Here is a 56,761-nt window from a genome sequence, read left to right on the forward strand (position 1 = left end):
TGAGCCAGGAGGCGGAGAAAATGCCAGTCAGGCTGCAAGTGTCACGATACGCTGGCCTGTGCGGTGCGGCCGTTTGCAGAACGTGGACCCAGCGCTGCATCCATGAGGCGGTGATAACACTAAAAAAGGGAGCCAATGGCTCCCTTTTTCGACTAGCAGTGAGACTGCGCCCTAAGGCGAAGACTTACAGGCTGGCGAAGTTCACTTCGACGTTGCCGTTGTCATTGCTGACGGTCTGCGTGGCGTTTTGCAGCGCCTGAGCAGCAGCGTCGCTCTGACCTTCACCGATTAAGTCGCTGTGGGACGCTTCGATGTCGGTTGCCAGTTGGGTGGTGTTGGCGACCTGCTGCAAAGCCTGGTCTGCCGCGGCGCTATGGCCACCGTTGACGGTGTCGACGCTGTAGCGAGTCGGCAGCGCATGATACTGCGCGGTCTGCTCGATGCTGAGCGCTTCGCTCTGCTGGTCGAAGTGGCGCTGTTCAACGACGCTGTTGGCCTGAGCGACGGTGGGTAGAGCAACGGCGATGGCGATAGCGGCGAGAATGCGAGTTTTCATGGTGTTGCCTCCAATGATCATCTGTTTTGGTGTTGGGCTCTTGGCCTCAACCGGTGATGTCATTATCGGTCTGTTAGCCGTCTAACAAAAATCGAATGGCGCGAAATAAACTATCGACAGGAATGATGGTGGTTGTAGCACCTGAAATCGTTCGTTTTTGCAGGATATAAAACCAAAAAGGGAGCCAATGGCTCCCTTGATGGTCTAGCGCTGTGACAGTGCCCGAAGGCGAAGACTTACAGGCTGGCGAAGTTCACTTCGACGTTGCCGTTGTCATTGCTGACGGTCTGCGTGGCGTTCTGCAGCGCCTGGCCGGCAGCGGCGCTCTGGCCTTCACCGATCAGGGCGTTGCGAGACGGCTGCACGTCGGTGCCCAGCTGAGTGGACTCGGCCACGTTCTTCAGAGACTGGTCGGCGGCATTGCTGTGGCCGCCATCGACGGTGTCGACGGTGTAGCGAGTCGGCAGCGCGTGATACTGCGCGGTCTGCTCGATGCTGAGCGCTTCGCTCTGCTGGTCGAAGTGACGCTGTTCGACGACGCTGTTGGCCTGAGCGACGGTGGGCAGAGCGACGGCGATTGCAATAGCGGCGAGAATACGATTTTTCATGATGTTGCCTCCAATAATGTCTTTTTTAATGGCCTCTCGGCCTCAACCTGTGACGACATTATGGGAGCCAACTCTTTAGGCTGCTAATCACGCCTAGTGAATTCGACTATCGATGGGATTAATACGAAGGTCTAAGGTATGCGTTGCTGCTGAAGTGTAAACCTTCTTCCCGCGGGATGGGAGACTCGGCAAGAAAGGCCGGTTGCGCTCCGCCTCCGGTGGTCCATTCACTGCAGCGCGTTTTGCTCGTTTCCGTCGCTCACCCCATAATGGCGCCACCTCATTCACCGCTTGCCAGCTGAGAACGCCCTATGACCCGCACGCCTCGGGATGACACCCCCGCCGAATCGCCACGCGCTGCCGAGCCTCAGGTCAACGTGGGAGATGTCGCGTATCTACGGGTGACGCAGGTCACCGATATCGGTGCGTTCTTGAACTGGGGGCGGCCCAAGGATCTGCTGCTGCCGTTCGGCGAGCAGCGCTTCCGCCCGGACGCGGGCAAGCGGGTGCTGGTGATGATCTATGTCGACGATCGCATGCGCCCGGTAGCGAGCATGAAGATCGACAAGTTCCTGCAGGATGAATCGGAGGGCCTGAAGGCGGGCGATCGAGTGTCGCTGACCATCGCCGATCTCACCGATCTGGGCGCCAAGGCGGTGGTCAACAGTCGCTTCTGGGGGCTGCTGTATCACGACGACATGTCGCGCCCGCTGCGCCGGGGGGATCGCATGGATGGCTATGTTCGCCGTGTGCGTGAAGACGCCCGTCTGGATCTGTCGCTGCTGCCGCCGGGGCAGGCGCGTCTGGACGTGGTCGGCGACAAGGTGTTGGCAGCGCTGAGCGCCAACGACGGGTTCCTGGCGCTCGGCGACAAGAGCTCGGCCGATGCCATCAAGGTCCGGCTCGGCGTCAGCAAGAACGCCTTCAAGCAGGCGATCGGCCGGCTCTACAAGCAGCGCCGGATCGTCATCGAAGACGACGGGATCCGGCTGGTCGAGGGCGATTGATCCCCCTGTCAGCGCTGCTGCCAGGCGCGATACCACCCCAATCCTGCCTCCGTGTCACCGCGCGGCTTGTACTCACAGCCGAGCCAGCCGGCATAGCCGTCGCGGTCGAGCTGTTCGAATAGCCACGGATAGTTCACTTCGCCGCTATCCGGTTCGTGCCGTTCGGGTACGCCGGCGATCTGAATATGGCCCACGCCATCGCGATAGCGCTGGTAAGTCTTCCAGATATCTCCATCCATGATCTGAGTGTGGTAGAAATCCATCTGCACTTTGACGTTGGGCTCGTTCAGCTCGGCAACGATCGCGTGGCCATCGGCCTGATGGTTGAGAAAATAGCCCGGCATGTCGCGAGTGTTGATCGGCTCGATCAGTAGCGTCAGGTCGTGCTCGGCGAGTTTTCGTGCGGCAAAGCGAAGATTTTCCAGATAAATCTGATGGTTACTGGAAAATGTTTCACGGGAAACATTCTGCGACGCTGTGCCAGCTGCTGATTCCTGTACCGATTCGGAAATGAGACCGGCCATCGCGTGCAGGCGTGGGCAGCTCAACGCCTTGGCATAGCGAATGGCGGTATCGACGCTATTCCGGAACTCCGCTTCGCGCCCGGGCAGGGCTGCCAACCCGCGCTCTCCGGCAGCCCAGTCGCCCGGCGGCAGATTGAACAGCACCTGCTCGAGCCCATGGCGCTTGAGCTCGGCGGCGATCGCTTCGGGCTCGAAGTCGTACGGAAACAGGAATTCGACCCCCTCGAAGCCGTTCGCGGCGGCCTTGGCGAAGCGCTCCATGAACGGAACTTCGTTGAACATCATGCTGAGATTGGCAGCGAAACGCGGCATGGCCTGATTTCCTCAATGACCTTGTTAACGGTGGCGATACGGGCAGACGAATGCGCGGCTACCACTGGGCCCCGAAAGCGTCGCGCAGTTCGTCGATCTCTTTTTCGTTCAGCGTGCGTAAATCGTGCTGGCGCAGCAGCAGATAGAGCTTGGCGGTTTCTTCCAGCTCCTCGATGGCGTTGCGCGCCGCTTCCAGCGTCTTGCCGGCGACCACCGGGCCGTGATTGGCCAGCAGCACCGCCGCATGATCGGCGGCGTAGTCGCGCACGGCATCACCCAGCGCGGCGTCACCGGGGCGGTAGTAGGGCACCAAGGGCAGGCGGCCGACACGCATGACGAAATAGGGTGTGATCGGCGGCAGGCAGGAGTGTTCGTCGAGCCCGTTGAGACACGAAACGGCCGCCGAGTGCGTGGCATGAAGGTGAATGATTCCGCCGGTATCCGGGCGCTGCTCGTAGAACGCCCGGTGCAGGAAAGACTCCTTGGTCGGTGGCTTGCCGGCCAGCAGATTACCGTCCCAGTCGAGTTTGGAGATCTCCGCCGGATCGAGTGCGCCAAGGCTTGCGTTGGTCGGCGTCATCAGCCAGCCGTCTTCGAGCTTGGCGCTGATGTTGCCGGACGTCCCCGGCGCCATGCCCAGGTTGCGAAACGAGCGGCCGATCTCGGCGATCTCTTCGCGCAGGCGGTTTTCGGTGACGGATGTCGAGGTGTGGATCGCAGTCATGGCATCAGTTTCCAGGCTTTGGTCATGAAATCGGGGGCGCCGAAATTGCCCGACTTGAGCGCCAGCGCCAGCGGTTCTTGGGTACCCAGGGTGGTCGTCCACGGCACGCCGGGGTCGATGCTGTCGCCGATCCGAAGCCCCTGAACGTCGAGCGCGCTGACCACGGCACCGGAGGTCTCGCCCCCGGCGACCAGCAGTCGGCGCACGCCGAGACGACCGACCAGCTCGGCGGCGATCTCGGCCATGGCGCGCTCGACCAGTTCGCCGGCTTGCTGCACGCCGAGCCGTTGTTGCGCGAGGCGCACTTCCTCCGGCGAGGCGCTGGCGTAGATCAGCACCGGGCCGGGCGCGTCGTGGTTGCCGGAATTGGCGTCGAAATGTGCCTCGGCATGCGCCAGCGCGGCATCGACGACGCCTTGATAGTCATCGTTCAGCGCCAGGGCATCGAGGTGGAAGTTCGGCATGTGCGCCCGGGCATGTTCGATCTGAGCCAGCGTGGCCCGCGAGCAGCTGCCGCTCAACACGGCTTCACGCCCGGCAACGGGCTCGAGTCGAGCCGCATCTTCGGTGTGGCCGAGGCGTTGGGCGACATTGGCCGGCAACCCCAGCGCCAGGCCGGAACCCGCCGTCACTAGCGGCAGATCGCGGCAGGCTCGCGCCAGTATGAAAAGATCGTCGTTATCGATGGCATCGCAGATCGCGATGCCGATGCCTTCGGCCTTGAGCGCGTCGATGCGTGCGCTCACGGCAGTGTCGCCCTGGCGCAGCGTGGCGTAGTCGATCAGCCCCACCTTGCGCGTCGTTTGCGCGCCGAGCACGCGCACCAGGTTGGCATCGGTCATGGGCGTCAGCGGGTGATCCTGCATGCCGCTTTCGTTGAGCGGCACGCCGTTGGCGAACAGATAGCCGTTGAACACGCTGCGGCGGTTGGCCGGCAGCGCCGGGCAGGCGACGGTGAAGTCGGTGCCCAGTGCGTCCATCAACGCCTCGGTGACGGGGCCGATATTGCCCGCCGGCGTCGAATCGAAGGTGGAGCAGTACTTGAAGTAGAACTGCTCGCAGCCCTGTTCCCGCAGCCAGTCCAGCGCCTGAATCGACTGTTCGATGGCGTCCTCGGCAGGAATCGTGCGTGATTTCAGCGCCACCACTACCGCGTCCACGCCCGCTTCCAGCGGTGTCTCGGGGATGCCGATGGTCTGCAGCGTGCGCATGCCGGCGCTGACCAGCATGCTCGCCAGATCCGTGGCGCCGGTGAAGTCGTCGGCGATACAGCCGAGGATGGGCCGCGTGCTGGGCCGTCGCTCATCCGCTTTTGAAAGAGAGTTCGCCATCGCTCAAGCACCTCCGTGGTCATTGGGACCGCCATCGAAATCGAATCCGGCATCGTTGGCGGCCGTGCCGGGAAGCGTGATACCCGGATAGACCTTGACCACGGCGATGTCGTCTTCGCGACCGAGACCTTGCGCCGAGGCCAGCGTGAACTGGCTCAACGCCTGGGCGGTAAGTGGCAGCGGGAATTTGTCGCGATGGGCGGTGTCATGAACGATGCCGAGATCCTTGACGAAGATGTCCACCGCCGAGTGCGGGGTGTAGTCGCCGGCCAGGATGTGCGGCACGCGATTCTCGAACATCCATGAATTGCCGGCGCTCTGGGTGATCACCTCGTACAGCGTTCGCGGATCGCACCCGCCACGAATGCCGTAGGCCATCGCCTCGGCGGCCGCGGCGATATGCACCCCGGCGAGCAGCTGGTTGACCAGCTTGACCTGCGAACCCTGACCCAGCCCGTCTCCCAGACGAAATACCTTGGCGGCGAGGGCGTCGAGCACGTTTTCGGTACGCTCGAACAGCGTCGCGGGTCCGGAAGCCATGATCGTCAGCTGACCGGCGGCCGCCTTGACCGACCCGCCCGAGATCGGCGCATCGAGCAGGTGAATATCGTGGGCCGCCAGATCGATGCCCAGCGCCTGCACGTCATCCGGCGCGCAGGTTGCACACGAGATGACCACGCTATCCGGCGCGAGCCCCGGTAGCAGCCCGCCGTCGCCGAACAGCACCGCTCGGGTCTGCTCGGCGTTGACCACTACGGTCAGCACGATCTCGACCTCGGCGGCCATCTCCGCCGGGGTGGCCACGGCATGGCCGCCGGTCTCGCCGAAGCTCGCCCGCGCTTCCTCGCGCAGGTCGCAGCCCCAAGTCTCGAAGCCGGCGCGGACCAGCGAGGTGGCCATGCCCATTCCCATCGAGCCCAGCCCGATGACCCCGACCCGTGGTCGTTGTGAAATGCTCATTGCGGGTTGTCTCCCGTATGTTCTGTCGATTCCGATACCGATACCGATTCCGATTCCGAGGGCGTGACGGCCACCGAGCTGCGCTGCGCTTCCACGCGCTCGAGCGCGCTCTTGAGAAGGTCTGTAGGCGCCTGACGCAGGCGCGTTTCGGCATGTTCCAGATGAATGGCGGCGGCGCGAGCGGCGGCTTCGGCATCGCCAGCGGCAATGGCGTCGAGTATGGCCTGATGCTCGCCGACCACCTGCAGCATGAAGGTCTCGCGCAGTGACTCGTTGGTGCGCGTCACGCGGATCGCGTGGTGCAGAAAACGGTTGTAGAAATCGAGCACGGCGGTGAAATGCGTATTGTTGGCCGCTTCGGCGATGGTGCGATGAAAGGCGAGATCCTGATCGACCCCGGAAAGCCCCGCTTCGACGGCTTCGTCGATATCCACCATGGCGTTGCGAATTCGGCGCAGCTGAGAGAGCGTGCGCCGTTCGGCGGCCAGACGCGCGGCTTCCACTTCCAGCGGCCGACGCAGTTCCAGCACCTCGATCACCGACTGAATGTCGGGATCGGGAATCGCCAGGCGCAGCGATACCGTGGGCGACTCGGCGACGAAGCTGCCGCTGCCGCGACGCGAGGTGACCAGGCCACCGTTGCGCAGCATCGAGATCGCCTCGCGCACCACCGAGCGGCTGATGCCGTAACGCTCGCCCAGCGCTGCCTCGGTGGGCAGGCGCGCGCCGCGACCCCATTCGCCGGCCTGGATGGCATCGCTCAAGCGCTGGGCCACCTGCTCGGAAAGCTGCGGGCCGCGTGACGGCTGTTCCTGGGTTTCACTCATGTGTTTTCACTCACGCTGAAAACGCCTTATGCGTTCGTCGAAGATCCGACTCGGCGGACGCCGCCATGATGGCGATTGGCGACGCTCTCCGACCAATGGCGGTATTGCCTGTGCGGCTAATTTGTCAGACAAGATGTTAAATCGCAAAGGTCAGCGCAATTCGCCTTTGGTCAATTGAGCGCCGTTCAGTGAACGAAGGCAGCGCCGCAAAGGAGCAACGCCATGCATGTGATCGTGACGGGAGGCGCCGGCTTTCTCGGGGCCAGACTGATTCAACAGCTGCTTGCGGGAGAGGCGTCGATCGAGGGGCAGGCCATCACGCGGGTGACGTCGATCGACCTGGCGCCGTGCCCGGTAACCGACGATCGGGTCGAATCGTTGACCGGTGACGTCGCCGATCCGGCACTGATCGAGCAAGCGCTTGGCGACGACACCGGCGCCGTCTGCCATCTGGCGGCGGTGGTGAGTTCTCAGGCGGAAGCCGACTTCGAGCTCGGCATGCGGGTCAATCTGGACGCCACGCGCACGCTGCTGGAAGCATGCCGGGCCCATCCGAAGCGGCTGCGATTCCTGTTCGCCAGCTCGCTGGCGGTGTTCGGGCCTGGGCTGTCGCAGCCGGTTCCGGAGGCGATCGGCCCGCAACCACGTTCTTCCTACGGGGCGCAGAAGGCGATGGGTGAGTTGCTGGTCAACGACTACAGCCGGCGCGGTTTCGTCGACGGTCGTGTCTGTCGCCTGCCGACCATCGTGGTGCGCCCCGGCAAACCCAATCAGGCGGCCTCGTCGTTTGCCAGCTCGATCATTCGCGAGCCGCTTGCGGGCGTCGAGGCGATCTGCCCGGTGGATGCCGGCCTGCCGCTTTGGCTCTCCTCGCCCCGCGCCGTGGTCGCCAATCTGGTCCATGCGCTGTCCCTCGAGGGAGAGGCGCTGGGCGATTGGCGCACGCTCAACCTGCCCGGCATCACGGTGACGGTGAACGAGATGCTCGACGCGCTCGAGCGCCAGGCTGGCACCGCCGTCCGCGATCTCGTGCGCTTCGAGCCGGATGCCGGCATCGATGCCATCGTGGCCAGTTGGCCGGGCGGGCTGGAGACCGAACGACCTCTGGGGCTCGGTTTCCGGGCCGACAGCGATTTCGACGCCATTATCCAAGCCTATCTCGAGGACGAACTCGATAACTGACCCGCTCTCTGACAAGACGTGCCGGACCCGAATAGATCCGTTCCTTCAGCAGGCAACAACACTCAATAATGCCCACAATGAGTTCATGCCATGACAGACGCCACTGTCGCTGGCCCATGGGGCCTGGTGTACCCATTCCCCACGAGCCGCGTTGCTGCTTCAAATACGTTCAGGCAAGGCGCGGGACGCAGACAATGGTTTGCCCTTATCCAGTCGCGCAACGCCGCATGAGCGTATTTGAAGCGCAACCCGAAGGGACTGGCCGATTTTCCCGTGATACGTCGTCGCTCGTATAACCCTTGGAACCACCAAGGCTGAAACTCGCTCCTGGTCTCACGGAAAAACCGGCTCAGTCGCGGCCGTGAAAATGGGTAGACCAGGCCCTTTCATCATCGGCCTGGGTATCGCCATCTTCGTGATGATCGCGCTGGTGCTGAGGACCCGCGTTCATGCGCTACTCGCCCTGGTCATCGCCGCGTCGATCGCCGGCCTGATCGGCGGCATGTCGCCCAATGCGGTAATCGATTCGATCACCACCGGCTTCGGCAAGACGCTTTCCACCATCGGTCTGGTCATCGGCTTCGGGGTGATGATGGGGCGAATTCTCGAGGTCTCCGGTGCCGGCCAGCGCATGGCCTATTCGATCCTCAAGTTGCTCGGCAAGGATCGCGAGGATTGGGCAATGGCGATTACCGGCTATATCGTCTCGATCCCGATCTTCTGCGACTCCGCCTACGTGATCCTCAATCCACTGGTGCGGGCGCTGGCGCGCAACAGCGGGCGCTCGGTGCTGACGCTGGGCATCGCGCTGGCCTCGGGGTTGGCGGTCACCCATAGCGCGGTACCGCCAACGCCGGGGCCGCTGGGCGTCGCCGGTATCTTCGGTGTCGATATCGGCCTGATGATCGCCTGGGGCCTGGTCTTCACCGCGCCGGCGCTGATCGTGATGGTGCTTTACGCCCGTTTCATGGGGCCGCGAATCGAGGCGATGATCGAGCGTGACGTGCCGGGATCGCTGAAACGCGACACCGAAGACGACCCGCTTGCGGCGCACCTGGATGAGAGCGAGCTATCGACGTTGTTCAAGTCGGTGCTGCCGATCGGGTTGCCGATTCTGTTGATCTTTCTCAACACGCTGGTGACGGCGGTGGTGGGCGACAGTGATGCGCCGGGCATCGTCGTTCAGATCGTCCAGTTCATCGGCAACCCGGTGATCGCGGTGGGCATCGGCGTGCTGGTGGCGGTCTACGGTCTGGTGCCGAAAATGCCCAAGGATCAGGTCCTGGCGCATCTGGAAAAAGGCGTCGAAAGCGCCGGTATCATCCTGCTGGTGACCGGTGCCGGGGGCGCGCTGGGTGCCGTGCTGCGGGCCAGCGGTGCCGGTGACTACATCGGCGAAAGCATTGCCGGACTGGCGCTGCCGGCGGTGCTGATCCCGTTCATCATCGCCACGCTGGTGCGCTTCGTGCAGGGCAGCGGCACGGTGTCGATGATTACCGGCGCGTCGATCTCGGCGCCGATCCTGGCCTCGATGCCGGACGTCAACATGGTGCTGGCGGCTCAGGCGGCGTGTCTCGGCGGGCTATTCTTCAGCTACTTCAACGACAGCTACTTCTGGGTCGTCAATCGCCTGCTCGGGGTCAAGACCGCCAAGCATCAACTATTGGTGCTATCGGTGCCGACGACGTTGGGCTGGGCCACCGGGCTGGTGGCGCTGCTGATCGCCAACGCCTTCGTGGGTTGAGGGAAAAAGGCCAACGACATCCCCTGAACAGGAGTCATGCAATGAAAATCACTCGAGTCCGCGCCCGCGTATTCGAATGGAAGGGCGAGACGGTGGCGCCCAAGGCGCACTTCTGTACCAACGCCATGGACGCGCTGTGGGATCGCGGTGATGCGATGCAGAGCTTTCGCTTCCACGGCTGGGCGGTGATCGAGATCGAGACCGACAGCGGTCTCGTCGGGCTCGGCAACGTGGCGCTGGCCCCTAGGGTCGCCAAGACCATCGTCGATCAGCATCTGGCGCCGCTGATCGTGGGCCAGGATCCGTTCGACTACGAATACCTGTGGCAACGCATGTACCGCGCCACGCTGGCCTGGGGGCGGCGCGGCATCGGCATGGCGGCGATCTCCGGTGTCGATATCGCGATCTGGGATCTGATGGGCAAGGCGCTCGACAAGCCGGTGTTCAAGCTGCTCGGCGGTCGTACCAAGGAGAAGATCCCGTGCTACGCCTCCAAGCTCTACCATGACGATCTCGACGTGATGCAGGCCGAGGCGCAGGGCTATCTCGATCAGGGGTTCCAGGCGATGAAGATGCGTTTCGGCTATGGGCCCAAGGACGGGCCGAAAGGCATGCGCGAGAACCTCAAGAGCGTCGCTGCGGTGCGGGAGGTGATCGGCGAGGATATCGACCTGATGGCCGACTGCTACATGGGCTGGAATCTCGACTACGCCCGGCGCATGTTGCCCAGGCTGGCGCCGTTCGAGCTGCGCTGGCTGGAGGAGCCGGTGATTGCCGATGACATCGATGGCTACGCGGAGCTCAACCGCATCGCGCCGATGCCGATTTCCGGCGGCGAGCACGAGTTCACCGTGCACGGTTTCCGTCAGTTGCTGGAGAAGCGTGCGGTCTCGGTGATCCAGTACGACACCAACCGGGTTGGCGGTATCACCGTGGCGCGCAAGATCAACGCCATGGCAGAAGCGTTCGAGGTGCCGGTGATCCCGCATGCGGGGCAGATGCACAACTACCATCTGACGATGTCGTCGTTGGCATCACCGATGTCGGAGTTCTTCCCGGTGAATGATGTCGAGATTGGCAACGAGCTTTTCTACTACCTGTTCGAGGGCGATCCCGAGCCGGTCGAGGGACATCTCGATCTGGCCGACGACGTGCCGGGGTTAGGTCTTTCCCTCAACGAGCGTTATCTCGACGGTTTTAATATCCTCGAGTGATTCGCTACGGCGGCGCGAGGGCTTTCGCGCCGCCCATCACTCGATCACATCACGTCACTGCACCCTATCACTTCACCACATCCGCTTGAGCAGGTTGTCCCTGCGCATGAACTGATGCCAGACCACCGCGGCGATATGCAAGCCGATCACGTAGTAGAACACCGTTCCCAGCGTCTTGTGGATCGATTCCAGCGAGTGGCCCACATGCGGCAACACGCCGAAGGGCGAAGGGACCGCCAGCGACGTACCGGGGATCGGGATAGCGCCTTCACTTAGCCATACTGTCGAGATGCCCAGCAGCGGCTGCGCGAACAGAAACACGTAGAGCGCCCAGTGGGTGATGCGCGACAGCAGTTCGAGCTTCGGGTGCAGTGGCGGCGAAATGGGTGGCGGAGAATTCCGGAGGCGTTCGAGCAATCGGGGGATCGCCAACAGGAGCACGCCGATACCCGCCCAGAAATGGCTCTGGAGCAGAAAAGCCGGTATGCCGGTATCGCGCGGGAAGACTTCCGTCGACAGGATGAGCGCGTAGGCCAGCACGACCAGTGCGGCAACCGTCCAGTGAAAGTGACGGGCTTTTGCCGAATATCGGTTGGTGGGCGTGATGTTCACGACATGTGACCTCTGATGGACGAGCCAGCATCCATCCTAGACGGCTTCAGCTTAGGGCTGACTTAAGCCTGCGGCTCGCGCACCGCCTTCAAGCGCATCCGCCGTGGTGCGTCCTGCAGCACCACGGCGTGAGGCCATCATGAACCTGTCAGGGCTTTTTGGCCTGCAGGCGTTCAGCCAGCCAGGCGCGGGTGCCGGGATGGCCGCTGCGCTCGGCCCGTTCGGCAAGGTCCAGCGCGAGTTCGACGTCGCCGGCCTTGAGCGCAGCGTCGATCATGCGGCGGTAATCGAAATCCGGCGCATTGGTCGTTGTGGTCGGAGCCGTCGTTGTGGCCGGCGCGGCCGCGCTGGGCTGCGGGCGGGAGCCGGACGTCTGAGGCATCTGCGCGGGGTTGCTGCCAAGCAGTGGCGCCATGCCGGTGTCGCGAGTCAGCGAGGCGATCTCGAGCGACACTTCGCCAGTCGCGGCGTGCGTGGCGCGAGGGTCCGGGCCGGCGGGTTCGGCGAGACCTCTCACCCGGGCGTAGGCTTTCTCTTCCGATTCGTAGGGCGTCGATGCCTGGCGATCTTCATCGCTGGTGTAGATGACGACGTACTGGGCATCCGCCCCCGGCGTCAAACTGAATTCTCCCGCCAGGCGCGCGGCAGTAAAGCCGGTGGGACGACGTACCTTAAGTGAATCGCTCGATACCTTTCTGACCGGCTGGAAGTTCGCGTCGAGCACCAGGATCGTGGGTGCGAAGACCTGGCCGTCGCGAATCGAGCTGGAGACGCTCAAGGCGATCGGCCCGTTGTTGCGGGGTAGCTCGAAGGCCTGGAAGAAACTCTTGCCGTCGCCGAAATCATGAGCCGGGGACTGCGGGGTGAAGTTCAACGTCAGCGTCTCCTCCGCCGTGATCGGGCGGTAAGGCAAACTGGCGAGAGAGCTGCAACAGTCCGTCGTGCGCGCCAGCGCCTGCTGCCCTTCCTGCGCCGGGAGGGTTGGAGAGTGGGGCGCCATCAGCGGTGTACTACATCCCGCCAGGGCAATGAGTACCGTGCTCAACGGCACGATCAGTCGATACGAACGCAACATTCGGCAACTCCTGCTGGAGACGAAAACGGCCCCGGGGCATGAAGCCGCCGGAGCCCAAAGGATCGAAACAGCGCGAGCATGGCTCTCGCGATTGTGGGGATTAGCTACCCCACCACACCTCCATCTGCGCACCGAAGGTCAGGCCATTGTTGTCGTCGATGTCGACGTTGTTGGGGCCGGCGCCGGTGTCGAGCGAGTTGGCTTGGCGGGCATCGGTGTAGGCGTCGCCGTTCCACTGTGCGTAAGTGGCGAACAGGCGGATGGTCGGACGAATCATGGCGCCGCGACCGGCCGACCACTGCTGAGCGAGGGTCAGCTTGGTCAGATGGTGATCACCGCTGTCATAGCCGTTCACGCCACCCTGCGGCTCGATGCGGTCATAGCCCAGCTCGACCGCCGTGCTCATGATGTCGCTCCAGTAGTAGACGGGGCGCACGCCGGCTGAGAACCACTTGCGACCGGTGTTGTCGTCCATGTCCTTGTCTTCGTATACGAGGGCGTAGAGCATGTCGAGCTTGTCCGGCGCCAGCCAGATCTGGCCGCTGTCGAGCACGCGCCACATGCTGCCTTCCTGGCGCAGCGAGCCGGTGCCGCGGCCGACGGCGTTGCCGTCACGGGTGATGATGCCGTCGGTGGCGTACTGCACGGCAAAGGTGTTGCTGCCGCCGAACCAGTCGCTCTGGGTGTGCTCGATGGTGCCCATCCAGCCCTTGTCGCCGTCGTCGTAGTTGACGCCTTGATCGTCGTAATAGTCCTTCTGCCACTTGGATAGCGACGAACGGCCATAGTCGATACCCAGCTGCAGCGTGCCGCCGGGATTGACGGGAATGTCGGTCCAGCGCGCATCGACCGTGTCGTCCGAGATCTGCTGACCGGAATCCGGGAACAGGCCATCGCCGTCATCGTTGCCGGAGCTGCGGGTCCAGGCGAAACTCAGCTTGCCGGTGCCGACATCGATATCCGAGATCCCCACACCAGGACCGGAAACGTCCCAGTAGTAGAAGTCGTTCATGTGGATATCGTGGCGTTTGTAGAAGCGCTTACCGGCCCAGAGCGAGGCGCCGGATAGGCCACTGACGACGTTGGTGCCCGAGACGTACATTTCCCGCAGGGCGATGTCGTTGTCATCGTCCTGAAGCGATTCGGAGTCGTTGTCCTGCGCGGTGACATAGGCGACGCGGCTGGCGAAGTCGAACGACGTATCCTGCTGCTGATAGAGCTGTGCGCCCAGGCCCAGCTCGGCATAAGTCTCGCATTCGTTACCCAGGCGGTACTTGGCCGGGGCTCCTGCCGACTTGAAGCAGGTCTGGCTGCCGCCGCCGGAGGTCGAACCGATACCGGAACGGGCGTAGCCGAAAAAGTTGGGATTGATATCGGCATGGGCCAGGGCCGGCATGACGCAGGAAGCGCCGATGACAGCGGCGAGAAGCGGCCGGCGTAGCACGGATTGTGAGGCAATCATTATGGGTGTCCCTCGTGGTCTTATCGTTGATTGCTGTTGTTGATTGCTGTTGTTGATTGCTGTTGTTGATTGCTGTTGTTGATTGCTGTTGTTGACTGCTGTTTTTTGGCAGCCGTATGAATCATTCGGCTACGCAAGGCGCTCTGGAAGAAATCCGCCGTCGGCGGACACGCGCGAGGCTCTGCCAAAGCGTCATGCTCGGCGTACTCACATCCTGGTAGCTACCCGAAAGGGGTGTGAGCGAATCCGGTTTTTATCCATTATCGATGTGGCGATGTTGCGTTCCCTTGTTACCTGTTGCTGCCCTGCCCGCTCATGAATCGAGTATCAGCGACCGGCTTTTGGCCGGAAAGAATTTGGCGAGAATGTCGCACTGACCACTTATTCGTTCGCTGAAACATTGCCAGCTTCATTGGAAGCCTGAGTCGTAAATCCGCATTGACTGGCGCTATGCGACCCGGTGCTGCCATTGATGTGTCGCTTCGACACCTCGCCAGGCGTGCGTCGTTGTTTTTGATCACCGGCGATGGGCGCCATTATTTCGATTAATTCGTAAACTTTCATTGTAACCATGGTCTAGTTAGACAAAGGTCTGAACTAACTCCGGTGTTACTCTTCAAAATCGCATTTTTTACAATGACCTATGAAGATTTCCTCTACCGTGTAAGCTTTGTCCTACATACCAAAGTATTAAATATTACTAGCTGTCAGCTGTGATAAAGGCGGCGCTCTTTTTGACGGTGATCAGGACACGGCGATTCGGGTTTTTAAAAAATGCTGTTGTCGGCAATGAGATAAAGGGGCCGGCTCGGGACCAGGATACTAATGCGCAGATAAACAGTTTTTGCCATATTGACGGTGGCTCTCATGCGCATGACCGCTGATGTGCCGGGCCGAATAAGCAGCGATAAGCTGGCTGGATCCCCGCAGTACAGGAGATCCAATGGTCGATGCCGTGCCGGGTGATTAGCTCAGTGCCTACTGATCAGGTAACGCACAGCGGTCATCGCGATGCACCGGGGTTAGAGAGACGCCCCTCGATCCATTGGCTTGGCCTAAGCTTCAGAGGCAAAGGTGGCGATTCGAGGATCGAGTCAGCGCGGAGAACCAGGGAAGAGCGAGGATGGGGAACCGAAATGAAGCACTGAGAAGAGCAGATGCCAATCCAATGGATGACGAGAGGAGTGACGAGCGACTCATGAGATCAGAGCGGGGACACGAGCCAGGCATGTCCATACCCAAGGAGCGCCACTACTCCGATCGTGTGGGTTGGCTGCGGGCGGCTGTGCTGGGCGCCAACGACGGTATCGTTTCCATCGCCAGCCTGATCATCGGCATGGCGGCGGCGGGCGCGACGCTGGCCGGCGTGTTGACCGCGGGCGCCGCCGGAGCAGTCGCCGGGGCGATGTCGATGGCGGCGGGAGAGTACGTCTCGGTCAGCTCGCAGAAGGATACCGAGCATGCCGATCTGGCGCGCGAAAGGCGTGAGCTGGACGCCAACTACGAGTTCGAAACCCGTGAGCTGGCGGAAATCTACGAGGCGCGAGGCTTGTCCACCGCGCTGGCGCATGAAGTGGCCCAGAAGCTGATGCATCACGACGCCCTGGCCGCTCACGCTCGCGATGAATTGGGTTTCAGCACGGTCAACGCGGCACGCCCGTTGCAGGCGGCGCTGACGTCGGCACTGACCTTTCTTGCCGGCGCGGGGTTGCCGATCATCGCCTCGCTGATGGCGCCACGACACGCCATTTCGGTGGTCGTTGCCGCCGGTTCGTTGGTGGCGCTCGGCCTGCTGGGGATACTGTCGGCGAAAGTCGGTGGTTCGCGCCCGCGGGTGGCCGTGGTGCGGGTCACTGTATGGGGGTTGATGGCCATGGCTGCAACGGCTGCGGTCGGCTGGTCCTTTGGTGTGGCCGGGACCTGATCGGGCACGCATCGGCTGTCTCGAGCCAGGCTTAAAGGGGGGCCGGCCACGACTTGCCGAGCTCGTACCCTTCAACTAAGACTGTTGTTCATTGGCAGACAAGCCATTGGCAGGTAAGCCATCTGCACGAAGTCGGCCTGAACGAGTGACGTCTGCTTGACGGCTGACTCGATTCAGTTCGTTTGCCTCGTCCAGTGCATAACCCAACCCCGAGCCAAGGAGCGGCCAACGATGGTCAAGAAAACCGAAATTCACGCGCAACAACAGTCGCTACCCGGTAAAGAAGGCCTGATGCAGCCGCCAGCGGAATTCATTCGCCCGGGCTATCGCGGTAGCGGCAAGCTCGAAAACAAGATCGCGCTCATTACCGGCGCCGATAGCGGTATCGGCCGTTCTGCAGCCATTCACTTCGCCCGCGAAGGTGCCGATGTCGCGGTCATGTATCTCAGCGAAGACGATGATGCCAAGGAAACGCAGCGCCTGATCGAGGCGGAAGGACGCCGGTGTCTGCTGATCGCCGGTGACATCCGCGATGCCGCGTTTTGCCGCTCTGCGCTCGAACGTGTCGTCGAGACCTTCGGCGGGCTCAATATTCTGGTCAATAACGCCGGCACGCAGCAGGTGTGTAACGATCTCACCGAGCTCGACGACGAACAGTGGCGCGAGACGTTCGCCACCAACATGCATGGCATGTTCTATCTCACCAAGGCCGCGCTTCCTCATCTGGGCGAAGATGACGCGATCATCAATACGACCTCGGTCAACGCCTATATCGGGCCCGATTTTCTGGTGGATTACACGGCGACCAAGGGGGCGATCGTCAGCTTTACCCGGTCGCTGTCGAATCAGGTCGTGGGACGTGGCATTCGCGTCAATGCGATCGCGCCGGGACCGGTATGGACACCGCTACAGCCCGCCACGCTAGGCGCCCACGACCCGCAGATGCTCGAGGATTTCGGCTCCGATACCCCGATGGGGCGCGCCGCGCAGCCGTCCGAACTGGGGCCGTGCTACGTCTTCCTGGCCTCGCTGGATTCGTCCTTCATCAGCGGTCAGACGATTCACCCCAACGGCGGGATGGTGGTCAATGGGTGATCTCTCCCGGGTAGCAGCGGCGAAGGTGGAATGGACATTTACGTCTCGGGCGGGGTGAATAGGCGCACGATCCATACGGTTCCTCGTTGAGGATATCGTCGACAGACGACAGGGCTGAGGAGGCTCGAGAAATCATGCCAGGTACGACTTCCAATTTGCCGCCACGCCAGGACAGCTGGCTGGACCGGCCGGCGCATCTTCATTGGCTGGAAAGTGAAGGCCAGCGTCTGCTGGCGTTCTATCGCGCTTCGCGCCATCCCGAGTGTGGTTTCGCCGCGCTCGACGAGGACGGCCGGCTGCCCGGTGATGCCAACCCCGACACCATGATTACCGCCCGCATGACGCACTGTTTCGCGCTGGCCGCGATGCGCGGCGAGCCGGGCATGGCGCCATTGGTGGCGCACGGCGTCGCAGCGCTGAAGGGCGATCTGCGGGATAGCGAGCATGGCGGCTGGTACGGCGAGCGGCCCAGGTCGGGTGAAACGCAGACCAAGCAGGCCTATATCCACGCGTTCGTGGCACTCGCGGCCGCCAGCGCCTGGCAGGCAGGCGACGAGGAGGCCAAGTCGCTGCTCGACGACATCGTCGACGTGATCGAAACCCGATTCTGGGCGGAAGACGAAGGGCGCATGCGTGAGGGGTTCTCGCGTGACTGGCGCGAAGACGAAGCGTATCGCGGCGGCAACAGCAACATGCACGCCACCGAAGCCTTCCTGCAGCTGGCCGACGTTCTCGATGAGCCGAAATGGCGTAGGCGCGCGCTCTCCATCGTCGACAGGATCATCCACGCCCACGCCAGACCCAACGACTATCGCGTCGTCGAGCACTTCGACAGCGAGTGGAACGAGTGGCGCGACTACAATCAGGATACCCCCAAGGATAAATTTCGCCCCTACGGCGCCACGCCGGGCCATGCATTCGAGTGGTCGCGGCTGATGCTGCATCTCGAGGGCGGGCTGTTGCGCCATGGCGAAGAGACACCGGGCTGGTTGCTCGAGGATGCCCAAGGGCTTTTCCATAGCGCGATCAAATTGGCCTGGCACGTCGATGGCCAACCGGGCCTGGTCTATACCCACAACTGGGATAACCAGCCGGTAGTGCACGAGCGCATGCACTGGACGCTCGCCGAAGCCGCCGCGACCTCGGCGGCGCTGCTCAAGCGTACCGGCGACGCCACCTACGAAACCTGGTATCGCTGTTTCTGGGATTACATCGATCGTTTCCTGATCGATCGCGAACGCGGTAGCTGGTGGCAGGAGCTCGACCGCCACAACCATCCTTCCAGCGAAGTGTGGAGCGGCAAGGCGGATCTCTATCACGCCTATCAGGCAACGCTGCTGCCCCGTCTGCCGCTGTCACCGACTCTGGCCAGAGCGATCGCCGACGGCGCGTTGTAACGGGGCGGTCGTCAGCTCGATATGGAGCGCGCGGGGGCCGATTCGTCATCTCCCGCGCCGGTCGCCTTGGTCTGGTCCAGCACTCGCAGTTGATCCCGGCCGCCGCGTTTGGCCTCGTATAGCGTGGCGTCGCCATGATCGATCAGCGCGCCCAGATCATTCGGTGGCAGATCGAATACGCTGCCGCCGATGCTCAGCGTCACGGCCATGGGGGTGACGACAGTCGTCGAGGCGACTGCATGAAAGCGAGCTCGCAGCTCCTCGCCCAGCCTCGTGGCGGTCTCGCGAGGGCTGTCGCTCAGCAGAATTGCGAATTCGTCGCCGCCCAGGCGGGCCGCCAGGGCGCCTTCGGGCAGAATCTCTCGAATCAGTTCGCTCAACGTCACCAGCAGCCGGTCCCCCGCCCCATGACCATGCAGGTCGTTGACCGGCTTGAAGTTGTCGATGTCGATCAGCAACAGCGCCCCCGGCCGATCATGAGAGATATGTCTCAAGAATCGCGGCGCTCGCGTCTCGAACGCGCGCCGGTTGTAGAGCGCGGTCAATGGGTCTCGCTCGGCGAGTCGCTCGATCTGCCGTTCGCGCCGGTAACGCACCGTCCCGGTCATCGACAGCGCGATCAGCAGGATCGCCATGACGCCTTCGATCAACGAGATTCGAATCACCAGGCCGCGATAGGCCACGAGGTCGATCAGCTCACCGGGAATCAGCGCCAGTGCTACCTTGGCGAGATAGAAAACGCCGTGAATGAGCAGCGTGTAGTGCAGTTGGCGAGTGCCCAGCGTTGCCACGTCCCGTTCCAGCTGGAGCAGCAGGCTCGCTCTCAACGCGAGGGTGGCGACCAGCAACGAGTTGACGATCAGGTAGAACTTCGACGAAGTCGCGCCGTCCGGCAGCAGCAAAAGGCCGCACCAGATCGGGATCAACAGCCACCAGGCCGGTGACAGCCGGCCGTCGACGAAACGCGCCACCCCCAGCAGGAACATCCAGTGCGCGAACACCAGCAAGCCGTTGGCGAACCAGACGCCGATCAGGAAATGACCACTGGTGCGCAGCAGCGCCAGCGAACATCCCAGCGTGATAGAGCCGAAGCCGGTGGACCAGTAGAGCAGTGAGACATCCTGCGTGCTACGCCACTCCAGCAGCAGGTAGAGCGCTGCAGCGGCCGCAATGGCGATGGTCAGTGTCAGTATCGTGGCAGGGTCGAACGCCATGTTCGGATCGATCCGTGTGAGTATCGGCGGAAAAGGTCTGCCGTCATGGCGTCTTGGAGGCTTCGTGCGCTGGCGGCGGATGAGTAGGTTTACTCATCCGCTCATTATCGACGACATCGCGGGGATATTGAACTGCTCGCGATCCAGCGCCGCAGCGGCGGCAAACACCCGGCCTCTTGCGGCGTGTCGGGCGTCGGTACTTGCCCGAATCAGGCGCCGGTGATGCTATAGAACCCCCGGTCCTTGCTGGTCACCACGCGCAGAGTACCGATGTGCTTCATGCGGTGAGTCCCCGAGTCAGCAGAGAATCCAGCCGGCTACCGGCGGTCAGTGTTTGCTGGCCATCCTTGGCGAACGTTGCCCCATCGAGTTCCCCGACAAGCGCCAGCGTATCGGCTTCCCGGCGCAGTGCCGTGCCCTCGCGCAGCGCGACGACCAGCGCCTCGGGATTGAGCGCCAGATACTCGGCGATGCGTTCCTCGCGGCTCTCGCCGTTATGGCCGGCCGGCTTGCCGGAGAGAAAGTGCGGGTTGAGCTGGAACGGCACCAGGCCGAGCGTGACGAAGCTGGGCGGCTCGACGATCGGCATGTCGTTGGTGGTGCAGAGGGTGGGCCCGGCGATGTTGGACCCGGCGCTCCAGCCGATGTAGGGCACACCCGCGGCGACGCGCTCACGGATCGGGTCGAGCAGGTCGGCGTCGTAGAGCCGCTTGATCAATGCAAAGGTGTTGCCGCCGCCGACCGCGATGGCCTGCGCCTCGCGCACGGCGGTTTTCGGGTCCGGCGCCTGATGGACACTCTCGATCTCAAGGCCGATGGCCGAGAATGCTGGTCGCACCTGTTCGAGATAGGAATCGAAGGTCTTGCCCGCACCGGCGAAGGGGATGAACAGCACACGCTGGACCGGCGCCGGGTTGGCTTCGAGAAAATCGGCGATCAGCGGCTGCGCGTGATCAAGATAGCCGGTCGCACCGGCGCGAGAACTACTGAGTAGCAGAAGACGTGACATGCGAAGACTCCTAAAATGCGAAGCGCGCCTTGTCGACGCCCTCATGCGCACGGTGGATATGGGTATGGCGGCCTAGTGGCTTATTTCGAGCCCAGCTTCAAAGTCGAGGAAAAGAAGCTGTAGAGCGCCGAGCCAGTGATGAAGCCGGCGCCTAGCACGTAAAGCTTGTGGCCGCCTGTTTTGCCGAAGCGCTTGATCACGATCCAGCGTATCAGCAGGGCGAGGTAGATCACGATCCCGGCGATCGGCGACGTGATCAAAAGCCCCGTGGCCAGCAGCACGCCGATTTGACGTGATACCCCGCCGACGAGCTGTATGACGGCGCCAACAATGCCCCAGATCAGTAGTTGCTTGGCGACTTCGAAGCTGGCACCGGCGTCGATGGTGGCAACGTAGACGCGTGCTACCGGTGGTACCAGGTCCGCGGCGAAGTAGGCCTTAAAGGCGAAGGCGACGATCACGATCGCCACGCCGAAGCTGAACAGTTCTGCGAAGTACTGCTGGCGTCGGCCCTCCATCTCGTATTCGAGATCGCTGCCTTCGCCGCGGATGGTCCAGCCGGCCTTGAGATCGTAAGCCATATCGGCGAATGCCGGGCCGGTCGCCACGGTAAATGCGACCAGAATGCCCAGCGCGGTGGTTGGGAAACCCAATAGCATGCCGATCACCAAGAAGATCAGCGCCGTCGCGAAAGAGGGGAACCAGCCGGAGTGCATTGCCGCGATACCCACGATCAGCTCGGAGGCCATCGCCGCCAACGCGGCGAATACCAGCCAGCCGATCAGCATGCCGATCGACATGCCGGTATAGATTCCGGTACCCAGCGCCAGAATCAGCGCAATGATCAGATAGGCGCCGAAGCCGCTCAGCATGGCAGTGCGCATCTGTAGCGCGGAACGTGTCGGACGCTGGGTCGATTCGCCGTCAGACTCCTTCTGGTGGCGATCACGGCGCATCAATAGCAGGATCTGGATCAGCGCCACCAAGCCAGCGCCGATCATGATGCCATGGGGAATATAGGCGGTGCTGATGTCGAAGCCGAATAGCTGTTCGGAGTAGCCACGTAGAATCAGGCCGAGACCCAGCGCGCACATGGCGAAGATGTTGGCGATCCAGGCGATACCGAACATGTCCGCGGGAATGCCGAAAGCTTTGCCGACCATGCCTCCGACCATGCCGACCAGCAGCAGAAGGGCGTTACTCCCCTTGTTGGCAGCGGCTTTCAGAGCTTCCGCCGTGGCCAGTCCTGGCGGCCAGGCGGCGCGCGCGGAGAAGATCTTGCTGTCGAAAGAAAAGTAGAGAATCGAGGCGTCGGTGACGACTGCCAGAGCGGCGCCGATCAGCATCGGTGTCAGCATCTCTGACTCGCCCATCAGAAACGGAATTGCCAACGGCAATAGCAGACCATTGGCGGCCGAGAAGGTCGCACCGGAGATTGTCGTCTGCACCAGCGTCTGGCTCTCCAGCGAGCGATAACGGCGAAAAAGGCGCAACGGAATATAGGAGAGCAGAATCGCGATCAGCGCGCCGATGATCGAGGTATTGGGCGTGATGCCGACGCGGGTGATCAGCTCCATGCCGATGATCGCGCCCAGCACGCAGACAATGACGTTGACCACCATCTGGCCGGGTGCGAAGAAGCGCGGGTGGCGGCGTTTCCCTTGAGCGTCGCCGGTGTCGGATGTTGCCGGCGATGTCGTGTCGTTCATATCGTTGTCGTTCCCGTTGTTGCGGATCAGATTGTTGTGTTTGTTGCGAAACCGTTACGCCAGCAGCAAATTGGCTGCGCTGAAAACCAGCTGTCGTGGCGTGATCGTGCGTCGACCGGAAAGCTCAGCGATACGCTGACGTTGCGACAGCGTGTAGCCCATGCAGTCGAGATAGAGCAGATCGCATTCGAGGCTTGCTGCTTCGTGTGCCGCGCGTTCCAGTTCGGCGGGGTCACCGTAGGGTGAGGCGCTAAGCGTCTCGACGCTAAATCCGGCCGCTTCCCAGCGTGCCCGGGTGTTCTCCATCTGCCGCGACTCCGGACTCATCACCAGCAATCTTCCGCTAGGGAACAGCGCCTGAATGCCGTGACGCACCAGTCGCTTGGGTGACAGCACCGGCAAGCCCAGGTCGTGGTAATCCGGCAGCTCGCCGGTGCACAGCACGACGATGGCATCGACGCCATCGTCGCTTGCCATGGCGCGGATCGCCGTATCCAGCAAGGGTTCGAGATCCGGCTCGGCAATCGTCACCTGGCGCCCGTCCCGCATCCGAGAGACCAACACCTGCGGTTGATCGCTCACCGGATAGCAACGCTCGATCTGCTCCAGCGTCAGCGCGTCCAGCGCGCCGCGTTCGACGATCTCGACCCGTCTATCAAGTAGCGTGGCGAGGTCGTCATGCAGATCGCTGCGGGGCGCCTGGCCGATAGTCACAATGCCGAGACGCGACGTTGCGGTCGCTTCGCTCATCCGCGTGCTCCGCCTTGCTGGAAACGAGTCTGCTCGCCGTAGAGCTCGGTCAGGCGTGCGAATTCTTTGGTGTCGTAAAACTGGCAAATACCCGCGGTGAAATCCTTGGCGACCTCGACGGCAAAGCGCGCCGCCTGCTCGATATCCACCTCATGGCTTGCACCCGTGGCGCAACCTGCGACCGCGGTCTCCGCCGCCAGGGCGACGCCGACCACCGGTGCCGCAGTGGCGACTGCCGGCTGCAGAATGCTGTTCAGGTGATGAAGTCCATTGCCATAAGGGGTGATGTCCTGTTGGGTCAGCGCAAAGACTTCCGGGAGTCGTCCGGTCACGCGAGACATCACGTCCATCAGATCTTCACTGGTACGCAGGATGTAGCCCTGCTTGACCGTCGGCGACATCGCTACGCCGCGCACGTTGATGATGCGATTGCCTTTGGTGGTATCGATGGAGACCACGGCATCCATGGCGTCGTCGATCTCGTGTTCCCAGGTATCTTCCATGGTGATGGGCGAATCCATAAACGGTACCGGATGATGTTCGCGGGTCGGCGCATCGGGGCAAATATGCGTGGTCATGATCACGTCGCCTGCCAGACGATCGCCGCGCGCGGCCATGCTGATCAGCTTGGCCGCCGCCGAAGTGGCCGCCAGGGCACCATCGCCATCGGAGACGTAACCGGTGATCTCCGGACGCGCGCCGATGCCGCCGAGACGACCGATCACGCCCAGCGTCGGCGCGTCGCCGCCGGCCTGCTTGCCGCGAGTACCAGCGATCGTCACATGCAGAAAGTCGGAAGCGCCTTTCTCGGAGGTGACGCGGGTGATCTTGACCGTCTCCGGCGTCGCGCCGCAGGCGACCAGGTACGCCTTGACGCGCTCGCCCGAGGCGTTGGGACTATCGAGAATCTCGTGCAGATCGATCACTTGTTTCAGCATGAGTCGTGCTCTTGGAGGCGATGGAAAAGTTTTTTGGAGTCAAGGCAGAATACTTGGCGTAATTAATCGGATAAATTCGAATAGAAAATGGATTAATTGGATATCCCAATGAATAACGTGACGGCTCGCCAGCTCGAAGCCCTAATTGCAGTCGCCGACCTTGGCAGCTTTACCGAAGCGGCTGAAAAGCTTCACCTTTCCCAGCCATCGCTGAGTCATCTAGTACGTCAGCTCGAGGATGTTCTCGGCATTAGATTATTCGAGCGAACGACTCGCCGGGTGCGGTTGTCCGCGGCAGGTCACGAATTTCTGCCGGTAGCCGAACGCGTACTCGCCCGTCTGGAGCGTGGCATGCAGGACATGCGTGCGCTCGCCAGTGGTCAGCGTGGGCGTTTGAGTTTCGCGGCACTGCTCACGGTGGGCGGTAGTCTGATTCCCGCCGCGATGGCGTCGTTTCAGGCTCGCTACCCCGATATCGGGCTGGAGTATCTGGAGGAGAGCGACGAACCGATCTATCAGCAGGTAATAGCCGGCGATGTCGATTTCGGCGTCAGCGTGGCCCCGACTGCCGTCGACGAGGTGGATTTCCAGCCGATCTATAAGGACTATCTCTACTTCGTCTGTTCACCGCGCCATCCCCTGGCCGACGCCACTGAGGTCAGCTGGCGGCAAATCGTCGAATGGCCGTTCATCGCGATGAAGACGCGGACAAGCATGCGGCGTCTGACCGAGAAGGGCTTCGCCATGACCGGCAGGCCGATGGAACCGGTACAGGTTGCCGCCTATCAGTCGACCATTCTCGGTATGGTCGCCAATGACATCGGCGTCAGTGCGTTGCCGTCGTCGCTCAAGATGATGTTCCGTCGCGACGATGTCTGCCTGATTCCGATCCGTGAACGGCTTTATCGTGATATCGGCATACTCACGTCTCGCCGTCGCGAACTGTCGCCGGCGGCAGAGCATTTCATCGAAGCACTGAAGGAGGTCGTCGAAGCCAATCGCTCGTTGTTGCCGAGCCCGGCGTGAGAGCCGAGCTGCTGCCTCGGAAGTGATGGTGGTGTGAAAAGGGGCGCATGTCAGCGCGACCCTCTCGATAACGCAGAAGATTGCACAGGTGTCGAAGGCCTCGCGCCGAGCCACTGGTTGGACGCTAGTCCGATGTCAGGTTATCGCCATACTGATATCTCGCTGTAACTGAGAATTCGACGGCGTGTATGGCAGAGGGACAGACGTTGACCCCGAGCGGCCGGGGCCGTTCGGGTGGCGCCATACGTCATCACCGGTGTTACCAGTGATAGCTCACTTTCGCACGGATCTCGCGACCCGGGTTGTAGTAGTTGGCCGTGCCGGAGCCGACGATGTGCTGCTCGTCGAAGAGGTTGCTGACGTTGACCGTGAAGTCGGTGTTGCGGACGATCCGGTAGTCGAAGGCGGCGTCGATCAGTGTCGCCGAACCGCTCTTCGATGTATTGGCGGCGTCGAAATAGTAGCCATCGGTATAGCGGGCGCCGAGGCCGACGCTCATCTTCTCGCCCGGCAGCGTGTAGTAGCCCCACAGCATGGCGGTGTGTTTCGGAGCGATGGCGAAGTCGTTGCCTTCGATCGAGGCGCCACTGTTGAGCGTGCCGCTCAGCACTTCCGTATCCAGGTAGGAGTAGCCGCCGACGATGCTCAGGCTGTCGGTCAACTCGGCCTTGGCTTCGAGATCGAGGCCGCGCGCTCGGGATTCACCCACGGTCTGCTGATCGATGGCGCCATTGTCCTGCACCACGGCGATGGTCACGTCGTCTCTTTCCAGGTTGTAGACCGCCGCCGAGAACTGGGCTTTCATGCCGTCGGGCGAGTACTTTAGGCCGATCTCCTGCTGTTTGCCGCGCTCCGGGGTGACGCCGATGGTGGGCGGCGCGACCGACTCCACGTAACTGATGTAGGTGGAGAGCTCATCGCTGACGATATAGGTCAGCGCGCCGCGAACGGTGGTCTCCGAGACATCGTCGCTGTCATCGAAAGCGGCGCCGTAGGATTCACCTTCGCTCGAGAGATCCATCGAGTCGTTGCGCACGCCGGCACTGACGACGAAGCGATCGTAGAAGGAGAGATTCTGCGTCAGGAAGACCGAGCGAGTTCGGTAATCCTGGTTCTCGTACCGGTAGGGTGTCAGGTTATCGGGGCCGCCGCTGTAGACCGGATTGGCGATATCGATGGGCGCTGCATCGCCGTAGATGGATTGAGTATCGGTCGAGGCATCACGGTACTCGACGCCGCCCAGCGTGCTGCTGTCGATATCGCCGACGCTGGCATCGTACTGCAGGATCGTGTTGCCGATGAATTCGTGAGTGTCGGTATCGGTACCGAAGTAGTCACGATCCAGTAGCGTACCGGTGCGTGCCGCGGAATCAGTGATATAGACGTACTGGAAGTCGTCCTCGAGATCGCTGTAGCGGGCGTTGGCGCGCAGCGTCAGGCCGTTTTCGAAATCGTGGATCAGCTGGCCGGTGACGCTGGTGCGGTCGACATCATGGTCGTTGAAACCGGGTTCGCCGAAGAAATCGTCCCGGTCGTACTCCCGGTCGAGCGGATAGCCGCCGCTGTTGGGCGTGTCATCGCGATTGAGATAGTCGACGATCAGCGTTGCCGAGGTCTGATCCGTCGGTTCCCACGTCAGGCCGCCCATCAGCAGCCCGTTGTTGTTCTTCGAGTGGTCGTACTCGCGATCGCTGTCCTGAATCTTGCCAGTGAAACGGTAGGCGAGCGTCTGGTCCGAATCCACGACATCACCGACATCGATGCCGGCTTCCTTGTGATCGAACGAGCCGTAGGAGAGGAAGCCATTGGCGAAGCGCTCGAAACGCGGTCGCTTGCTGACGAAGTTGACCGAGCCGCCCGGATCCGCTGGACCGAACAGCGTCGAGTTCGAGCCGCGCAGCACTTCGATGCGCTCGTAGGCGTAAGGGTCTTCCCGCACGCCGCGCATGGAGCCGAGCGTCATGCCATCGCGATAGGTCGTGGCCTGAAAACCGCGAATCTGGAAGTAGTCGTTACGGTCGTCGGTACCGTAGTAATCGGTGACGACACCGGGAGTGTACTGCAGGACTTCTTCGGTGGTCTGAGCATCGCGCTGCTCGATCTCTTGCTGGGTGATCACCGAGACGGAGGCGGGCGTGTCCTGAATGCTCGTGGCGACTTTGCCGCCAACCCATAGCTCGCGGGCGACCACGGTATCGGCGTCGTCATCGGGCGCTGCCTGAGCGTTGACGATAACGGGAGATAGCCGGTACGCCCCGTCTTCTGTCTGCTGCGCGCACCCGATGGCGGGAATGGCGAATAGTACGGAGCCGCAGAGAATCGCCGTGGTGGTCTGGTGCCACCAAGGCGGGTTCCCGCGGCTCACGATCGTGCGATTGCGACCGCTCATCGTGATGATCCCCAAGAGTGAATGATCCCTTCTTATAGGCCCGCGGTTTTTTTAGTAGCGGGCTCGGGGATTATCCGTAGCATACGACGGCCAGTCAATAATGATAATTCTTCTCAGTTTCATTCGCGTTCAGGAATGGCTGACTCGTCCGCTGTCGGGATCTTGTGCGGCAGCGCGCACTCGTCGATGATCGATAATGAAACGACCTCCCTCNNGAGGGAGGTCGTTTCGTTTCGCCTCGCATTGAATAACTGTCGGCGCCCGCCACTGGGGCGCGACTTCAGTCTTCGATACGCGAAAGCAGGCGTTGGCCCCGACGAGTCCGGCGAGCGCGACGCAGGCCGCTGGAGGCCATCTTCCAGCCCAGGATCCGGCCCACGCCCACCGCAACGCCGGAAGCAGCGCCCCACAGCAGCGCCTCGCGCCAGCGTACGTCGGGATCGTCCGGGTTGATTGGCGGTTCGAAAGCGTGACGACGGGTCGCTTGCTTGAGCGCCTGGCGGGTCGCCACACCCGAGAGGATGGCCGTGGAAGTGCCGATTATTGTCCAGAGCGTGTAGGGTTTCATGCAGGCCTCCTTGCTGAATTCGAGGCTATCAGCATGGCCGATGACGGGGCATCTCTCCACCCGGTAGCCCGAATCGCTTCTACCGTTCGCAACCGGCTGAGCGTCTCGCGCTGCGGCGGCGCTTCGGGGAGCGGCCTTCGAACCGAGATCGCTCAGACACTTTGCCTTTCCACCAGCCTCACCCCGAGGTCGAGGCGTCTGTCGCTCTCCGGCAGTTCCCCCTTGAGACGTGACAGCAGCATTCGGGCGGTGTGCTGGCCGATTTCCCGGCGGGGCGGTTCGATGGTGGTGAGCGGAGGCACGGTACTGGTGGTGAAGTCCAGATTGCCGAAGCCGGCAAGGGCAATACGGTCGGGAATGGCCCAGTGCTGGCGTTGGCATTCCATCATCACCCCGAGCGCCACCATGTCGTTGGAACAGGCGATGGCTTCGATGTCGGGATGTTCCTGGAGCAACGTCTGAGTCAGCCGGCCGGTCTCTTCGGCATGGCTGCGCCCGCTCAGCTCGCGAAGCTCGACCGTGCCGCCGGCGGCTTCGACGGTGTCGCGAAAGCCGTGGTAACGATCCCCTGCGCGCACGTCGCGCTGAAAGTTGGTGCTGACGAAGGCCATCCGGCGGCGGCCCTGACGCAGCATGTGCTCGGCCACCAGGCGACCGCAGCTGTGATGCGAAAACCCCACCACCATGTCCAGTCCCGGCTGACCGTAGTCCCACATCTCGACGATGGGCGTGTCGTTGTGGGCGAGCAGCGACAGCGACTTGCGGTTATGCAGAAAGCCGGTCAGCACCAGGCCGGCGGGGTTCCAGCTCAGGATCGAGCGGATCAGCTCCTCTTCCCGCGAATCGTCGAATTCGGTGTTGCCGATCAACAGTTGATAACCGGCGCTGCGCAGATGGCGTTCCAGCGTCTCGAGCGTCTCCGAAAAGAACGAGTTGGTGATGGTGGGCACCAGTACGCCAATCACGTTGGAGCGAGAAGAGGCCAGCCCGCCGGCCATGGTATTGGGCAGATAGCCGAGTCGGTCGATGGCCGCCTGGATCTTGTCGGCGCGGCGGGGGGAGACCTCGCCAGGTCGGCGCAGGTAGAGCGATACCGTGCTCGGTGAAACGTTGGCCAACTGGGCGACTTCGCCCATGGTCACGCGCTGTGAACTGCGTCTGTTTCTGGCCACTTTCGATCCTTAAAACGTCAGCGTCATCGGTTTGCGAACTGGTGCCGGTACGTGACGTTCCCTGCGTTGCTGTTTCGATGATGTTTCGATTTGGCTCGGTAGTGTACCGGGTCATTGGTGAGGTTTCGTCTCGTCAACGGCTCTCGTCTTTTGGTCTAATTCTACGACGAATGGACGAATGGCAATGATTGTCCGTCAAAAATCGTAGCGCTACGATTTTAGCTCGATTCTCAGAGCAGGCGTTATGCATCGAAAGGTTTAGGCGAGGCAGCAACTCGATCGAGATCAGGATAAGCACTCAGAGGTCTATCGAATTCTGCTAAAGCGCTTGTTTTCCGCCGTTTTCGCAGCGCTACGAAAAATGGAGCTAACCATGACATCATTGCGTTATTTGCTGGCCGCACTCGCGCTGATCGGCGCGACCCAGTCGGCCGTGGCCGCCGACAATCTGGACATCATCGTGCCGTTCGCAGCCGGTGGCGCCACGGACATCGTCGCGCGCAGCTTCGAGCCGACTTTCTCGCAGCAGCTGGGCGTTACCTCGGTGGTGCGCAACGTCGCCGGGGCCAGCGCTACGGTCGGTACGGCAGAAGTCGCCAAGAGCGAGGGCAATCCCAACATCATCGGCTACGAGCCGGCCGGGGCGCTGACGATTCAGCCCTCGCTGAAAAAGCTGCCCTACGGTCCGGATAGCTTCACCTACATCTGCCGCACCGTTTCCAATCCGATGTTCCTGATGGTCTCGAAATCCTCCGACATCACCTCGTTCAAGCAGCTGGTCAAGGAGTCCCAGGATCAGCCGTTCCTCTATGGCTCTTCCGGCCCGGGAACGCTGCCGCATCTCGCCATGGCGGCAACTGTGGTCAACAGCGACCTCAAAGCCGAGCACATTCCCTACAGCGGTTCGGGCCCGGCGATGAATGCGCTGGCGGGCAACGAGATCCAGATCATGGCCGATACCGAGACCATTCTCGAAAACTACGATCTCCGCCCGCTGGCGGTGTTTGCCGACCATCGCGTCGAGGGCTACGACGACGTGCCGACGATCGAGGAGCTCGGCCTGCCCGAGCTGGATTTCGCCGTCTGGCAAGGCGTCGTCGCCCCCAAGGGCATCTCGGATGAACGTGCCCAGCAGTACGCCGATGCCTGCAAGGCGACGGTCGAATCGGACAAGTTCAAGACCTTTGCCGACAAGGCCAAGGCGGGTATCGCCTATCTCGGGCCGGATGATTTCAAGTCGTTCGTGCAAAAGCGCTTCGAGGCCAACAAGCAGGTGCTGAAGGATGCGGGTCTGACGCGGTAAGCCGTTTTCTCGATCCGTTGTTCGCTTGAGCGATGGCTCTCTCGATCTCTCAGGAGTCGCGATTCATGTTCGCATCCTTGATTCACCCCCGCGTCTTGACCGCGCTGGCGTTGCTGCTGGCCGGTGGCGCTCTTTCGATCTCGGCATGGCAGGGGCCGGACAGCGCCATGCTGGTGCCGCGCATCGTGCTGACGATCTGGTGCGCGATGGCGCTGGCGATATTGATCGGCGAGCTGGTGCGCCGTGTGCCGGTGAAAAACGTGACGCTGTCGCCACTGCCGCTGCTGATGGCGGCGGTGCTGATCGCCGCAATTGCCACGGCGAGTCTCGGCTTCCTGATCCCGGCGCTGCCACTGGTGGCACTGACGCTGTGGCTGTTCCGTATCCGACGGCCGTTGCCGCTGCTGGTGGGCACGATCGTGATCGGTGGCGGGCTGTGGTTTCTGTTCCATCACGTGCTGATGATCCGGTTGCCGGCGCTGTTGACGAGTGGTCTGGTTTGATGGAGGGGAATCTGAGATGGACGTGATTCTGGCGGCGATGGGCGATGCGTTTACCTGGCAGGCGCTGCTCGCCATCGTGATCGGTACCTGGGCGGGCATCATCATCGGTGGGCTGCCCGGGCTGGGCTCGGTGGTGGGCTTGACGATCTTCCTGCCGTTCACCTTCGGCATGGATGTCATCACCAGCATGGCGCTGTTGATCGGCGTCTACTGCGGCTCGGTCTACGGTGGGTCGATCACCGCGATTCTGATCAACACGCCGGGCACGCCGCAGTCGGCCGCCACGGTCTTCGACGGCTACCCGATGACCCAGCAGGGGCGGGTCGACGAAGCGCTGGGCTGGGCGACCTTCGCCTCGTTCTTCGGCGGCGTGCTCTCCTGCGTATTGCTGATCTTCTGCGCCCCGCAGCTGGCCAAGTTCGCCGTCAACTTCGGCTCGATCGAAGTCTTCGCGCTGGTCTGTCTGGCGATGCTGTGTATCGTCGGGATCTCTCGTGGCAGCCTGCTCAAGGGGCTGGTGTGCGGGATGATGGGTTTCTTCTTCTCGATGGTCGGCAGCGATCCGATCACCGGCGCCGACCGCTTCACCTTCGGCACCTACGCGCTCAGCTCGGGGCTGGATCTGATCCCGGTGGTGGTGGGGGCGTTCGCGCTGTCGGAAGTCTTCGTTCGATTTTCGGCGCGTGACGAGGAAGCCACTTCCATCCCCGAGGCGCGGCTGCGCTTTCCCACCCTGCGCGAGATCGGCCGACGCCTGATCGAGCTGGTGCGGGGTTCGTTCATCGGCAGTTTCGTCGGCGCACTGCCGGGTACCGGCGCGGCCGCGGCGGCGTTCATCAGCTATGCCGCGGCGCAGAAGCTGTCGCCGCGGCGGGCCAATCTGGGCAAGGGCGAGCCGGATGGCATCATCGCCTCGGAATCTTCCAACAATGCGGTGACCGGCAGCGCCTTCATTCCCACGCTGGCGCTGGGCATTCCTGGCGACGTGGTCACGGCGATGATGATGGGCGCCATGGTGATTCACGGCATCACACCGGGCGTACGTTTGATGGCGGACCAGGCGCAGACGGTCTACGCGCTGTTCGTGGTGCTGATCATCGTCAACGTCGCCATGCTGATTTTGAGCAAGCCCTCCATCGGCCTGTTCCGCTACCTGTTCAAGCTGCCCTTGGGCTTCGTGATGGCCGGCATCGTGATGTTCAGCTTCATCGGCGCGGTGTCGGTGCGCGGCAATCCGCTGGATCTGGTGGTCGCGGCATTGACCGGGATTCTCGCCTACGTGCTACGCCGCGGCGGCTATCCGCTGGCGCCGCTGGTCATCGGCATGGTGCTGGGGCCGGCGCTGGAGAGTTCATTGCGCCGAGGCCTGCTGATCTCGCGCGGTGACTTCTTCTCGTTCTTCACCCATAGCGGTATCGCCACCACGCTGTTCGTGTTGATCGCGCTGTTTCTGGTCTGGACAGTGGCGGCGGGCGTGCTCGAGTGGCGGGCGAAACTTGCTGCTCAGGAGGAGCGATCATGACGCTGACCCTAATCTCGTTTCTCGGCTTCACGGCGCTGGTTGCGGTCATTTCCTGGTGGAAGACGCGGCGCGACGATCTCAGTCAGATATCGGGCTATTTCCTGGCCGGGCGCAGCCTGAGCTGGATCGTGATCGCCGGCTCGCTGTTTCTGACCAACATCTCGGCGGAGCAGTTGACCGGGCTCAACGCCAACGCCTTCAGCAACGGCGCCAATGTGATGGCGTGGGAGACCGTAGCGGCGCTGACTCTGATCGTGCTGGCCTTCGTCTTCCTGCCGCGCTACTTGCGCTCCGGCATCGGCACCGTGCCGCAGTTTCTGGAGTACCGGTACGGCCGGCGGATGCGGCTCGTCGCCTCGTTCATCTTCATCTACGCCATCGTCATCGGCTTCTTGCCGTTCGTACTCTACGCCGGCGCGATCACCCTCGGCCAACTGTTCGATATCGGCACGCTGTTCGGCATCGGCCAGACCGCCACGACCTGGGTGATGGTCATCGCCATCGGCGTGGTCGGGGGCATCTACGCGGTCTTCGGCGGGCTCAAGGCGGTGGCGGTCTCGGACACCATCAACGGCGTCGGCCTGCTGATCGCCGGGCTGCTGGTGCCGATCCTGGGCCTCTATACGTTGGGCGGCGGAGATCTGTTCGGCGGCTGGCAGGTGATGACGACCCAGGCGCCGGAGCGGCTCAACGCCGTCGGCACCTCGCCGGACGCCAACATCCCCTGGTACGGCATGATCTCCGGCGTGCTGCTGATCAACCTGTTCTACTGGTGCACCAACCAGGCGATCGTGCAGCGGGCGCTGGGTGCGCGTTCGCTGGCCGAGAGCCAGAAGGGCGTGCTGGCCGCCGGATTCCTCAAGATGGCCGGCGTCTTGATGCTGGTGTTGCCGGGCATCATCGCCTGGCATCTCTACCAGCAGGGCATGCTGGAAATTCCCACCAAGCCGGGGAGCGAGACGCTCAACGCCGATGTCGCCTATCCGGTGCTGGTGCGCTCGATCCTGCCGCCCTGGCTGACCGGCTTTTTCTGCGCGGCGATGTTCGGGGCGATTCTCAGCTCCTTCAACAGCGGCGTGAACAGTCTCTCGACGCTGATCAGCCTGGATATCTACAAATCGCTGATCAAACCGAACGCCACCGACCGCGAGACCGTCCGCGTGGGGCAGCTGTTCGCCACTGCCACCATCGCGATCTGCATCGTGATCGCGCCCTATATCGCCAACGCCGACAGCCTCTACACCCTGATGCGCACCATCATGGCGGTGATCAACGTGCCGATCTTCACGGTGATTCTGTTCGGCGTGATCTCCAAGCGAGCGCCAGCGCTGGCGGGTTACGTCGGCCTCGTCTTCGGCATGGCGTTCTTCTATCTGACGCACTTCGTGCTGGGTGACGATCTCGGCTTCGTCCAGGTCCACTGGCTGCTGCTGGTGGGGATCAACTTCCTGCTGATGCTTGGCGTGATGACGCTGGTGCGCGTGCTGAAGCCGCTGCCCGAGCCGGTCGAGATACCGGATACGCGGGAAGTCGACATCACCCCATGGCGCTATGCCCGGCACGCCAGCTGGTTGCTGGTGGCGCTGTTCGTACTGGTCTACGCGGCGCTGTCACCGCTGGGCGTAACTTCGCCCTCCGGCTCTTTCGTCATCGTCCTGGGCGTCAGCGGGGTCACTTTGCTGGTGCTTTACGGCCTCTACCGCCTGATCGCTTCTCGCCTGCGCGGCAAGTCCGCGCAGACGGCCCGGGCCAGCACGTAAGTTCTTCCCACTCTCTTTTCGTTGCGGAGTCATTCTCCATGAAGATCACTGATCTCAAGACCCACGTACTGGCCGCGCCGCTGGAACAGCCGTTTTCGTTCTCCCAGGGCTGGGTACATCAGCGCACGGCGATGCTGGTGGAGATTCACACCGAGGATGGCCTGATCGGCTGGGGCGAATGCGTCAACCACGGCCTGCAGCCGCCGCAGGTTGCCCAGGCGATGGTCGAATACGCGCTCAAGCCGCTGGTGATCGGGCGTTCGGTGTTCGAGCGCGAAGTGCTATGGGAGACGATGTACAACCACACCCGCCCCTACGGTCAGAAGGGCGTGGCGCTGTTCGGCATCGCGGCGATCGATATCGCGCTGTGGGATCTGGCCGGCAAGGCGCTGGGCCAGCCGATCCACCGCTTGATGGGTGGCGCTTTTCGCGACGAGATCCGCCCCTACGCCACCGGCTTCTATCGCCGCGAGGGCGGCAACTATCCTGAGGAAGTGGTCGAGGAGGCGCTGCGCCATCAGGCCAACGGCTACCGGGCGATGAAGATCAAGACCGGCTTCGGCATCGAGGCGGATATCCGCGACATGCGCGCGGTGCGCGAGGCGGTGGGCGATGAGATCGCGCTGATGATGGACGCCAACTGCGCCTACAGCGTGCCGGCGGCGCGGCGCATCCTGATGGAGCTCGAAGAGACGCGGGTGCATCTGTTCGAGGAGCCGCTGAGCCCGGAGAACCGCCACGGCTATCGCGAACTCAAGGGCGTTTCGCGTACCTGGATCGCCGCGGGCGAGAACGAGTACTCCAAGATTGGCTACCGCGACTGGATCAGCGAAGGCGCGCTGGACGTGATTCAGCCGGATATCGGCGCCGCCGGCGGGCTCACCGAGTGCCGCAAGATCGCCGCGCTGGCCCAGGCCTTTCACGTACCGATGATCCCGCACGTCTGGGGCACAGGCGTGGGCTTGGCCGCCGCCGTCCAACTGATCGCCACCTTGCCGCCGCAGCCGCTCTCGCTCACTCCCGACGAACCGATGCTCGAGTACGATCAATCGGCGCATCCGTTCCGTCAGGAGCTGATTGGCGGCGAGTTCCAGCTCAACGCCAACGGCTGTGTCGAGGTGCTCGACAAGCCGGGCCTGGGCATCGAGATCGATCGATCCATCATCGACCAGTACACCGTTCAGTAACTGGCGCCCACAGGAGATCTCATGAGTCAGAACCGTAAAATCCTGCTGCTGGGCGTCGATGGTCTGATCCCCGAACTGGTCGAGCGCTTCTGCGCCGAGGGCGTGCTGCCGAACATCCAGCGCCTGCGCGACGAAGGCGGCTCGACGCGGCTGCTGCCCTATATCTCGACCTGGGGCGATACCAATTTCGTGACGTTCCTGACCGGCCAGGCGCCCGGCACCAGTTGGGTCGGCCAGCGCCTGCCACCCAGCGGCACCGGGCATCTGCTGGAGCTGATGCGCGACGCCGGCAAGCGCGCCGCGCTGGTGCACTTCCCCGAGAGCCTGGTGCCCGCGGGCGAGCGCGATCTCTGCTTCGCGCCGTTCTACAGCGGCAGCGGCCCAGCGCCGATGGAGCTGGCGCCGGCGTGCCTGCACAGCACCCATCTCGACCGGTGGACATCGACACCATCGACCGAAGCGCTGGGCTGGCCGCCCACCGGCACGCTGGCTCACCACCAGAAGCACAATCGCTTCGACATCGAGCGCACGGATGACGGCTTCGTCGCGTTGATTCCCGCCCATCGTGGCGAGCCGGTACCGGTAACGTTGCGCCTCGAAGGGGAGCGTCTGCGTCTCGAGATCGCGAAAGCGGAAGCGAGCCTGCGCGTCGACGAATGGAGCGACTGGCTGCCACTGACGGACGAGCACGCCATTGAGGGCAAGCCGGCGGCGGTGCGCTTCAAACTGCTCGATCTTGATGCCGACAGTGGCAGGATCGACCTGCTGCAGTCGCAGATCACCGCACCGGAAGGCAGCAGCGGTAGGCCGGGCCTGGCGCGCCGACTGATCGAACGCCACGGCCCGTTCATCTCCAAGTGGGCGGTTTCCGCCGACCCGGACACCCGCTACTTCGAAACCAGTTTCGAAGAGGGGCGCTACCAGCTCGAATGGCTGGTCGACAGCGCGTTGACGCTGCTCAATGACGAGGGCTTCTCGCTCTTCGCCACCGTCTTCCGGCTCAACGACGAGACCCATCACACCTGCCTCGCCCAGTGCGATCCCGAATCCAAGTTCTACACGGCCGATCACGAGCGTTATCTCGAGGTGATCCGGCGCTCGTACCGCATTCTCGACGACGCCGTGGGCCGGGCCCTGGTCGGCTGCGACGACGACACCACGCTGGTGCTCGCCTCCGATCACGGCGATGTGCCCAACTCCCACCTCTGTGATATCCACAGGCGGTTGGCCGAATTCGACCTGTGCACGATCGACGGAGAGGGCAAGCCCGACGTCGCCGCGAGCCAGGCGTTTCTCAAGGACGAGCGCGGCGGCCTGGAGATCTTCGTCAATCGCGACCTCGTGCCGACAGCCGAGATCGAGCGGGTACAGACGCGCATCCTCAAGGCGCTGACCACCTGGTATGTCGAAACGGCTAGCGGCGAGCGCAACGTGGTCGCGCTGGCACTCAAGAAACAGGACGCCAGCCCGCTCGGCTACTGGGGGGAACGCATGGGCGACGTGCTCTTCGCCTACGCCCCCGGCTTCGTCTGGGGCACCAACCAGCGCGGCGATACCGTCGCCGAACTCGTCACCCCCGGCGCCAATCACGGCCCGCAGGTGCCCACCGCCAGCACCGGGTTCGCCTCCAACCACGGCGTGGCGTTTTTCCACGGGGCCGGCATTCGAGCCGGCGTCGAACTGCCATTCGATACCGCTCGCGGCATCCAGCGCATGGATAGTGCCGGCGCCACCTTTGCCCGACTGCTAGGGCTCTCGCCCGATTCGCTGGACGGAAAGGTGCTGGAGGGGGTGCTGGAGTCACGCCGGTAGAGGAAACGCGACTCGGACGACGCACAAGTCGTCAGTGCGGACCGCCCAGATACCTTCAGGCCAACCCCTCACTCATCAATCAGTCCGCCCTCTTCATGAAAGGGGTGCGGCATTCCGTAGTCGCCGATCACGGCGTGGTGAGTGATCAACTCTCCATCGCGCCAGAGATGAAGTTGATAGCCCGGCGGCTCCATGACGAAAGCAGAGGGACCGTTGTCGCTCAGATCCAGCGCGACCTGGTGGGCGGTGCTGGGGCAGCAGCTGGCGATGGTGCCGGCAAAGCGCTGAAAGATCGTGCGGTGGACATGGCCGCAGATGATGCGTTCCACGTTGGGGTAATCGCGCACGATCGCGGCCATCTCGGCTGCGCCGGTGAGGCCGATGGCGTCCATATGCGCGATGCCGGTGGCGAATGGCGGGTGGTGCATGAAGATCAGCGTCGGCCTCTCCGGCTGTTCCGCCAGACGTGCCGCGAGCCAGTCGAGACGCTGGGCGCAGAGTTCGCCGCGTCCTTCACCGGGAATCAGGGTATCCAGCGCCAGCAACCTTAGCGGAAAGCGTTCGATGGCGTACTGGATGAACGGGCCCTCGCCGAGATAATCGTGCTCGGGGAAGGCGGCGCGCATCGCCTGGCGATCGTCGTGGTTACCGGCAATCAGATACCAGGGAATTTCCAGCGGCGCGAGCCGCTCGGCCAGCGTAGCGTACTCTTCAGGGCGGCCGAAATCGGTGGCATCGCCGGTAATCAGCACCACGTCCGGGCGTGGGTCGAGCGCGTTGAGTGCGGCGATGGCCGGCGGCAGATAGCGGTCGGTCTCGACCACGCGATAGGCCTTCTGGCCCGGCCGACGAATGTGCAGGTCGGTGATCTGGGCGATCAGCATGGGGCAGGCTCCTTGGCCGTCCGAGATTGGGTCAGGTTTATGGCCACGCGTTCGCCCGGCTGCCATGGGGCATCGGGTTCGGCCAGCGCCGTGAATGGCTGACCGTCGTCGAGGACGAGCTCGAAGCGGATATGGCTGCCAAGATAGAAGCGGGCGACGATGTTGGCCTCGAGCCCGTTACCCGGCGGGCCGAGTCGTATCTCGTACGGCCGGAAGCTGAGCGACTCGACGCCGTGGTGAGCGCTCACGACACTGCCCTGAAGCCGGCACAGCGTGCCGATGAAGTCGGCAACGAAAGGAGAGGCGGGTTCGCGATAGAGCGTCTCCGGCTGCCCGATCTGTTCCAGCCGTCCGGCAGACATCACCGCTACCCGGTCGCCGAGCATCATCGCCTCCTCCTGATCGTGGGTGACGATCACGCAGGTGATGCCGAGCTTGCGTAGCAGGGCGGCGAGATCGACCCGCAGCTGTTGGCGCAGGCGCGCATCGAGTGCGGTCAACGGTTCGTCGAGCAGCAGTACGCGGGGCTCGATGGCGATCGCCCGGGCCAGAGCCACGCGTTGGCGCTGTCCGCCGGAGAGCCGATCGACTCGGCGCTCTGCCAGCGCTTCCAGCTCGACCAGTTCGAGCATTTCCATGACGCGCTTTCGCCGCGTCTCGACATCCACCCCGCGAATCTTGAGTCCGTAGCCGACGTTCTGCGCCACGTTCATGTTGGGAAACAGCGCGTAGCCCTGAAAGACCACGCCGACGCCTCGCGCCTCCGGCGCTACCCGGGTGACGTCGTCGTTGCCGAAGCGAATGCTGCCGCCGGCGTCGGTCTCTTCCAGACCGCAGATCATGCGAAGGAGCGTGGTCTTGCCGCAGCCGGACGGGCCGAGCAGGGCGAGCGTTTCGCCGGCGCGCACTCCCAGGTCCAGCGGCTCGAGCGCGCGAGTGCCATCGGGCCAGGTCTTGGCGCAGTTGGCCAGGGTGATGGAAAGCGCCTGAATGGGTGAAGCAAGGGTCATGTCGAAGCTCCAAGCGATATGCTGCCACTGCGCGTAGTGCGGGCCGCGAACGACTGCAGGCCGACCATCAGTGGCAACAGCATCAACAGGAAAACGAGGGTGTAAGCGGAGGCGACCTCGAGACGCATCGAGGCGTAGCTGTCGGCCAGCCCGACCGGCAGCGTCTTGGTCAGCGGCGTGTGCAGCAGCCAGGTCAGGTTGAATTCGCCGATGGAGAGCGTCACCACGGTCAGCGCGCCGGTGACGATACCGCTGCGGGCGGCAGGCACGATGATGTCGAAAAAGCGTCGGCGGCGGCTGGCGCCGAGAGTCGCCGCGGCTTCGTCCAGCACCACCAGATCGGCGCCCTGCATCCCGGCGCGCACCGCGCGGACCATGAACGGCAGCGTGAACAGCACATGGCCGATGACGATGAATAAAACGCTACTGCGCAGCCAGCCGACGCTACCCCAGGAAACGATCAGGGCCAGTGCGGTGGCGAGTCCCGGCACGGCGACGGGGAGCGTCAGCAACTCCTCGAGCAGGCGGGAAAGTCGGCCGGGAAACAGCGTCAGCACCCAGGCAGCGGGCACGCCGATGACTGCAGTGATGACGAGCGTGGCCAGCGCCACGCCGTAGGAGCGCCAGATCGTGTCGGCATAGAGATCCCAGACCTGAACCACCCAGTCCAGCGTCAGACCGCTGGATAACCCGACGAAATAGTTCTTCGTCAGCCCGGCAGTAACCGAGAGCAGTACCGGGCCGATCAGGAAGGCAGTGACGGCCAGGGTAATCGTCAGGCCCAGCCGGGTGTCGAGGCGAGAATGGGTCATGGGCTTGAAGTCTCAGCGGCATGGTTTAACGGTCGGTTCGACGGTCTGTTTTGAATATCGGGGAAACGACATCAGCGGGCGCTGGCCGAACGGTTGGCGAGCGTGTTGGCGATATAGAGCGCCGCCCAGGTGGCCAGCCCCAGCACCACGGAGAGTGCCGCGGCAACCGGAATATTCGCGTAGTTGGTGAACTCGTCGTAGATGGTGATCGGCAGCACGTCGATCTTGGTGCCGAGCGTGAATACCGTGCCGAAGGCGCCCATGGCGGTGGCGAAACACATCGCACCGGCGGCGGTCAGCGCGCTGGTCAGCGCCGGCAGCTCGATATCGACGAAGCGTCGCCAAGGGCTTGCGCCCAGGGTCTGCGCCGCTTCCAGCCAGTGCCTGTCGATCCCTTCCACTGCCGCCATCAGCACACCGATGGTGCGCGGCAGCAGGAAGTAGAGATAGCCGATGAACAGTCCCGCCATGCCGTAGGCGAGCACCATCGGTTCACCGGAAAGCGCTTTCGCCAGCGTATTGAGCACGCCCTGGCGCCCCGTGGCGAGAATCACCAGAAAGCCCACCACCACGCCGGGAAAGGCGAGTGGAAAGATCAGCAGCGACATCAGCACCCGCCGCCCGGGAAACGCCGGGTGACGGGCGAGAAATCGGCTGACCGGTAGCGCGATCGCGAGCGTGGCAAGCGTTGCCGCCAGTGACAACCCCACGGTGTTGGCCAGACTCTGCCAGTAGCGCGGCTGGGTCAGCACCAGCCAGTAGGCGGAGACGTCCATGCCCTGAGGCGTCGCCGCGCCCAGCCCGGCCAGCTTGGCCATCGGCAGCAGCCAGAAAGCGACGAACAGCGTGATGGCCGGAATGGCGATGATCAGCCAGGCGCGGCGACCCATCTCAGTCGACCTCGTTGGCGTAACGCTGGGAGAAGGCGCGCTGGGCTGCTGCCATCTCGGCGTAGTCGACGGTCCCGGCACGGGCATAGTCGCTATCCGGCAGGAACTTCGCCTGGGCTTCCTTCGAGGCAGCACCCGGACGCACGGGGCGCAGGTAGGCATCGGCCCAGATCGACTGCCCCTTATCGGAGAGCACGTAGTCGAGCACCTTCTTGCCCGCTTCCGGGTTGGGATCGTTGGCGACCAGGCTCATCACGTAGGGCACGGTGATGGTGCCCTCCTGTGGGATCACGAACTGGACGTTGGCGTTGTCGTCGTAGCGCGCCCGATAGGCGTTGAAGTCATAGTCGAGCAGGATCGGAATCTCGCCGGAGAGCACGCGGGCGTAGGCGGTCTGCTTGGGTACGATCGGGTCGTTTTCCTGCAGCTTCTGAAACCACTCGATCGCTGGGGTGAAGTCCTCTAGCGAGCCACCCAACGCGCCGTTGACCGCGACCGCACCGACGTAGCCGACGAAAGCCGAAGACGGGTCGAGATAACCGATCAGGCCGCGGTATTCCGGCTTGAGCAGGTCTTCCCAGGATTGCGGCATCGGCGTATCGCCCAGCGCATCGACATTGACCATGAAGCCCAGGGTGCCGGAGTGAATCGCGAACCACTTGCCGTCCGGATCCTTGAGGCCGGCGGGAATTTCGTCCCAGTGGGTGGGTTTGTAGGCTTGCACCAGGTTCTGCTCGGCGGCCTGGATGCCGAAGGTGACGCCGTAATAGACGACATCGGCGACCGGGTTGCTCTTCTCGGCAGTGATCGAGGCCAGCGACTGACCGGAATTCTTGTTGTCCTGGGGCACGTGAATGCCGGTGTCTTGCTCGATGGCCTTCAACTGGGTGCCCCAGTCGGCCCACTCCGGCGGGCAGTTGTAGCAGATAGCGTTGTCGTCGGCCTGGGCCGCCAGCGGGCTCAGAGCGGCGCCGACGACTCCCAACGCCATGGCGGCGGCGCGTAGCGTGTGCTTCAACATGGTGCAATCCTCAAGAGTGGCAATGCGATGGTTGAACGGCTTGGTGCGACAAACTGGCGACGGTATCGCCGCCAAACAGGCGATGGGGCAGGCGCATAGAACGGCTGCCTTCGCCGCCGAGCGCGCTGAGTAGCTCCTGGCAGGCCTGGCTACCGATCTCGAAACTCGGCTGGTGGACGCTGGCCAGCGACGGCACCATCAAGGCGCCGAATGCCATGCCGTCGAAACCGCATACCGAAAGATCCCTGGGCACGCGTAAACCGAGTGAAGACAGTTCGGCGATCACGGCGGTGGCGAGCAGATCGTTGGAGCAGAACAGCGCGGTCGGCGGCTTCGGTGACGCCATCAGGCTCTTCAGACGACCTCGGTCGGCGGCAGTGTGCTGCGGCATCGAAACGTGTATCGGCGCTGGCAGGTCCAGGCGCGTGGCGCGGTCCCGCACGCCTTCCAGGCGTCGTAAAGCGCGGTCGGAAGCGTCGAGCGGGCCGCTGATCATGGCAAGTCGGCGATGCCCGCATGCCATCAGATATTCGACCATGTCGCCGGCGGCGGCGTGGTTGTCGACGCTGACAAAAGGATGCGAATCGCTCTCGTTGTAGGCCAGCACGAAGGGCACGTCGCTGGCGGTCAGCTCGTCGAGGGTGGCGCTGGTACTCGGGTCGGAGACGGTCAGGATCAACCCCTCGACACGATGATCGAGCAGGCTTCGCGCTGCCGTCCGCTCGCGCTGACTGTCGTATCCCGTGGTCGCCAGCATCACGCTGTAGCCCGCCTCCAGGGCTCGCGCTTCCGCACCCTCGAAACAGGCCGCGAAAACCGGATTGGCCAGAGTCGGCAACAGCAGCCCCAAGGTCTTGGTGCTGCCCGAACGGAGGCTGCTACCGACCTTGTTGGGCCGGAATCCCAGCCGCTTGGCAGTCGCGAGAATGCGCTCCCGCGTCGCGTCGTTGAGCAGCTCCGGCCGGTTGAACGCGCGCGATACCGTCGCCGGAGAAACTCCGACCTGTTCGGCAATCTGGACGAGCGATGGACGTGGCGTGAATGACATGACGGCAACGCAGCCTGCATGAATGAAAACGTTTGCAGTTTGAGTTCGGCGCGTGACACTGCGATGACGTCAACATGTCAGTTGAATGATGCGTATCCGTTGAAAGTTGCGAAGAAGGGAGGGGCCGGCGCCGTTGGCTGTCCATTGGCCGCCTTCAAGACAGCCGGCCAATGGACAGTCTTGATCAACCTGAAGGAGTTATCGGGGCGATGCTCGACTCGTCAATTCGAAGATCCAGACGCCGAAAAAGGCCCTCGTCGAGAGGACCTTTTTATTGGAAACGTGGTTTAGGACCTCGCCTATTGCTGCGGCTAGCTACCAGGAAGGGATGTTCTATGAATTGATGTCCGGCTTTTCGGGGGTGAAGCTGGGCGGATCGCTTGCCGGGAAGCTATCTTCACTCATTTCATCGACGCGATCCTGGATCTCCTGTTCGGAGGGGATCTTCGGGAAATCGTCGATTGACTGCGTCAACACCCAGTGGGTCTCCTCACGGATGATCCGGTCTGCCGGAATACGATAGGTCGCACCCGCTTCCGTCTCCACGAGGACGTTTTGCGCGCCGTTTTCCTTGCTGACTCGGCCGATCCATCGCTGGTTGCCGTCAAGAACCGCGTTTTTATCGTTTTCCATGTCTTCGACCTATATCGGATCTGTTGATGAAGCGGGGGCCGCGTTTTGCACCATGCGGTCCCTGACGGGAGGCCCTCTACCAACCCGTCTTACGATAGCCCGTTCTCTCGATGGCGACCGTTAATGTGCTTTAACGTCGGAGGGCATCCCGATTCAGGAAGAGGATCGGGAAGCCCGCTCCGCTCTGCATGAGTGATCTCGAGACCGCCGGAGAGGCGGGAAGGCGATCCAGCATGGGAGTCACTCCGTCAGCTGGTAGATCCACACGCTGAATCCGCTCAGGGTATTGGGGCCGAAGGTGTGGGTCAGCGGTACGTCGGTGGCGTCGCGGCCCTGGGCGATCAGCACGCGGCCGATGCAGGGCGCGTTGTTGCGTGGGTCGAAGGTCCACCAGTGTCCGCCGAGATAGACTTCCATCCAGGCGGCGAAGTCCATGTCGGCATAGGGCGGCGGGTTGCCGATATCGCTGACATAGCCGGTGCAGTAGCGGGCGGGGATGTTCATGCAGCGGCACAGCGTGACGGCCAGATGGGTGTAGTCGCGGCAGACGCCGACGCGTTCCCGGTAGGCTTCCGCGGCGGTGCGGGTGGGTCGCGAGTGCTCGTAGCCGAAAGTGATGTGGTCGTGGACGAAATCGCAGATCGCCTGAACGCGCTGCCACCCCGGCGGGGTGGACTGGAATCGTTGCCAGGCGATTTCGCTGAGCAGATCGGTTTCGCAATAACGGCTACCCAGTAGATACAGCAGCACGTCCGACGGCAGTGTCTCCACCGGATGTTGCTGCGCCGTGACATCGACCGGATCATAGCCGCCGTCGTCGTGCAGCACGGTGTTGGTGCCCAGTGAGAAGGTGCCGGCGGGCGCCACCAGCCGATTGCACCAGTTGCCGAAGCTATCGCGATAGCTCGATAGCGGAACGATGGGAGTGGTCGTCAGGTGATCGGGCTGCTCCAGGCTCGCGAATCGTGAGTGGTGCACGTTGAGCATCGCGATCATCGGCGTGGGCGCAGCGAACTGATAGATCATCTCGCAGCCTAGTTGAATTCTCACAGCGGTATCTCCTGGCGAACCTGTCGAGAGGAAAAGGGCGGCTGATGGCCAGCCCGAACTGATGGGGCGTGAGCGATAGGACGTAAGCGTTGAGATTTGAGCGGCAGGACAACCGCCATCACAAGACATGACGGTGCGTAGAAGCCGCCATGGCTTGTCTTCGTTTCAGTATGGGCTGCCTTCGGCGATTAGGCGAATCGACGACCTGCACCATCGTTGGCTGTGGTTGTGGTTGTGGTTGTGGCTGCCGTTGTAGTTGCCGGGACCGTGGTCCGGCGGGCGCGTCGACTAGAGCTGCAGGGCACGTAGCCGTTCACCGAGCCCCCCTGGGGCCCGGGCGTCCTGACGCGTGCTGGTCAGGACCTTCAGGGTTTCGCGCCAGTCGATGGTGTAGCCGTGCCGCTGCAGGGCGGCAACCAGATGCACGTCCTCCTGGGTGGCGAGCGGAGCGAAACCGCCGACCGCCTGATAGGCGCCGGCAGCAACGCCGAGATTGGCGCCATGGATGTGCCGGCCATCGGGCAGGGCACGTCGATAGGCGACGAAGCGCCGGCGCAGCTCCCGGGGTAGCTGGTCCCAACCTTCCAGCCGGATACCGCCGCAGACGGCATCGGCGCGACTGTCGAGCTGCTGGGCGAGCCAGTCGGGCTGAACGATGGTGTCGGCGTCGGTGAAGGCCAGCCAGCGCGCGCCGCGTTCGATCAGCCATTGCGCGCCGACATGGCGCGACATGCCGACGTTGGTGAAGTCGACGTCGAGCGTCGTCACGCCACGTTGGCGCGCGACGGCGTGGGATCCATCAGTGCACGCGTCCAGCACCACGACGATACGCACGCCTTCCTCGATGACCGCCGGATGCCCCGCCGCCGCCTGCAGCGACTCCAGACAGGCGTCGAGCAAGGCCTCCTCGTTGTGGGCCGGCACGACCACACCGATCATGGCGCGACCTCGGCAGACCACAGGTCCAGGCGGAAATCGCGCTCTGTCAGGGTGCTGACACGGGGCATTTCGAGGATCTCATGCAGCCGTTCATGCACGACGTCGCCGCTCATCCGGCCATCGGCCAGCGGATGGCGCCAGTGGCACGCCACCAGCTCGCCGGATGGGTGCAGGGCGCGTTTGAGACCCTCGATCGTTGCCCGTAGTGCGGCGGGTTCCAGGTAATACCCCAGCTCGCTGAAGACGACAAGATCGAATGCCCCGGTGGGAAGCGCCTCGGTTGGCGTCTCCGACAGCTCGTGCTGCTCGACCTGTGCGTATCGCCAGGGTGCGAGCCGGCGGCGAGCATGAGCGACGGCGCTGGCGCTGATGTCCCAGCACAGCAGTCGATCGCAACGCGGCGCCAGGTCGGCGCTGAGTACGCCCACCGAGCAGCCGGGTTCGAACGCGTGGCGATAACGCGAGCGCGTCAGCATCGCCAGCGTCAGAGCCCGCTTGCGCTGTTCGTACCAGGAAGCGTCGTAGTGCCACGGATCGCTGGATTGGGCGTGCAGACGCTCGAAATGCGCGTGAAGTTCGAGCCTGGCATCGGCCTTGGCGGCATCTTGCGTGCCGGCTTCGGCAATGCCGGTCGAAAAGTCTTCATTCATGCCAGGTTCGTTCATGCCAAGTTCGTTCATGTCACGGGCGCTCATACCAGCAGCACCTCGTGATCCTGCATCAGGCGAGCAAGCGCCTGGGCAGACAGAATCGGTGGCCGGCCGGTCGTGGGGTCGGGCTCGCACTGGCTGACGTGTTCGCGCATGGCGCGCTGCTTGCGCTCGATTTCGGTGGCGGTCGACGGCAATCGGTAAGCGCGATGCCACGGCACACGCGGGTCGTCCGGCGTTGCCCAGTGCCACATCCAGATCGGCATCTCGAGCAGGGTGCGTTGGCTCTCCTTCAGCAGCTTGGCGCAGACCTCGCCGACCGCTTCATGATCGGCATGGCCATCCCCGCGCCATGTCGTGACAATAACGTCGTCGTCGCGCAGCACCTTGTGCAGCCGGAAGGCGAGTTCCGCCGTTTCCGTGGCGACTTGCGTATCAGGCAGTCTCAGGCGAATCGTCTCGATGTCGTCGAGCCCCAGGCAGACCAGTGCGCGTTGGCTCTCCTCGGGTCGCGTGGCGGCCAGCCGCTCGGGTGGCCAGCGTGTCGAATCCGGGTGGCTGCCGGTGCCGTCGGTCACCGAGATCATCAGCAGTTCGCGACCCAGGGCATGACACTGCTGCAGCAGGGCGCCGCAACCGAGAACCTCATCGTCGGGGTGCGGTGCTACCACCACCACGCGTCGACCTTTGGCGATTCGCGCTTCCAGATCGAACGTGGGCAATGTCGCCAGCTCCGGCCAGTCAAGCCAGGTCTCCAGCGGTGTCCCATCGCCTTCGATTCGCCGCTCTTCTCCGATCATGGCCACAGATTCCATTCCGAAATTTCCTTGTGATCCTGTCGGCGATAGTCCCCAATCGCCTGCAGGTCGCGCTCGGCGTGGCACTGGCGGACGAATACCGGCAGGTCGGCGATCAGCCGGGCAAATGCCGGATCGCGACAATAGGGGCCGGCACCGACGCCGCGGCCGACATGATGAATGACTTCCTCGACGACGGCGTCGACGGCGCCGCGTACGGACAACGCCAGATAGCGGGCATCGGCGTCGGGGTGCTCGTCGATCCAGCTGGCGGCCTCTCGCAGGCGCGCTTCACCATGGCGCAGCGCGAGTTCGACCGCCCCCAGATGCGCCAGGGCGTGCGGGTCGTCCCGCTTGGCGACGCTCGCCCGCAATATCTCGCCCAATCTGGCGGCGGCGCCCCACCAGCAGGCGGCGATGCCGATGCCGCCCTGCCAGAAACCGGGACGTTGTAGATAGCCTCTGGCGGGACCGACGAGAATCGCATCGGCGCCGTCGAAATCCACGTCTACGCTCTGGGTGGCAGCCATACCCACGGCATGCCAGCCGGTCTGCGTCACCCGAACGCCGGGCGTTTGCATCTCGACGGCAGCGAGATAAGGGATTTGCTCATGCCAGGCGGTGACCAGTGCGTGAGAGACCGTCGCGGCGCCGGAGCACCACGCCTTGCGACCGTTCAGGCGCACGCGCTGGCGGTCCGGCAGCGGCCCGGTCGTCGCTTCATCGGCAATGATCTCGACGCGGGCAAACGGCGGTTCCGCCGCCCACACGGCCCATGTCGCCTCTGGCGGGAAGCGATCGGCGTCGCTTAGCTCGGCGATGATCGCCAGCGCGTCGGTGTGGCCTTCGAACAGTTTGATCAGCGCGAGATCGAGTCCAGCAATGTCTGCAAGCGTCGCCCAGCGGGTCAAGGTCTCGCCCTGGGCCGGCCGTGGCAGTCGATCGAGCTCCAGCGCGATCAACTGCTCGAGGCGCCGCGCGAGTGTCTGAGGCTCTTCCGCCGGCGTTGCCCACTCGGTGCGAAGCCGACGCAGCGCGCGCCGCCAATCGGGGTGGGGCATCGTACGCTCCTTCGTAAAACGTGGCGCCTGCCTTGGCGCATCACATGCTTATGCTCGACAAGATACTGTTTAAGCAAGGGCGGGGGATTCGATCCAGGTTAAGGAGGAATCGATATAAATCGCTGGGCGGCCCAGATAGCGATTTTCGGCCGCGACCGGCTGATGCTTTTCGCTTGCAGCGATGAACATCAGATACTCAGATAGTCTCCCGGCAGCCGCTGTGCAAGAAAATCCATCAGCAGCCGAGCGCGGCGGGAGAGCGCGGTCTGACGATAATAGACGACGTTGATGCGCTGGGTCTGGAACTGCGTCTGATCGGGAAGTATGTCGATCAGCGTGCCGAGCTGGCGCGGGCGAAGGGTCATGTAGTCGGCGAGACAGGCGATGCCCTCGCCGGCCGTCACCAGCTCCAGTAGGGTCGGACCGCTGGAAGCGGATAGCGAAGGTTTCACGTGAAACGGCTGGCCCTGGGCGTCGAGCAGCGGCCAGTCATTGAGGTGATCCAACTGGCTGAAACCGAGCAGGCTGTGGTCGGCGAGATCCTCGACGCGGCGAGGCACGCCATGGCGCTCGAGATAGCCAGGGCTGGCGAGAAGCCGTAGCGGGCTGTGGCCGAGCGGACGGGCGTGCAGCGAGGAGTCGTTCAGCTCGCCGATGCGGATGGCAAGATCGACACGCTGCTCGAGCAGATCGATGAAGCGGTCATGGGTGTCGAGTTCCAGCGTGATGCCGGGATAGCGGGCCCGAAACTCGCCGATGATCGGCACGATCACGAACTGCATGAAACTTGGGGCAGCGTTGACGCGCAGCCGCCCCTGGGGCTGGTCATGGTGGCCGACGATTGCCTCCTCCGCGATTTCCACGGCAGCCAGTATGCGTCGACAATGGGCGAGGAACGTCTCGCCCTCGTCGGTCAGCTCCAGCCGTCGCGTCGTCCGTCGCAGCAGTGTCGTCGCCAGTTTCTGCTCCAGCCGGTTGAGAGCCCGGCTGACGCCGGAGACGGTCATTTCCAGCCGCTCGGCGGCGGCCGTGATCGAGCCGCTGTCGACTACGGCGATGAACGCCTGCTGCTCTTCCAGGGTGCTTTTCATGGCGCGGCGATGGCCTTCCGGGATGTTTGTTGATTTTAAATCAAAAGTGACTTGTCGCCAGCCGGGTTTTTCTTTCTTGGGTATGGGGCACAATCAATCATCGATTAGTGGCGGCACACGGCCACGTCATCATTGTCTATCGAGAGGCGACTTCATGAAGATACTTTTGATCAACGGCGGCAAGCCCTTCGCCCATTCCGGCGGTGAACTCAACAATACGTTCCACGAAGTTGCCGTGGAGCAGCTGCGGGAACTGGGTCATCAGGTCCACGAAACGATCATCGAGCAGGGCTACGACGTCGACGCCGAAGTGCAGAACTACCTATGGGCCGACACCATCGTCTATCAGATGCCCGGCTGGTGGATGGGCACGCCGTGGAGCGTTAAGCGCTACATCGACGAAGTGTTCACCGCTGGCCACGGTTCGCTCTACGCCAACGATGGGCGCTCGCGTCAGGATCCGAGCAAGCAGTACGGCAGCGGCGGGTTGCTGCAGGGTCGACGCTACATGCTCTCGCTGACCTGGAACGCCCCACGGGAAGCGTTCGACGAGCCGGGCAACTTCTTCGAAGGCCGCGGCGTCGACAGCGTCTACTTCGCGTTCCACAAATCGCAGACTTTCGTCGGACTGGAAGGGTTGCCCACTTTCATTGCCAACGATGTCATGAAGATGCCGGATGTCGAACGCCACACGGCGGAGTATCGCGAGCATCTGCGTCAGGTGTTCGGCACGGTTCAGGTGCACTCTCAGCCAGAGAGCACGCCCACGACCGTCTGAGTATGGAACGCTCGATGTGAAGGGTCAGGTGGTGGGGAGTCGATCAGCCACAAGCGGCATCGTGGACGCCGACGGTCGTGTCTCGCCGACACCCAGCCAGTAAACAATGGGCGCGAGCACGCCGAAAGCTGCCAGAAACAGGAAACCACCGCCGTAACCGGTGGCTTCCACGACATAACCCGCCACGAGGTTCGAGCAGGCGGCGCCCAGAGCGAACAGGGTGCCGAGAACCCCCAGCGTGACATTGTAGCGGCCCGTGCCTTGGGTGAGGTCCGCGGCGACGATCAACCACAGCACGCCGAATATTCCCGCGCCGATGCCATCGAGTGCCTGCACCGCGAGCAGCCAGACAGGGTCGTTGCTGACGGTGTAGAGCACGCCGCGTAGCGGTAAGGCGATCAGGCCGAGCATGAATACCGGCAGACGCCCCCAGCTCATCGCCTTGCGGCCCGCCCACCATGCGACGGGGATCATCACCAGCTGCGCGATCACGATGCACGCGGACATGTACATCGAGGCGGCTTCACGATCGGCGATGGTCAAATACTGCCCCACCAGCGGCAGCATGGCGGCATTGGCGAAATGAAAGAGCACCAGTGTCAGGCCCAGCATGAGTGTGCGGCGATGCTTCAGAACGTGAATCATGCCGCCGTCGGTCAGCGGCGTTTCCGCAACCTTCCCACGCGCGGCGTCATGGTCGATGTCTGTTTCCTGAATCATGAGCACGCTGATCAGGCTGCCGAGGGCAAATATCACCAATGCGTAGAATAGCCACTCGATGCTCAGGAAGTGGGCCAGCGCGCCTGCAATCACGGCGGAGACCACGTTGCCCGCGTGATTGAAGACTTCATTTCGGCCTTGGCGCGCCGGAAAACGGCGGTTGCCAACCATGCCCAACGTGATCGCTGCCACCGCCGGCAGCAATAGTGCGGCACTGACGCCCATCAATGCTTGAAACAACACGATCGCCGGTAGATTGACGAACGCCGGATGGGTCATCAGCACGCTACACACGGCGACGGTCAGTGTGGCGATCGCTACCAGCGCTCGCTTGTAGCGCGTGATATCCAGCAACATACCCGCCGGGGTCTGGGCCAGCATCGTTGCGAACGTCATCGCGGACATGGCAATGCCGATCTGTCCGGCGCTCCAATCATGGCGCGTCAACAGATAGATGCCGAGAAACGGCCCTACGCCATCGCGAACATCGGCGAGAAAAAAGTTCAGGCCATCCAGCCCGATGCGACTGCGAGTCGTCGGCTGGTGCGCGGTGTTCGTTGACATGATTTTCGATCTCGAAAGGCCGTCAGCCGGCTTTACGGATATAGCGCATCCGATTCGAGTTTACCGCGAATTCGCGCGTTCGATGACTTCGCCGGCGCCATCGATGCGGTGATCGCCTCGATCCAGTACGGCATCCCCATGGCGCGGATCGAGCTGATGGATGCGCTGGCGATGCGCGCGGTGAATGCATTCTCCCGGCTCGACTACGCCGAGAAGCCGACACTGTTTCTGGAGTTCCACGGCACTCATGCCGGGGTGAAGGAGCAGGCCGAAGCGATGGCCGAACTGTGCCAGGAGTTTGGCGGCAGCGACTTTGCCTGGGCGACCCAGGAAGAGGATCGCCAGGCACTCTGGCAGGCGCGCCACGACGCCGCCTACGCGGCCAAGGCGCTGCGTCCGGGGATGGAGTTCCTGGCCACCGACATCTGCGTGCCGATCTCCAAGCTGGCCGACTGCATCGAAGCGACCCAGGCGGATGTCGCCGAAAGTGGCCTGATCGCGCCGCTGCTCGGACACGTCGGCGACGGCAACTTCCATCTCGTCATCGCGGTGGATCGCCACAGCGAACAAGAGCTCGAGACGCTGGCGGCATTCAACCAGCGCCTGATCGAGCGCGCCCTGGCCGCCGGCGGCACCTGCACCGGCGAGCACGGCATCGGCACCGGCAAGCGCGCCTACATGGAAGCCGAACACGGCGAAGGCTGGGCCGTGATGCGCGCGATCAAGGCCGCGCTCGATCCTCTCGGGATCATGAACCCGGGCAAGCTGGTATGACCTCGGTGCCGACCACCAGCCCTCCTCAGGCGTTGGCGGAACGGGTCTCGGGCGCCAGCACTTGCGTATGCAGCGTCTTGCCGTCGCTATCTTTCAGGCGCACGGTCAGCGTTTCGCTTTCGGCGTCCAGATCGGCCTGGCCGAAGAACTGATAGCCCGCCGAGGGCGGCAGATTCGACTGGCCCTCCGGCGGGGCCTTGGAGAATGTCACCTCCGGACCGAAGGTGGCATCCATCTCGCTGGGGCCGAAGGTGCCGGCGTGGAGCGGCCCGCTGACGAACTCCCAGAATGGCTTGAATGCCTTGAAACTTGCGCGCTCCGGGGCGTAGTGATGCGCGGCGGTGTAGTGAACGTCGGCGGTGAACCAGACGACGTTGGCGATATCGTCGTCACGGATGGCCTGCAACAGCCGGGCAAGCTCCATTTCGCGCCCGAGCGGCTGGCCGGGGTCATTGTTGGCGATCGCTTCGAACAACTCGCCATCCGGCACGACCATGCCGATGGGCATGTCGGCGGCGATGATCTTCCAGGTCGCGGTGGAGTCGTTTAGCGCCTGCCGCAGCCAGCGAAACTGGTTTTCGCCCAGGAACGCGGTGGCTGAGGATTCCTCTCCTTGCAGGTTGGCGCTATTGGGGCCGCGATAGCTGCGCATATCCAGCATGAAGACTTCCATCCCCGGTCCATAGGAGAAACGGCGATAGATCCGCTGCGGGGCAGAAGTGGACATCCGGATCGGCATGTATTCGAGAAACGCCTGACGGCCGCGGGCGGCGAGCAGCGCGACGTTCTTTTCCGTATAGCGATCGTTGTCGAGAACCTCTTGCGGATACCAGTTGTTGGTCGTTTCGTGATCGTCCCACTGGGCCAGCATCGGCACTTCGGCGGCAAAACGGCGGAAGTTGGCGTCGAGGTGGTTGTAAGCGTGCTGGCCGCGGTATTCGTCCAGCGTTTCGGCGACCTTCTGCTTGGCCGGCGTGACGATGTTGCGCCACACGCCGCCGTCGGGGAGCTCGGTCTGCGCTTCCAGCGGCCCGTCGGCGTAGACCGTATCACCGGAGTGGATGAAGAAATCCGGCCGAACCTGGCGCATCGTTTCCCAGGTGCGCATGCCGCCGCGGGATTCATCGATGCCCCAACCCTGGCCGACCACGTCACCGGACCAGACGAAGCGAATGTCTCTGGGTTGGAAGGGCGGCAGTTGCAGCCGTCCGACCACCGGCTCGCTCACCGCGCGTGAATCGCCCAGCGCGGCGAATCGCACCCGGTAGTAAACGGTACTCATGCCCTGCAGGCCGGTCGCGTCGATCTTGCCGATCAGGTCGGTGCCGGGCAGCACATCGATCCAGGGCAGCTGGCGCACACCGCGGAACTCCGGGTTGTCGGCGACCTCGACCAGCATCCGCGACGGCATGCTCGCTCTTCCCCACAGCATGGCGCGGTCCGGCAGCACGTCACCGCTCATCACGCCGCCTTCCACCGTCGGGCGTCGCCCCTCGGCTAGCACGATCGCCGGTGCGCCGAGGAGCCCGGTGCCGGCCAATCCAAGGCCGATGCCGAGACGGCCGCTGGTCGTTAGAAAGTCACGCCTGGAAAAATGCTTTCGATCCGTCGTCATGGTCGGTCCCCGTTCGGTCGCTGTCGATAGTGCCAGTGACGATAGATTAGGGGGCGCTAATGACGAATATGTGAAGATCCAACGAGCGTATGTGGGCCGGCCGAGGAAGGGAATCGCGCTATGCTGAACGTGCCAGTAACGAGGAGAACCGGCCATGATCAAACGCATTGGCAATACCGACATCCAGCCGCGCCATCGTTTGAGCTGCCACTGTGGCGCGGTGGTGCTGGAACTCGAATTACCCGATGGCGTGGTCGAACCGCATCGTTGCAATTGCTCGTTATGCAAACGCAAAGGCGCGATCACCTCGGGCGTTGTGCTGAACGCGTTGCACGTGATCGCCGGTGAAGACGTGATGCGCTGCTATCAGTTCAACACGATGACCGCGAAGCACTATTTTTGCGGCAACTGCGGGATTTATACCCACCATCGGCGGCGTTCGAATCCCGACCAGTACGGCTACAACATCGGCTGTCTGGAAGGTGTCGATCCCTACGATCTGGGTGAGGTCGAGGCCACCGACGGCGTGAACCACCCGGCCGACCGTTGACGTCACACGCAAGGCCGCCCGCTCGATCATGCAGCGGGCGGTTTCCGGTGGCAGTCACGTTAGCGGCATCGGGTCGGCTCAGGCTTGCCGAGCCGCCCGCGCCGCGTGCAGTTTCTTGTAGCTCTCGAGCAGGCGCTGGTGCCGATCCAGGCCCTCCAGCTGCAGGTTGGTCGGGGTGAGGCCGTAAAAGCGAACCGAGCTTTCTACTGAGCCCACGACAGCCGCCATCGTTTCCTCGCCGAACATGCGGCTGAGATTGTAGCGGTAGTCGTCGAGTTCGAGTTCTTCATCCAGCGTGATCTGCAGTACCGCGAGCAGCGCCTGATAGAACAGGCCGCGTTCGACGGTGTTGTCATTAAATTGCAGGAACATCTCGACCTGATCCAGCGCGTCCTCGAGTTGACCGAGCGCCAGATTGATCAGCAGTTTCAGCTCGAGGATCGTGAGCTGGCCCCAGACGGTGTTCTCGTCGAACTCGATGCCGATCAGGGTGATGATCTTCATCTGCTCGTCGAGCTCGCTTTCGTCCAGCCGCTCGAGCAGGTCGGCCAGTTGTACATCATCCAGCGCGTGCAGGTTGAGGATATCCTCGCGGAAGGCGAGCGCCATGTTGGTGTTGTCCCACACCAGATCTTCCACCGGGTACACCTCGGAGTAGCCCGGCACCAGAATGCGACAGACCGGCGCGCCCAGGTCTTCATGGAGCGCCACGTAGGCTTCCAGGCCCTCGGCTGCGAGAATGCCGAACAGGCTGGCGGCTTCTTCGTCATTCGAACCCGAGAAATCCCACTCGACGAACTCGACGTCCGCGGTGGCGCTGAAGAAACGCCACGAGATCACGCCGGAGGAGTCGATGAAGTGCTCGACGAAGTTGTTGGGCTCGGACACCGCCTGGGAGTTGAAGGTGGGCGGCGGCAGGTCGTTCATGCCTTCGAAGCTGCGACCCTGCAGCAGCTCGGTGAGGCTGCGCTCGATCGCGACCTGCAGGCTCGGGTGCGCGCCGAAGGAGGCGAAGACGCCGCCGGTGCGCGGGTTCATCAGCGTCACGCAGGCGACCGGGAACTGGCCGCCGAGCGAGGCGTCCTTGACCAGTATCGGAAAGCCCTGTGCCTCCAGGGCGGCGATGCCTTCCTGAATGCCGGGGTATTTCGCCAGCACGGTCTCGGGCACATCCGGCAGCACGATCTCCTGCTCGATGATCTGTTTTTTCACCGCGCGCTCGAAGATTTCCGACAGGCACTGCACCTGAGCCTCGGCAATGGTGTTGCCCGCGCTCATGCCGTTGCTCAGGTACAAATTTTCGATCAGGTTCGACGGAAACCACACCGTCTCGCCATCCGACTGGCGCTTGAACGGCAGCGAGACGATGCCGCGGTCGGTGCGACCGGAATTGGTGTCGAAAAGATGCGAGCCGCGCAGTTCGCCTTCCGGATCGAAGATCGCCCGGCAGTGGTCGTCGAGAATCTCTGCGGGCAGTTCGTCATTCGGCCCCGGCTGGAACCACTGCTCAGAGGGATAGTGGACGAAGTCGCTACCGGCGATCTCCGGGCCGAAGAACTGATCGTTGTAGAAGAAGTTGCAGGAAAGGCGCTCGATGAACTCGCCCAGCGCCGAGCAGAGAGCCGCTTCCTTGGTCGCACCCTTGCCGTTGGTGAAGCACATCGGCGAGGCGGCGTCGCGAATGTGCAGCGACCAGACGTTGGGTACGATATTGCGCCAGGAGGCGATCTCGATCTTCATGCCCAGACTCTCGAGGATTCCGGTCATGTTGGCGATGGTCTGCTCTAGCGGCAGGTCCTTGCCCTCGATCCAGGTCGATTCGCCCTCGCCGTCTTTGACATGAGTCCCCGCCATCAGCAGCGCCTGGGCGTCTTCGTCGATGTTCTTGACGGTTTCGATCTGGAATTCCGGGTTGTTCTGGATCACCCGTTTGACCGAGCAGCGCTCGACGGAGCGCAGAATGCCGATGCGATCCTTCTCGGAGATATCGTCCGGCAGCTCGACCTGGATCCGGAAAATCTGGTTGTAGCGGTTTTCCGGGTCGACGATGTTGTTCTGCGAGAGCCTGATGTTCTCGGTCGGGATCTCGCGCGCGTTGCAGTAGACCCGCACGAAATAGGCCGCACAGAGCACCGTGGAAGCGAGGAAGTAGTCGAACGGCCCCGGTGCGGAGCCATCGCCCTTGTAGCGGATCGGCTGATCGGTGATGACGGTGAAGTCATCGAACAGCGCTTCCTGACGCAGGTTGTCGAGATAGTTGACCTTGATTTCCATGGAGAAGGACCGCGTTGGTAAGTGGCTGCACCTCCGGTTCTGAGCCGGGGCGGATGCGGTCATTATCCGGATTTGAGGTCGCTTCGTCTTGGGGCGCTTCGTCTTGAAGGCGTTAGTCCTGGAGATGTTTCCTTTCGGGAGCGTGACTAAAAGGCCCGAGCCCCTTCGGATAAAGGGCTCGGGC

51 protein-coding genes are annotated in these 56,761 nt (G+C 62.9%); 17 read left to right on the forward strand and 34 right to left on the reverse strand.

The features are described 5' to 3' along the window. Positions 1-184: 184 nt before the first annotated feature. Both DOM58_RS15765 and DOM58_RS15770 read right to left on the reverse strand, forming a co-directional pair. Entirely contained in the window at positions 185-556 is a 372-nt protein-coding gene (locus DOM58_RS15765; RefSeq protein WP_110693640.1) for a hypothetical protein, read from the reverse strand. A 236-nt stretch (positions 557-792) separates the two neighbouring features. Next, positions 793-1,164, reverse strand: coding sequence for a hypothetical protein (locus DOM58_RS15770; protein WP_110693641.1), 372 nt, complete (start codon positions 1,162-1,164; stop codon positions 793-795). A 311-nt stretch (positions 1,165-1,475) separates the two neighbouring features. Here DOM58_RS15770 and DOM58_RS15775 point away from each other — a divergent pair, with 311 nt between their 5' ends. After that, positions 1,476-2,171: a CvfB family protein gene (locus DOM58_RS15775; protein WP_110693642.1), complete on the forward strand. Its 696-nt coding sequence runs from the start codon at positions 1,476-1,478 to the stop codon at positions 2,169-2,171. 8 nt (positions 2,172-2,179) lie between these two features. On the opposite strand, the gene otnI is transcribed toward DOM58_RS15775, so the two are convergent. The 5 genes from otnI to DOM58_RS15800 are packed head-to-tail and all read right to left on the reverse strand — an operon-like array spanning position 2,180 to position 6,849. After that, complete coding sequence (gene otnI, locus DOM58_RS15780; protein ID WP_110693643.1) at positions 2,180-3,007, reverse strand: 2-oxo-tetronate isomerase; 828 nt, start codon at positions 3,005-3,007, stop codon at positions 2,180-2,182. Between the two features lie 58 nt (positions 3,008-3,065). Beyond that, the gene (gene otnC / locus DOM58_RS15785; protein ID WP_110693644.1) at positions 3,066-3,731 is read right to left on the reverse strand and encodes a 3-oxo-tetronate 4-phosphate decarboxylase; all 666 of its coding nucleotides are present in this window, start codon (positions 3,729-3,731) and stop codon (positions 3,066-3,068) included. Next, complete coding sequence (gene otnK, locus DOM58_RS15790) at positions 3,728-5,062, reverse strand: 3-oxo-tetronate kinase (RefSeq protein WP_110693645.1); 1,335 nt, start codon at positions 5,060-5,062, stop codon at positions 3,728-3,730. Before otnK ends, otnC begins: the two co-directional genes overlap by 4 nt. A gap of 3 nt (positions 5,063-5,065) precedes the next feature. Then, positions 5,066-6,022: an L-threonate dehydrogenase gene (ltnD, locus tag DOM58_RS15795; protein WP_110693646.1), complete on the reverse strand. Its 957-nt coding sequence runs from the start codon at positions 6,020-6,022 to the stop codon at positions 5,066-5,068. Further along, positions 6,019-6,849: a FadR/GntR family transcriptional regulator gene (locus DOM58_RS15800; protein WP_110693647.1), complete on the reverse strand. Its 831-nt coding sequence runs from the start codon at positions 6,847-6,849 to the stop codon at positions 6,019-6,021. Before DOM58_RS15800 ends, ltnD begins: the two co-directional genes overlap by 4 nt. Before the next feature lie 222 nt (positions 6,850-7,071). Here DOM58_RS15800 and denD point away from each other — a divergent pair, with 222 nt between their 5' ends. The 3 genes from denD (at position 7,072) to DOM58_RS15815 (ending at position 10,989) form a co-directional block, all read left to right on the forward strand. Beyond that, entirely contained in the window at positions 7,072-8,031 is a 960-nt protein-coding gene (denD, locus tag DOM58_RS15805) for a D-erythronate dehydrogenase (protein WP_110693648.1), read from the forward strand. A 367-nt stretch (positions 8,032-8,398) separates the two neighbouring features. Continuing rightward, positions 8,399-9,775, forward strand: a complete 1,377-nt coding sequence (locus DOM58_RS15810) for a GntP family permease (protein WP_110693649.1) — start codon at positions 8,399-8,401, stop codon at positions 9,773-9,775. 41 nt (positions 9,776-9,816) lie between these two features. Continuing rightward, on the forward strand, positions 9,817-10,989 hold the full coding sequence (locus tag DOM58_RS15815) for an L-rhamnonate dehydratase (protein ID WP_110693650.1): 1,173 nt from the start codon (positions 9,817-9,819) through the stop codon (positions 10,987-10,989). Positions 10,990-11,061: 72 nt separating this feature from the next. Here DOM58_RS15815 and DOM58_RS15820 read toward each other — a convergent pair whose 3' ends face one another. The 3 genes from DOM58_RS15820 to DOM58_RS15830 all read right to left on the reverse strand — a co-directional run bounded on the left by DOM58_RS15820 (position 11,062) and on the right by DOM58_RS15830 (position 14,138). Then, positions 11,062-11,601 carry a cytochrome b gene (locus tag DOM58_RS15820; RefSeq protein WP_110693651.1) on the reverse strand — a complete coding sequence of 180 codons (540 nt, stop codon included), beginning with the start codon at positions 11,599-11,601 and terminating at the stop codon, positions 11,062-11,064. A 148-nt stretch (positions 11,602-11,749) separates the two neighbouring features. Then, a complete protein-coding gene (locus tag DOM58_RS15825) occupies positions 11,750-12,676 on the reverse strand; it encodes a MalM family protein (protein WP_110693652.1) in 927 nt (308 codons plus the stop codon). 100 nt (positions 12,677-12,776) lie between these two features. Further along, the gene (locus tag DOM58_RS15830) at positions 12,777-14,138 is read right to left on the reverse strand and encodes a maltoporin (protein ID WP_110693653.1); all 1,362 of its coding nucleotides are present in this window, start codon (positions 14,136-14,138) and stop codon (positions 12,777-12,779) included. A gap of 1,228 nt (positions 14,139-15,366) precedes the next feature. On the opposite strand from DOM58_RS15830, the gene DOM58_RS15835 reads away from it, so the two are divergent. The 3 genes from DOM58_RS15835 to DOM58_RS15845 all read left to right on the forward strand — a co-directional run bounded on the left by DOM58_RS15835 (position 15,367) and on the right by DOM58_RS15845 (position 18,554). Then, the gene (locus tag DOM58_RS15835; RefSeq protein ID WP_110693654.1) at positions 15,367-16,062 is read left to right on the forward strand and encodes a VIT1/CCC1 transporter family protein; all 696 of its coding nucleotides are present in this window, start codon (positions 15,367-15,369) and stop codon (positions 16,060-16,062) included. A 231-nt stretch (positions 16,063-16,293) separates the two neighbouring features. Further along, positions 16,294-17,157, forward strand: coding sequence for an SDR family oxidoreductase (locus DOM58_RS15840; RefSeq protein WP_075561923.1), 864 nt, complete (start codon positions 16,294-16,296; stop codon positions 17,155-17,157). A 134-nt stretch (positions 17,158-17,291) separates the two neighbouring features. Next, positions 17,292-18,554, forward strand: a complete 1,263-nt coding sequence (locus DOM58_RS15845; protein ID WP_110693655.1) for a D-mannose isomerase — start codon at positions 17,292-17,294, stop codon at positions 18,552-18,554. Between the two features lie 11 nt (positions 18,555-18,565). On the opposite strand, the gene DOM58_RS15850 is transcribed toward DOM58_RS15845, so the two are convergent. The 5 genes from DOM58_RS15850 to DOM58_RS15870 all read right to left on the reverse strand — a co-directional run bounded on the left by DOM58_RS15850 (position 18,566) and on the right by DOM58_RS15870 (position 24,174). Further along, a complete protein-coding gene (locus DOM58_RS15850) occupies positions 18,566-19,768 on the reverse strand; it encodes a GGDEF domain-containing protein (RefSeq protein WP_110693656.1) in 1,203 nt (400 codons plus the stop codon). A 277-nt stretch (positions 19,769-20,045) separates the two neighbouring features. Then, positions 20,046-20,777 (reverse strand): dipeptidase PepE, encoded by a 732-nt coding sequence (gene pepE, locus DOM58_RS15855; protein ID WP_110693657.1) that lies wholly within the window; start codon positions 20,775-20,777, stop codon positions 20,046-20,048. A gap of 80 nt (positions 20,778-20,857) precedes the next feature. Next, entirely contained in the window at positions 20,858-22,486 is a 1,629-nt protein-coding gene (locus DOM58_RS15860) for an OPT/YSL family transporter (protein ID WP_110693658.1), read from the reverse strand. 54 nt (positions 22,487-22,540) lie between these two features. Next, positions 22,541-23,236 carry an AroM family protein gene (locus DOM58_RS15865; protein WP_110693659.1) on the reverse strand — a complete coding sequence of 232 codons (696 nt, stop codon included), beginning with the start codon at positions 23,234-23,236 and terminating at the stop codon, positions 22,541-22,543. Beyond that, positions 23,233-24,174, reverse strand: coding sequence for a DUF1177 domain-containing protein (locus DOM58_RS15870; protein ID WP_110693660.1), 942 nt, complete (start codon positions 24,172-24,174; stop codon positions 23,233-23,235). Before DOM58_RS15870 ends, DOM58_RS15865 begins: the two co-directional genes overlap by 4 nt. A gap of 108 nt (positions 24,175-24,282) precedes the next feature. Between DOM58_RS15870 and DOM58_RS15875 the strand changes: the two genes are divergently transcribed. Further along, positions 24,283-25,200 carry a LysR family transcriptional regulator gene (locus DOM58_RS15875; protein WP_110693661.1) on the forward strand — a complete coding sequence of 306 codons (918 nt, stop codon included), beginning with the start codon at positions 24,283-24,285 and terminating at the stop codon, positions 25,198-25,200. Between the two features lie 259 nt (positions 25,201-25,459). Here DOM58_RS15875 and DOM58_RS15880 read toward each other — a convergent pair whose 3' ends face one another. From DOM58_RS15880 to DOM58_RS15890, 3 genes are all read right to left on the reverse strand, one after another. Continuing rightward, positions 25,460-27,589 carry a TonB-dependent siderophore receptor gene (locus DOM58_RS15880; RefSeq protein ID WP_110693714.1) on the reverse strand — a complete coding sequence of 710 codons (2,130 nt, stop codon included), beginning with the start codon at positions 27,587-27,589 and terminating at the stop codon, positions 25,460-25,462. Between the two features lie 280 nt (positions 27,590-27,869). Next, complete coding sequence (locus DOM58_RS15885) at positions 27,870-28,157, reverse strand: DUF4235 domain-containing protein (protein WP_075561919.1); 288 nt, start codon at positions 28,155-28,157, stop codon at positions 27,870-27,872. Positions 28,158-28,309: 152 nt separating this feature from the next. After that, on the reverse strand, positions 28,310-29,329 hold the full coding sequence (locus DOM58_RS15890; RefSeq protein WP_110693662.1) for a LacI family DNA-binding transcriptional regulator: 1,020 nt from the start codon (positions 29,327-29,329) through the stop codon (positions 28,310-28,312). A gap of 373 nt (positions 29,330-29,702) precedes the next feature. Here DOM58_RS15890 and DOM58_RS15895 point away from each other — a divergent pair, with 373 nt between their 5' ends. The 6 genes from DOM58_RS15895 (at position 29,703) to DOM58_RS15920 (ending at position 37,416) form a co-directional block, all read left to right on the forward strand. Next, positions 29,703-30,632: a Bug family tripartite tricarboxylate transporter substrate binding protein gene (locus DOM58_RS15895; protein ID WP_157957567.1), complete on the forward strand. Its 930-nt coding sequence runs from the start codon at positions 29,703-29,705 to the stop codon at positions 30,630-30,632. Between the two features lie 65 nt (positions 30,633-30,697). Further along, positions 30,698-31,135, forward strand: coding sequence for a tripartite tricarboxylate transporter TctB family protein (locus DOM58_RS15900; protein ID WP_157957568.1), 438 nt, complete (start codon positions 30,698-30,700; stop codon positions 31,133-31,135). A 16-nt stretch (positions 31,136-31,151) separates the two neighbouring features. Beyond that, positions 31,152-32,657: a tripartite tricarboxylate transporter permease gene (locus DOM58_RS15905; protein WP_110693665.1), complete on the forward strand. Its 1,506-nt coding sequence runs from the start codon at positions 31,152-31,154 to the stop codon at positions 32,655-32,657. Beyond that, the gene (locus DOM58_RS15910; protein WP_110693666.1) at positions 32,654-34,417 is read left to right on the forward strand and encodes a solute:sodium symporter family transporter; all 1,764 of its coding nucleotides are present in this window, start codon (positions 32,654-32,656) and stop codon (positions 34,415-34,417) included. Before DOM58_RS15905 ends, DOM58_RS15910 begins: the two co-directional genes overlap by 4 nt. A gap of 38 nt (positions 34,418-34,455) precedes the next feature. Beyond that, positions 34,456-35,604 carry a mandelate racemase/muconate lactonizing enzyme family protein gene (locus tag DOM58_RS15915; protein WP_075561914.1) on the forward strand — a complete coding sequence of 383 codons (1,149 nt, stop codon included), beginning with the start codon at positions 34,456-34,458 and terminating at the stop codon, positions 35,602-35,604. A gap of 21 nt (positions 35,605-35,625) precedes the next feature. Next, a complete protein-coding gene (locus DOM58_RS15920) occupies positions 35,626-37,416 on the forward strand; it encodes an alkaline phosphatase family protein (protein WP_110693667.1) in 1,791 nt (596 codons plus the stop codon). A gap of 68 nt (positions 37,417-37,484) precedes the next feature. Here DOM58_RS15920 and DOM58_RS15925 read toward each other — a convergent pair whose 3' ends face one another. The 13 genes from DOM58_RS15925 to DOM58_RS15985 form a co-directional block, all read right to left on the reverse strand. Next, complete coding sequence (locus tag DOM58_RS15925) at positions 37,485-38,300, reverse strand: phosphodiesterase (RefSeq protein WP_110693668.1); 816 nt, start codon at positions 38,298-38,300, stop codon at positions 37,485-37,487. Next, positions 38,294-39,310, reverse strand: a complete 1,017-nt coding sequence (locus tag DOM58_RS15930) for an ABC transporter ATP-binding protein (protein ID WP_110693669.1) — start codon at positions 39,308-39,310, stop codon at positions 38,294-38,296. The genes DOM58_RS15925 and DOM58_RS15930 overlap by 7 nt, the downstream gene beginning before the upstream one ends. Then, on the reverse strand, positions 39,307-40,122 hold the full coding sequence (locus tag DOM58_RS15935; RefSeq protein WP_110693670.1) for an ABC transporter permease: 816 nt from the start codon (positions 40,120-40,122) through the stop codon (positions 39,307-39,309). The genes DOM58_RS15930 and DOM58_RS15935 overlap by 4 nt, the downstream gene beginning before the upstream one ends. A 71-nt stretch (positions 40,123-40,193) precedes the next feature. Next, the gene (locus tag DOM58_RS15940; RefSeq protein WP_075561909.1) at positions 40,194-41,012 is read right to left on the reverse strand and encodes an ABC transporter permease; all 819 of its coding nucleotides are present in this window, start codon (positions 41,010-41,012) and stop codon (positions 40,194-40,196) included. A gap of 1 nt (position 41,013) precedes the next feature. Beyond that, positions 41,014-42,033 (reverse strand): ABC transporter substrate-binding protein, encoded by a 1,020-nt coding sequence (locus DOM58_RS15945; protein WP_110693671.1) that lies wholly within the window; start codon positions 42,031-42,033, stop codon positions 41,014-41,016. A 10-nt stretch (positions 42,034-42,043) separates the two neighbouring features. Next, complete coding sequence (locus DOM58_RS15950; protein ID WP_110693672.1) at positions 42,044-43,081, reverse strand: LacI family DNA-binding transcriptional regulator; 1,038 nt, start codon at positions 43,079-43,081, stop codon at positions 42,044-42,046. A gap of 333 nt (positions 43,082-43,414) precedes the next feature. Continuing rightward, a complete protein-coding gene (locus DOM58_RS15955; RefSeq protein ID WP_110693673.1) occupies positions 43,415-43,714 on the reverse strand; it encodes a hypothetical protein in 300 nt (99 codons plus the stop codon). Between the two features lie 240 nt (positions 43,715-43,954). Continuing rightward, positions 43,955-44,764 (reverse strand): transglutaminase-like domain-containing protein, encoded by an 810-nt coding sequence (locus DOM58_RS15960; RefSeq protein ID WP_110693674.1) that lies wholly within the window; start codon positions 44,762-44,764, stop codon positions 43,955-43,957. Positions 44,765-45,052: 288 nt separating this feature from the next. After that, a complete protein-coding gene (locus DOM58_RS15965; protein WP_110693675.1) occupies positions 45,053-45,703 on the reverse strand; it encodes a glycosyltransferase family 2 protein in 651 nt (216 codons plus the stop codon). Then, positions 45,700-46,353: a class I SAM-dependent DNA methyltransferase gene (locus DOM58_RS15970; protein ID WP_110693715.1), complete on the reverse strand. Its 654-nt coding sequence runs from the start codon at positions 46,351-46,353 to the stop codon at positions 45,700-45,702. Before DOM58_RS15970 ends, DOM58_RS15965 begins: the two co-directional genes overlap by 4 nt. A 41-nt stretch (positions 46,354-46,394) precedes the next feature. Next, entirely contained in the window at positions 46,395-47,168 is a 774-nt protein-coding gene (locus DOM58_RS15975; protein ID WP_110693676.1) for a PIG-L deacetylase family protein, read from the reverse strand. Continuing rightward, a complete protein-coding gene (locus DOM58_RS15980; RefSeq protein ID WP_223162201.1) occupies positions 47,150-48,211 on the reverse strand; it encodes an acyl-CoA dehydrogenase family protein in 1,062 nt (353 codons plus the stop codon). The genes DOM58_RS15975 and DOM58_RS15980 overlap by 19 nt, the downstream gene beginning before the upstream one ends. A gap of 188 nt (positions 48,212-48,399) precedes the next feature. Then, a complete protein-coding gene (locus tag DOM58_RS15985; RefSeq protein ID WP_110693677.1) occupies positions 48,400-49,302 on the reverse strand; it encodes a LysR substrate-binding domain-containing protein in 903 nt (300 codons plus the stop codon). Between the two features lie 154 nt (positions 49,303-49,456). Between DOM58_RS15985 and DOM58_RS15990 the strand changes: the two genes are divergently transcribed. Beyond that, the gene (locus DOM58_RS15990; protein ID WP_110693678.1) at positions 49,457-50,080 is read left to right on the forward strand and encodes an NAD(P)H-dependent oxidoreductase; all 624 of its coding nucleotides are present in this window, start codon (positions 49,457-49,459) and stop codon (positions 50,078-50,080) included. Positions 50,081-50,104: 24 nt separating this feature from the next. Here DOM58_RS15990 and DOM58_RS15995 read toward each other — a convergent pair whose 3' ends face one another. Further along, positions 50,105-51,364, reverse strand: coding sequence for an MFS transporter (locus tag DOM58_RS15995; RefSeq protein WP_110693679.1), 1,260 nt, complete (start codon positions 51,362-51,364; stop codon positions 50,105-50,107). 69 nt (positions 51,365-51,433) lie between these two features. Here DOM58_RS15995 and DOM58_RS16000 point away from each other — a divergent pair, with 69 nt between their 5' ends. Continuing rightward, complete coding sequence (locus DOM58_RS16000) at positions 51,434-52,138, forward strand: FAD-binding oxidoreductase (RefSeq protein WP_110693680.1); 705 nt, start codon at positions 51,434-51,436, stop codon at positions 52,136-52,138. Between the two features lie 25 nt (positions 52,139-52,163). Here DOM58_RS16000 and DOM58_RS16005 read toward each other — a convergent pair whose 3' ends face one another. Beyond that, positions 52,164-53,753: an alkaline phosphatase D family protein gene (locus DOM58_RS16005; RefSeq protein ID WP_110693681.1), complete on the reverse strand. Its 1,590-nt coding sequence runs from the start codon at positions 53,751-53,753 to the stop codon at positions 52,164-52,166. Between the two features lie 154 nt (positions 53,754-53,907). On the opposite strand from DOM58_RS16005, the gene DOM58_RS16010 reads away from it, so the two are divergent. After that, on the forward strand, positions 53,908-54,303 hold the full coding sequence (locus DOM58_RS16010; RefSeq protein ID WP_110693682.1) for a GFA family protein: 396 nt from the start codon (positions 53,908-53,910) through the stop codon (positions 54,301-54,303). A gap of 78 nt (positions 54,304-54,381) precedes the next feature. Here the strand turns inward: DOM58_RS16010 and DOM58_RS16015 are convergent, their stop codons facing one another. Next, on the reverse strand, positions 54,382-56,577 hold the full coding sequence (locus tag DOM58_RS16015) for an OsmC domain/YcaO domain-containing protein (RefSeq protein ID WP_110693683.1): 2,196 nt from the start codon (positions 56,575-56,577) through the stop codon (positions 54,382-54,384). Between the last annotated feature and the right edge of the window lie 184 nt (positions 56,578-56,761).

The organism is Salinicola halophyticus, assembly GCF_003206695.1.
In the GTDB taxonomy this organism is placed as follows: Bacteria; Pseudomonadota; Gammaproteobacteria; order Pseudomonadales; family Halomonadaceae; genus Salinicola; species Salinicola halophyticus.

What these genes read in the sequence shown, in the direction of transcription:
- DOM58_RS15765 (WP_110693640.1), bottom strand. Translation starts at nt 556, where the DNA reads ATGAAAACTCGCATTCTCGCCGCTATCGCCATCGCCGTTGCTCTACCC.
- DOM58_RS15875 (WP_110693661.1), top strand. Translation starts at nt 24,283, where the DNA reads ATGAATAACGTGACGGCTCGCCAGCTCGAAGCCCTAATTGCAGTCGCC.
- DOM58_RS15865 (WP_110693659.1), bottom strand. Translation starts at nt 23,236, where the DNA reads ATGAGCGAAGCGACCGCAACGTCGCGTCTCGGCATTGTGACTATCGGC.
- DOM58_RS15940 (WP_075561909.1), bottom strand. Translation starts at nt 41,012, where the DNA reads ATGGGTCGCCGCGCCTGGCTGATCATCGCCATTCCGGCCATCACGCTG.
- DOM58_RS15920 (WP_110693667.1), top strand. Translation starts at nt 35,626, where the DNA reads ATGAGTCAGAACCGTAAAATCCTGCTGCTGGGCGTCGATGGTCTGATC.
- denD (WP_110693648.1), top strand. Translation starts at nt 7,072, where the DNA reads ATGCATGTGATCGTGACGGGAGGCGCCGGCTTTCTCGGGGCCAGACTG.
- DOM58_RS16010 (WP_110693682.1), top strand. Translation starts at nt 53,908, where the DNA reads ATGATCAAACGCATTGGCAATACCGACATCCAGCCGCGCCATCGTTTG.
- DOM58_RS15840 (WP_075561923.1), top strand. Translation starts at nt 16,294, where the DNA reads ATGGTCAAGAAAACCGAAATTCACGCGCAACAACAGTCGCTACCCGGT.
- DOM58_RS15845 (WP_110693655.1), top strand. Translation starts at nt 17,292, where the DNA reads ATGCCAGGTACGACTTCCAATTTGCCGCCACGCCAGGACAGCTGGCTG.
- ltnD (WP_110693646.1), bottom strand. Translation starts at nt 6,022, where the DNA reads ATGAGCATTTCACAACGACCACGGGTCGGGGTCATCGGGCTGGGCTCG.
- DOM58_RS15910 (WP_110693666.1), top strand. Translation starts at nt 32,654, where the DNA reads ATGACGCTGACCCTAATCTCGTTTCTCGGCTTCACGGCGCTGGTTGCG.
- DOM58_RS15870 (WP_110693660.1), bottom strand. Translation starts at nt 24,174, where the DNA reads ATGCTGAAACAAGTGATCGATCTGCACGAGATTCTCGATAGTCCCAAC.
- otnK (WP_110693645.1), bottom strand. Translation starts at nt 5,062, where the DNA reads ATGGCGAACTCTCTTTCAAAAGCGGATGAGCGACGGCCCAGCACGCGG.
- DOM58_RS15800 (WP_110693647.1), bottom strand. Translation starts at nt 6,849, where the DNA reads ATGAGTGAAACCCAGGAACAGCCGTCACGCGGCCCGCAGCTTTCCGAG.
- DOM58_RS15935 (WP_110693670.1), bottom strand. Translation starts at nt 40,122, where the DNA reads ATGACCCATTCTCGCCTCGACACCCGGCTGGGCCTGACGATTACCCTG.
- otnC (WP_110693644.1), bottom strand. Translation starts at nt 3,731, where the DNA reads ATGACTGCGATCCACACCTCGACATCCGTCACCGAAAACCGCCTGCGC.
- DOM58_RS15810 (WP_110693649.1), top strand. Translation starts at nt 8,399, where the DNA reads ATGGGTAGACCAGGCCCTTTCATCATCGGCCTGGGTATCGCCATCTTC.
- DOM58_RS15990 (WP_110693678.1), top strand. Translation starts at nt 49,457, where the DNA reads ATGAAGATACTTTTGATCAACGGCGGCAAGCCCTTCGCCCATTCCGGC.
- DOM58_RS15905 (WP_110693665.1), top strand. Translation starts at nt 31,152, where the DNA reads ATGGACGTGATTCTGGCGGCGATGGGCGATGCGTTTACCTGGCAGGCG.
- DOM58_RS15985 (WP_110693677.1), bottom strand. Translation starts at nt 49,302, where the DNA reads ATGAAAAGCACCCTGGAAGAGCAGCAGGCGTTCATCGCCGTAGTCGAC.
- DOM58_RS15775 (WP_110693642.1), top strand. Translation starts at nt 1,476, where the DNA reads ATGACCCGCACGCCTCGGGATGACACCCCCGCCGAATCGCCACGCGCT.
- DOM58_RS16015 (WP_110693683.1), bottom strand. Translation starts at nt 56,577, where the DNA reads ATGGAAATCAAGGTCAACTATCTCGACAACCTGCGTCAGGAAGCGCTG.
- DOM58_RS15880 (WP_110693714.1), bottom strand. Translation starts at nt 27,589, where the DNA reads ATGAGCGGTCGCAATCGCACGATCGTGAGCCGCGGGAACCCGCCTTGG.
- DOM58_RS15895 (WP_157957567.1), top strand. Translation starts at nt 29,703, where the DNA reads ATGACATCATTGCGTTATTTGCTGGCCGCACTCGCGCTGATCGGCGCG.
- DOM58_RS15770 (WP_110693641.1), bottom strand. Translation starts at nt 1,164, where the DNA reads ATGAAAAATCGTATTCTCGCCGCTATTGCAATCGCCGTCGCTCTGCCC.
- DOM58_RS15975 (WP_110693676.1), bottom strand. Translation starts at nt 47,168, where the DNA reads ATGGAATCTGTGGCCATGATCGGAGAAGAGCGGCGAATCGAAGGCGAT.
- DOM58_RS15900 (WP_157957568.1), top strand. Translation starts at nt 30,698, where the DNA reads ATGTTCGCATCCTTGATTCACCCCCGCGTCTTGACCGCGCTGGCGTTG.
- pepE (WP_110693657.1), bottom strand. Translation starts at nt 20,777, where the DNA reads ATGTCACGTCTTCTGCTACTCAGTAGTTCTCGCGCCGGTGCGACCGGC.
- otnI (WP_110693643.1), bottom strand. Translation starts at nt 3,007, where the DNA reads ATGCCGCGTTTCGCTGCCAATCTCAGCATGATGTTCAACGAAGTTCCG.
- DOM58_RS15980 (WP_223162201.1), bottom strand. Translation starts at nt 48,211, where the DNA reads ATGCCCCACCCCGATTGGCGGCGCGCGCTGCGTCGGCTTCGCACCGAG.
- DOM58_RS15830 (WP_110693653.1), bottom strand. Translation starts at nt 14,138, where the DNA reads ATGATTGCCTCACAATCCGTGCTACGCCGGCCGCTTCTCGCCGCTGTC.
- DOM58_RS15930 (WP_110693669.1), bottom strand. Translation starts at nt 39,310, where the DNA reads ATGACCCTTGCTTCACCCATTCAGGCGCTTTCCATCACCCTGGCCAAC.
- DOM58_RS15925 (WP_110693668.1), bottom strand. Translation starts at nt 38,300, where the DNA reads ATGCTGATCGCCCAGATCACCGACCTGCACATTCGTCGGCCGGGCCAG.
- DOM58_RS15950 (WP_110693672.1), bottom strand. Translation starts at nt 43,081, where the DNA reads ATGTCATTCACGCCACGTCCATCGCTCGTCCAGATTGCCGAACAGGTC.
- DOM58_RS15885 (WP_075561919.1), bottom strand. Translation starts at nt 28,157, where the DNA reads ATGAAACCCTACACGCTCTGGACAATAATCGGCACTTCCACGGCCATC.
- DOM58_RS15995 (WP_110693679.1), bottom strand. Translation starts at nt 51,364, where the DNA reads ATGTCAACGAACACCGCGCACCAGCCGACGACTCGCAGTCGCATCGGG.
- DOM58_RS15965 (WP_110693675.1), bottom strand. Translation starts at nt 45,703, where the DNA reads ATGATCGGTGTGGTCGTGCCGGCCCACAACGAGGAGGCCTTGCTCGAC.
- DOM58_RS15835 (WP_110693654.1), top strand. Translation starts at nt 15,367, where the DNA reads ATGTCCATACCCAAGGAGCGCCACTACTCCGATCGTGTGGGTTGGCTG.
- DOM58_RS15970 (WP_110693715.1), bottom strand. Translation starts at nt 46,353, where the DNA reads ATGAATGAAGACTTTTCGACCGGCATTGCCGAAGCCGGCACGCAAGAT.
- DOM58_RS15915 (WP_075561914.1), top strand. Translation starts at nt 34,456, where the DNA reads ATGAAGATCACTGATCTCAAGACCCACGTACTGGCCGCGCCGCTGGAA.
- DOM58_RS15850 (WP_110693656.1), bottom strand. Translation starts at nt 19,768, where the DNA reads ATGGCGTTCGACCCTGCCACGATACTGACACTGACCATCGCCATTGCG.
- DOM58_RS15955 (WP_110693673.1), bottom strand. Translation starts at nt 43,714, where the DNA reads ATGGAAAACGATAAAAACGCGGTTCTTGACGGCAACCAGCGATGGATC.
- DOM58_RS16005 (WP_110693681.1), bottom strand. Translation starts at nt 53,753, where the DNA reads ATGACGACGGATCGAAAGCATTTTTCCAGGCGTGACTTTCTAACGACC.
- DOM58_RS15825 (WP_110693652.1), bottom strand. Translation starts at nt 12,676, where the DNA reads ATGTTGCGTTCGTATCGACTGATCGTGCCGTTGAGCACGGTACTCATT.
- DOM58_RS15860 (WP_110693658.1), bottom strand. Translation starts at nt 22,486, where the DNA reads ATGAACGACACGACATCGCCGGCAACATCCGACACCGGCGACGCTCAA.
- DOM58_RS15945 (WP_110693671.1), bottom strand. Translation starts at nt 42,033, where the DNA reads ATGTTGAAGCACACGCTACGCGCCGCCGCCATGGCGTTGGGAGTCGTC.
- DOM58_RS15815 (WP_110693650.1), top strand. Translation starts at nt 9,817, where the DNA reads ATGAAAATCACTCGAGTCCGCGCCCGCGTATTCGAATGGAAGGGCGAG.